General features: G+C 72.8%; 58 protein-coding genes (1 of these 58 cut by a window edge). 24 read left to right on the top strand and 34 right to left on the bottom strand.

All coding sequences use genetic code 11. The features are described 5' to 3' along the window. The first annotated feature begins 126 nt into the window (after nucleotides 1-126). The 3 genes from KBX37_RS01770 (at nucleotide 127) to KBX37_RS01760 (ending at nucleotide 1,836) form a co-directional block, all read left to right on the top strand. On the top strand, nucleotides 127-558 hold the full coding sequence (locus KBX37_RS01770) for an OsmC family protein (protein WP_210773888.1): 432 nt from the start codon (nucleotides 127-129) through the stop codon (nucleotides 556-558). A 99-nt stretch (nucleotides 559-657) separates the two neighbouring features. Then, a complete protein-coding gene (locus tag KBX37_RS01765) occupies nucleotides 658-1,017 on the top strand; it encodes a metallopeptidase family protein (RefSeq protein WP_210773887.1) in 360 nt (119 codons plus the stop codon). Nucleotides 1,018-1,110: 93 nt separating this feature from the next. Beyond that, nucleotides 1,111-1,836, top strand: coding sequence for an AIM24 family protein (locus KBX37_RS01760; protein ID WP_210773886.1), 726 nt, complete (start codon nucleotides 1,111-1,113; stop codon nucleotides 1,834-1,836). A 38-nt stretch (nucleotides 1,837-1,874) separates the two neighbouring features. Here the strand turns inward: KBX37_RS01760 and pheA are convergent, their stop codons facing one another. The 5 genes from pheA to KBX37_RS01735 form a co-directional block, all read right to left on the bottom strand. Beyond that, a complete protein-coding gene (pheA, locus tag KBX37_RS01755; protein WP_210773885.1) occupies nucleotides 1,875-2,831 on the bottom strand; it encodes a prephenate dehydratase in 957 nt (318 codons plus the stop codon). A 10-nt stretch (nucleotides 2,832-2,841) separates the two neighbouring features. Continuing rightward, entirely contained in the window at nucleotides 2,842-3,387 is a 546-nt protein-coding gene (locus tag KBX37_RS01750) for a hypothetical protein (protein WP_307848914.1), read from the bottom strand. A gap of 99 nt (nucleotides 3,388-3,486) precedes the next feature. After that, on the bottom strand, nucleotides 3,487-3,876 hold the full coding sequence (locus KBX37_RS01745; protein WP_210773883.1) for an ACT domain-containing protein: 390 nt from the start codon (nucleotides 3,874-3,876) through the stop codon (nucleotides 3,487-3,489). 76 nt (nucleotides 3,877-3,952) lie between these two features. Further along, entirely contained in the window at nucleotides 3,953-4,411 is a 459-nt protein-coding gene (locus KBX37_RS01740) for a PAS domain-containing protein (protein ID WP_210773881.1), read from the bottom strand. Nucleotides 4,412-4,594: 183 nt separating this feature from the next. Beyond that, complete coding sequence (locus tag KBX37_RS01735; RefSeq protein ID WP_088959739.1) at nucleotides 4,595-5,332, bottom strand: hypothetical protein; 738 nt, start codon at nucleotides 5,330-5,332, stop codon at nucleotides 4,595-4,597. A 162-nt stretch (nucleotides 5,333-5,494) separates the two neighbouring features. Here KBX37_RS01735 and KBX37_RS01730 point away from each other — a divergent pair, with 162 nt between their 5' ends. Next, entirely contained in the window at nucleotides 5,495-6,706 is a 1,212-nt protein-coding gene (locus KBX37_RS01730; RefSeq protein WP_210773876.1) for an arginine deiminase, read from the top strand. A gap of 52 nt (nucleotides 6,707-6,758) precedes the next feature. Here KBX37_RS01730 and KBX37_RS01725 read toward each other — a convergent pair whose 3' ends face one another. The 13 genes from KBX37_RS01725 to KBX37_RS01665 form a co-directional block, all read right to left on the bottom strand. After that, the gene (locus KBX37_RS01725) at nucleotides 6,759-7,643 is read right to left on the bottom strand and encodes a DUF5926 family protein (protein WP_210773875.1); all 885 of its coding nucleotides are present in this window, start codon (nucleotides 7,641-7,643) and stop codon (nucleotides 6,759-6,761) included. Nucleotides 7,644-7,704: 61 nt separating this feature from the next. Further along, nucleotides 7,705-8,121 (bottom strand): ATP-binding protein, encoded by a 417-nt coding sequence (locus KBX37_RS01720; protein ID WP_374103633.1) that lies wholly within the window; start codon nucleotides 8,119-8,121, stop codon nucleotides 7,705-7,707. A gap of 74 nt (nucleotides 8,122-8,195) precedes the next feature. Then, complete coding sequence (locus KBX37_RS01715) at nucleotides 8,196-9,653, bottom strand: PAS domain-containing sensor histidine kinase (protein WP_210773870.1); 1,458 nt, start codon at nucleotides 9,651-9,653, stop codon at nucleotides 8,196-8,198. A 52-nt stretch (nucleotides 9,654-9,705) separates the two neighbouring features. Next, on the bottom strand, nucleotides 9,706-10,497 hold the full coding sequence (locus tag KBX37_RS01710) for a glycerophosphodiester phosphodiesterase family protein (protein ID WP_210773867.1): 792 nt from the start codon (nucleotides 10,495-10,497) through the stop codon (nucleotides 9,706-9,708). 11 nt (nucleotides 10,498-10,508) lie between these two features. Beyond that, entirely contained in the window at nucleotides 10,509-10,844 is a 336-nt protein-coding gene (locus KBX37_RS01705; RefSeq protein ID WP_088959745.1) for a rhodanese-like domain-containing protein, read from the bottom strand. A 58-nt stretch (nucleotides 10,845-10,902) separates the two neighbouring features. Then, nucleotides 10,903-11,847, bottom strand: coding sequence for an LCP family protein (locus tag KBX37_RS01700; protein ID WP_210773865.1), 945 nt, complete (start codon nucleotides 11,845-11,847; stop codon nucleotides 10,903-10,905). Between the two features lie 207 nt (nucleotides 11,848-12,054). Then, complete coding sequence (locus KBX37_RS01695) at nucleotides 12,055-13,266, bottom strand: LCP family protein (protein ID WP_210773863.1); 1,212 nt, start codon at nucleotides 13,264-13,266, stop codon at nucleotides 12,055-12,057. Nucleotides 13,267-13,558: 292 nt separating this feature from the next. Then, nucleotides 13,559-14,791: an LCP family protein gene (locus KBX37_RS01690; RefSeq protein WP_210773862.1), complete on the bottom strand. Its 1,233-nt coding sequence runs from the start codon at nucleotides 14,789-14,791 to the stop codon at nucleotides 13,559-13,561. Between the two features lie 78 nt (nucleotides 14,792-14,869). Continuing rightward, the gene (locus KBX37_RS01685; RefSeq protein ID WP_154941169.1) at nucleotides 14,870-15,844 is read right to left on the bottom strand and encodes an NAD-dependent epimerase/dehydratase family protein; all 975 of its coding nucleotides are present in this window, start codon (nucleotides 15,842-15,844) and stop codon (nucleotides 14,870-14,872) included. A 101-nt stretch (nucleotides 15,845-15,945) separates the two neighbouring features. Beyond that, nucleotides 15,946-17,619 (bottom strand): cation acetate symporter, encoded by a 1,674-nt coding sequence (locus KBX37_RS01680; protein ID WP_210773861.1) that lies wholly within the window; start codon nucleotides 17,617-17,619, stop codon nucleotides 15,946-15,948. Further along, entirely contained in the window at nucleotides 17,597-17,968 is a 372-nt protein-coding gene (locus KBX37_RS01675) for a DUF485 domain-containing protein (protein WP_210773860.1), read from the bottom strand. The genes KBX37_RS01680 and KBX37_RS01675 overlap by 23 nt, the downstream gene beginning before the upstream one ends. 199 nt (nucleotides 17,969-18,167) lie before the next feature. Further along, entirely contained in the window at nucleotides 18,168-18,923 is a 756-nt protein-coding gene (locus tag KBX37_RS01670; protein WP_210774084.1) for a flavin reductase family protein, read from the bottom strand. Nucleotides 18,924-19,185: 262 nt separating this feature from the next. Then, nucleotides 19,186-19,413: a hypothetical protein gene (locus tag KBX37_RS01665; RefSeq protein WP_210774100.1), complete on the bottom strand. Its 228-nt coding sequence runs from the start codon at nucleotides 19,411-19,413 to the stop codon at nucleotides 19,186-19,188. A 195-nt stretch (nucleotides 19,414-19,608) separates the two neighbouring features. Between KBX37_RS01665 and KBX37_RS01660 the strand changes: the two genes are divergently transcribed. The 3 genes from KBX37_RS01660 (at nucleotide 19,609) to KBX37_RS01650 (ending at nucleotide 21,250) form a co-directional block, all read left to right on the top strand. Further along, nucleotides 19,609-20,394 carry a helix-turn-helix transcriptional regulator gene (locus KBX37_RS01660; RefSeq protein ID WP_210773859.1) on the top strand — a complete coding sequence of 262 codons (786 nt, stop codon included), beginning with the start codon at nucleotides 19,609-19,611 and terminating at the stop codon, nucleotides 20,392-20,394. Continuing rightward, nucleotides 20,391-20,612 (top strand): DUF397 domain-containing protein, encoded by a 222-nt coding sequence (locus KBX37_RS01655; protein WP_210773857.1) that lies wholly within the window; start codon nucleotides 20,391-20,393, stop codon nucleotides 20,610-20,612. The genes KBX37_RS01660 and KBX37_RS01655 overlap by 4 nt, the downstream gene beginning before the upstream one ends. A gap of 311 nt (nucleotides 20,613-20,923) precedes the next feature. Beyond that, entirely contained in the window at nucleotides 20,924-21,250 is a 327-nt protein-coding gene (locus tag KBX37_RS01650) for a hypothetical protein (protein ID WP_247656845.1), read from the top strand. A gap of 15 nt (nucleotides 21,251-21,265) precedes the next feature. On the opposite strand, the gene KBX37_RS01645 is transcribed toward KBX37_RS01650, so the two are convergent. The 5 genes from KBX37_RS01645 to KBX37_RS01625 form a co-directional block, all read right to left on the bottom strand. Further along, a complete protein-coding gene (locus KBX37_RS01645) occupies nucleotides 21,266-21,781 on the bottom strand; it encodes an SRPBCC family protein (protein WP_210773855.1) in 516 nt (171 codons plus the stop codon). After that, the gene (locus tag KBX37_RS01640) at nucleotides 21,781-23,469 is read right to left on the bottom strand and encodes an ABC transporter permease (protein WP_210773853.1); all 1,689 of its coding nucleotides are present in this window, start codon (nucleotides 23,467-23,469) and stop codon (nucleotides 21,781-21,783) included. Before KBX37_RS01640 ends, KBX37_RS01645 begins: the two co-directional genes overlap by 1 nt. Continuing rightward, complete coding sequence (locus KBX37_RS01635; protein WP_210773851.1) at nucleotides 23,454-24,218, bottom strand: ABC transporter ATP-binding protein; 765 nt, start codon at nucleotides 24,216-24,218, stop codon at nucleotides 23,454-23,456. Before KBX37_RS01635 ends, KBX37_RS01640 begins: the two co-directional genes overlap by 16 nt. A gap of 109 nt (nucleotides 24,219-24,327) precedes the next feature. After that, the gene (locus KBX37_RS01630; protein WP_210773849.1) at nucleotides 24,328-25,968 is read right to left on the bottom strand and encodes a cation acetate symporter; all 1,641 of its coding nucleotides are present in this window, start codon (nucleotides 25,966-25,968) and stop codon (nucleotides 24,328-24,330) included. 1 nt (nucleotide 25,969) lies between these two features. Further along, a complete protein-coding gene (locus tag KBX37_RS01625) occupies nucleotides 25,970-26,383 on the bottom strand; it encodes a hypothetical protein (protein WP_210773847.1) in 414 nt (137 codons plus the stop codon). Nucleotides 26,384-26,616: 233 nt separating this feature from the next. Here KBX37_RS01625 and KBX37_RS01620 point away from each other — a divergent pair, with 233 nt between their 5' ends. The 3 genes from KBX37_RS01620 (at nucleotide 26,617) to KBX37_RS01610 (ending at nucleotide 30,500) form a co-directional block, all read left to right on the top strand. Then, a complete protein-coding gene (locus KBX37_RS01620; protein ID WP_210773845.1) occupies nucleotides 26,617-27,993 on the top strand; it encodes a hypothetical protein in 1,377 nt (458 codons plus the stop codon). 90 nt (nucleotides 27,994-28,083) lie between these two features. After that, nucleotides 28,084-28,344, top strand: coding sequence for a hypothetical protein (locus KBX37_RS01615; RefSeq protein ID WP_210773844.1), 261 nt, complete (start codon nucleotides 28,084-28,086; stop codon nucleotides 28,342-28,344). A gap of 65 nt (nucleotides 28,345-28,409) precedes the next feature. Then, nucleotides 28,410-30,500, top strand: a complete 2,091-nt coding sequence (locus KBX37_RS01610) for a hypothetical protein (RefSeq protein WP_210773843.1) — start codon at nucleotides 28,410-28,412, stop codon at nucleotides 30,498-30,500. Between the two features lie 96 nt (nucleotides 30,501-30,596). Here KBX37_RS01610 and KBX37_RS01605 read toward each other — a convergent pair whose 3' ends face one another. The 5 genes from KBX37_RS01605 to KBX37_RS01585 all read right to left on the bottom strand — a co-directional run bounded on the left by KBX37_RS01605 (nucleotide 30,597) and on the right by KBX37_RS01585 (nucleotide 36,076). Continuing rightward, entirely contained in the window at nucleotides 30,597-31,253 is a 657-nt protein-coding gene (locus KBX37_RS01605; RefSeq protein ID WP_307848913.1) for a DUF5701 family protein, read from the bottom strand. Between the two features lie 63 nt (nucleotides 31,254-31,316). Then, the gene (locus tag KBX37_RS01600; protein WP_210773840.1) at nucleotides 31,317-32,087 is read right to left on the bottom strand and encodes a LytTR family DNA-binding domain-containing protein; all 771 of its coding nucleotides are present in this window, start codon (nucleotides 32,085-32,087) and stop codon (nucleotides 31,317-31,319) included. After that, on the bottom strand, nucleotides 32,084-33,307 hold the full coding sequence (locus KBX37_RS01595) for a sensor histidine kinase (RefSeq protein WP_210773838.1): 1,224 nt from the start codon (nucleotides 33,305-33,307) through the stop codon (nucleotides 32,084-32,086). The genes KBX37_RS01600 and KBX37_RS01595 overlap by 4 nt, the downstream gene beginning before the upstream one ends. A gap of 68 nt (nucleotides 33,308-33,375) precedes the next feature. Then, on the bottom strand, nucleotides 33,376-34,947 hold the full coding sequence (locus KBX37_RS01590) for a sugar transferase (RefSeq protein ID WP_210774081.1): 1,572 nt from the start codon (nucleotides 34,945-34,947) through the stop codon (nucleotides 33,376-33,378). 268 nt (nucleotides 34,948-35,215) lie between these two features. Then, entirely contained in the window at nucleotides 35,216-36,076 is an 861-nt protein-coding gene (locus tag KBX37_RS01585; protein WP_210773836.1) for an Fpg/Nei family DNA glycosylase, read from the bottom strand. A gap of 137 nt (nucleotides 36,077-36,213) precedes the next feature. Between KBX37_RS01585 and KBX37_RS01580 the strand changes: the two genes are divergently transcribed. Beyond that, on the top strand, nucleotides 36,214-37,470 hold the full coding sequence (locus tag KBX37_RS01580; RefSeq protein WP_210773834.1) for a glycosyltransferase family 4 protein: 1,257 nt from the start codon (nucleotides 36,214-36,216) through the stop codon (nucleotides 37,468-37,470). 152 nt (nucleotides 37,471-37,622) lie between these two features. On the opposite strand, the gene KBX37_RS01575 is transcribed toward KBX37_RS01580, so the two are convergent. From KBX37_RS01575 to KBX37_RS01560, 4 genes are all read right to left on the bottom strand, one after another. Then, the gene (locus KBX37_RS01575; protein ID WP_210773832.1) at nucleotides 37,623-38,345 is read right to left on the bottom strand and encodes a CDP-alcohol phosphatidyltransferase family protein; all 723 of its coding nucleotides are present in this window, start codon (nucleotides 38,343-38,345) and stop codon (nucleotides 37,623-37,625) included. Further along, on the bottom strand, nucleotides 38,320-39,387 hold the full coding sequence (locus KBX37_RS01570; protein ID WP_210773831.1) for an iron-containing alcohol dehydrogenase family protein: 1,068 nt from the start codon (nucleotides 39,385-39,387) through the stop codon (nucleotides 38,320-38,322). The genes KBX37_RS01575 and KBX37_RS01570 overlap by 26 nt, the downstream gene beginning before the upstream one ends. Beyond that, the gene (locus KBX37_RS01565) at nucleotides 39,375-40,106 is read right to left on the bottom strand and encodes a sugar phosphate nucleotidyltransferase (RefSeq protein ID WP_210773830.1); all 732 of its coding nucleotides are present in this window, start codon (nucleotides 40,104-40,106) and stop codon (nucleotides 39,375-39,377) included. Before KBX37_RS01565 ends, KBX37_RS01570 begins: the two co-directional genes overlap by 13 nt. Before the next feature lie 124 nt (nucleotides 40,107-40,230). Beyond that, a complete protein-coding gene (locus KBX37_RS01560) occupies nucleotides 40,231-41,001 on the bottom strand; it encodes a hypothetical protein (RefSeq protein WP_210773827.1) in 771 nt (256 codons plus the stop codon). A 344-nt stretch (nucleotides 41,002-41,345) separates the two neighbouring features. Between KBX37_RS01560 and KBX37_RS01555 the strand changes: the two genes are divergently transcribed. The 3 genes from KBX37_RS01555 (at nucleotide 41,346) to corA (ending at nucleotide 44,543) form a co-directional block, all read left to right on the top strand. Further along, nucleotides 41,346-41,735 (top strand): cyclic nucleotide-binding/CBS domain-containing protein, encoded by a 390-nt coding sequence (locus tag KBX37_RS01555; RefSeq protein ID WP_210773826.1) that lies wholly within the window; start codon nucleotides 41,346-41,348, stop codon nucleotides 41,733-41,735. Nucleotides 41,736-41,900: 165 nt separating this feature from the next. After that, nucleotides 41,901-42,995, top strand: coding sequence for a PLP-dependent aminotransferase family protein (locus KBX37_RS01550; RefSeq protein ID WP_210773821.1), 1,095 nt, complete (start codon nucleotides 41,901-41,903; stop codon nucleotides 42,993-42,995). Between the two features lie 399 nt (nucleotides 42,996-43,394). Further along, nucleotides 43,395-44,543: a magnesium/cobalt transporter CorA gene (gene corA / locus KBX37_RS01545; protein ID WP_210773820.1), complete on the top strand. Its 1,149-nt coding sequence runs from the start codon at nucleotides 43,395-43,397 to the stop codon at nucleotides 44,541-44,543. A 114-nt stretch (nucleotides 44,544-44,657) separates the two neighbouring features. On the opposite strand, the gene KBX37_RS01540 is transcribed toward corA, so the two are convergent. Further along, on the bottom strand, nucleotides 44,658-45,455 hold the full coding sequence (locus KBX37_RS01540) for a hypothetical protein (protein WP_210773819.1): 798 nt from the start codon (nucleotides 45,453-45,455) through the stop codon (nucleotides 44,658-44,660). A gap of 84 nt (nucleotides 45,456-45,539) precedes the next feature. On the opposite strand from KBX37_RS01540, the gene KBX37_RS01535 reads away from it, so the two are divergent. Together KBX37_RS01535 and KBX37_RS01530 are read left to right on the top strand one after the other, a co-directional pair. Next, the gene (locus tag KBX37_RS01535) at nucleotides 45,540-46,070 is read left to right on the top strand and encodes a peptidylprolyl isomerase (RefSeq protein WP_210773818.1); all 531 of its coding nucleotides are present in this window, start codon (nucleotides 45,540-45,542) and stop codon (nucleotides 46,068-46,070) included. A gap of 27 nt (nucleotides 46,071-46,097) precedes the next feature. Continuing rightward, on the top strand, nucleotides 46,098-47,045 hold the full coding sequence (locus KBX37_RS01530; protein ID WP_210773817.1) for a rhomboid family intramembrane serine protease: 948 nt from the start codon (nucleotides 46,098-46,100) through the stop codon (nucleotides 47,043-47,045). A gap of 34 nt (nucleotides 47,046-47,079) precedes the next feature. Here the strand turns inward: KBX37_RS01530 and KBX37_RS01525 are convergent, their stop codons facing one another. Further along, nucleotides 47,080-47,517 (bottom strand): PH domain-containing protein, encoded by a 438-nt coding sequence (locus tag KBX37_RS01525; protein WP_210773816.1) that lies wholly within the window; start codon nucleotides 47,515-47,517, stop codon nucleotides 47,080-47,082. Between the two features lie 101 nt (nucleotides 47,518-47,618). Here KBX37_RS01525 and KBX37_RS01520 point away from each other — a divergent pair, with 101 nt between their 5' ends. The 8 genes from KBX37_RS01520 to KBX37_RS01485 all read left to right on the top strand — a co-directional run. Then, nucleotides 47,619-48,791 carry an acetyl-CoA C-acyltransferase gene (locus KBX37_RS01520; RefSeq protein ID WP_210773815.1) on the top strand — a complete coding sequence of 391 codons (1,173 nt, stop codon included), beginning with the start codon at nucleotides 47,619-47,621 and terminating at the stop codon, nucleotides 48,789-48,791. Nucleotides 48,792-48,873: 82 nt separating this feature from the next. Next, nucleotides 48,874-49,872, top strand: a complete 999-nt coding sequence (locus KBX37_RS01515; protein WP_210773814.1) for a phosphotransferase family protein — start codon at nucleotides 48,874-48,876, stop codon at nucleotides 49,870-49,872. Between the two features lie 166 nt (nucleotides 49,873-50,038). Beyond that, nucleotides 50,039-50,914 (top strand): DUF1906 domain-containing protein, encoded by an 876-nt coding sequence (locus KBX37_RS01510; protein WP_210773813.1) that lies wholly within the window; start codon nucleotides 50,039-50,041, stop codon nucleotides 50,912-50,914. A gap of 154 nt (nucleotides 50,915-51,068) precedes the next feature. After that, the gene (locus KBX37_RS01505) at nucleotides 51,069-51,992 is read left to right on the top strand and encodes a DUF1906 domain-containing protein (RefSeq protein ID WP_210773812.1); all 924 of its coding nucleotides are present in this window, start codon (nucleotides 51,069-51,071) and stop codon (nucleotides 51,990-51,992) included. A 137-nt stretch (nucleotides 51,993-52,129) separates the two neighbouring features. Continuing rightward, nucleotides 52,130-52,642 (top strand): hypothetical protein, encoded by a 513-nt coding sequence (locus tag KBX37_RS01500; RefSeq protein WP_210773811.1) that lies wholly within the window; start codon nucleotides 52,130-52,132, stop codon nucleotides 52,640-52,642. Nucleotides 52,643-52,710: 68 nt separating this feature from the next. Beyond that, a complete protein-coding gene (locus KBX37_RS01495) occupies nucleotides 52,711-53,403 on the top strand; it encodes a response regulator transcription factor (RefSeq protein WP_210773810.1) in 693 nt (230 codons plus the stop codon). Then, complete coding sequence (locus KBX37_RS01490; RefSeq protein WP_210773809.1) at nucleotides 53,396-54,874, top strand: HAMP domain-containing sensor histidine kinase; 1,479 nt, start codon at nucleotides 53,396-53,398, stop codon at nucleotides 54,872-54,874. The genes KBX37_RS01495 and KBX37_RS01490 overlap by 8 nt, the downstream gene beginning before the upstream one ends. 56 nt (nucleotides 54,875-54,930) lie before the next feature. Then, nucleotides 54,931-55,506 carry the 5' portion of a hypothetical protein gene (locus tag KBX37_RS01485; RefSeq protein ID WP_210773808.1) on the top strand. 27 nt of this gene lie beyond the right edge of the window, so the window shows 576 of its 603 coding nt (coding positions 1-576); it begins with the start codon at nucleotides 54,931-54,933; the stop codon falls past the right edge of the window.

Genomic DNA, 55,506 nt, shown 5'->3' with positions numbered 1-55,506 from the left:
CTTCCGCCGTCGCGGGCCTGAACCGCATCATGACACGCCCGGCGGCGCCGGTCGGGGCACGACGTGGCGGCGGTGGGTACGCCGGGGCGGTCGCCCGACGGGGCGGTTTCGGTTAGCGTCGGGTGCATGCCTATCCGTACCGCATCCGCACATTGGCAGGGCAACCTCACCGAGGGTTCCGGGACCGTCCGCACCGGCAAGGGCGGACTCGAGGGGAACTACTCCTTCAAGTCGCGTTTCGAGGAGGGCGAGGGGACGAACCCCGAGGAGCTCATCGGCGCCGCGCACGCCGGCTGCTTCTCGATGGCGCTCGCCAAGCAGCTCGCCGACGCGGGCGCCACCGACCCGTCGGTGGACACCACTGCCAAGGTCCACTTCGACAAGACCGACGCGGGCATGTCCGTGACCCGGATCGACCTGGAGACCGTCGGCCGGGTGCCGGGCATGGACGAGGCGCAGTTCACCAAGCTGGCCGAGGCGGCCAAGGAGAACTGCCCGATCTCGCGGCTGCTCTCCCCGGGCGCGCAGATCAGCCTCTCCGCCCGCCTGGCCTCCTGACCCCGACCGGTCGTACGCGACGGAAAGGGTGCCGGACCGGCACCCTTTCCGTCGCTCTGCGCGGATCTTGACCGGGCGGTTCGCCCGGCGTCGGGGACAATGGACGGCGTGGCGGTCGAGATGAGCCGGGAACGCTTCGAGGAGCTGGTCGGGGAAGCCCTCGACGAGGTGCCCGAGGAACTGCTCGGGCTGATGAGCAACGTGGTGATCCTGGTCGAGGACGACCCGCCGCCCGGCGAGGACCTGCTCGGCCTCTACGAGGGGCACGCGCTCACCAGCCGGGGATGGGACTACTCCGGTGTGCTGCCGGACCGGATCCTCATCTACCGCCGCCCGATCCTGCGCATCTGCGACAGCGAGGACGACGTGGTCGACGAGGTGGCGGTGACCGTGGTCCACGAGATCGCCCACCACTTCGGCATCGACGACGACCGCTTGCACGCCCTGGGCTGGGGCTGACGGTCCTGCTCGGCGGCCCCGCCCGGCCGATGCGACCGGTTGCGCTGGTCACCTACCCTCCGGTGAGACACACCCCGAACCAGGAGGAAACCGATGCGCAGCGCGCTGTTCTCCGCGGAGAACCTCGAGAAGGAGTCCGCCCAGCCCGGCATGCGGCTGCAGAACTCCAAGATGCTGAAGATCGAGCTGAACGGCGAGGCCATGGCCCGGGTCGGCTCGATGGTCGCCTACCAGGGGCAGGTGCAGTTCCAGGCGCTCGGCTCCGGTGGCATCGGCAAGTTCATCAAGCAGCGGCTGACCGGTGAGGGTGTGCCGCTGATGAAGCTCAGCGGCCAGGGCGACGTCTTCCTCGCCGAGCTGGCCAAGGACGTGCACATCATCGACCTGGAGCCGGGCGACGCCCTCTCCATCAACGGCTCCAGCGTGCTGGCCTTCGACTCGACCCTGTCGTACGACATCAAGATGGTCGGCGGCGCGGGCATGGCCTCGTCGTCCGGCCTGTTCAACTGCGTCTTCAGCGGCCACGGCCGGATCGCTATCACCACCAAGGGCACCCCGGTGGTGCTCAACGTCGACGCTCCCACCTACGTCGACCCGCAGGCCGCCGTTTGCTGGTCGGCCAACCTCCAGACCGGCTACCACCGCGCCGAGCAGCTCGGCCTGGGCACGCTGCTCGGCCGCAGCACCGGCGAGGCGTTCACGATGAGCTTCGCCGGTCAGGGCTTCGTGGTGGTGCAGCCCTCCGAGGAGCCGCCGGTCATGGGCAGCGGCACCCAGCAGCAGCAGCAGGGTGGCCTGCTCGGCGGCCTGCTCAGCTGACCGGGCCGGCGGGGTGCCCGGTCGGGTGCCCCGCCGGGTCAGCTCAGCTCGCCGGCCCGCAGCCGGGCCAGCCAGGCCGCCGCGTCGGCGTAGTCGGCGTCGGAGAGCCCGGCGGGCGCCGGGACCGGCCGCTCGGCCGCCCCGTCGACCCAGCGGTGCCGGGGGTACGACCCGAGGAAGCGCACGTCGGCGCAGACTCGGCGCAGCCCCTGCAACGCCTCGCCCATCCGTACGTCGGCCACGTGCCCGGTGCAGTCGAGGAAGAAGACGTACCGGCCCAGCGCCTCACCCGTCGGGCGGGACTCGATCCGGGTCAGGTTGACCCCGCGTACGGCCAGCTCCATCAGCACCGACAGCAGGGCGCCCACCCGGTCGTGGGCGATGTACACGGCGAGCGAGGTGACGTCGTCCCCGGTGGGGGGCGGCGGCGGGCCGGGGCGGGACACCAGCGCGAACCGGGTCACCGCGTCGGGGTGATCGGCGATCTTGTCGGCGAGCACGGCCAGCCGGTGCCGGCTGGCCCCGATCGGGGCGCAGATCGCCGCGTCGTAGTCACCGGCGGCCGCGCCGGCCGCCGCCGCGCCGTTGGAGAGCACGTCGACCACCACAGCGTCGGGCAGGTGGTCCCGCAGCCAGTTCCGGCACTGGGTGGAGGCCTGCGGATGGGCGGCCACGCTGCGGATCGCGCCGAGCATGGTGCCGGGGCGGGCGCCGAGCACGAACTCGACCGGCAGGATCACCTCCCGGGTGATCACCACCGGGTCCCCCTCGGCCAGTTCGTCCAGGGTCACCCCGACCGCCCCGCCGATGGAGTTCTCCAGCGGCACCAGGGCCGCGTCGGCGTCCCCCGCCCGGACGCTCTCCAGCGCCTCGCCGACGCTGCGTGCCGGCGTACGGCTGCCGTGCTCGGCGGCGGGCACGGTGCGCAGCGCCTGCTCGGCGAAGGTGCCCTCGGGTCCGAGGTAGACGTAGCGGGTCGGTGGTGTACCGGGCATGTCGCCCAGCCTACGCACCGGGTACCGCCCCCGTGCCGGCGTCGCAGGCCAACGTCCGGATGCCGGGCGGCGCGACGGTCCGCACCTCGATCGAGCAGACGTCGGTCCCGGCGGTGACCAGGCGCAGCGCGGTGGACTCGGTACGGGTGACCACCTGGAGTTCCTCGTGCCCGGTCACGGCCAGTACGGTGTACTGCCAGTCGGCCGCGCAGAGCGGCCCCTGGCTGGCCCGCACCGACACGCCCCGGGGGAGCACCCGGCCGCGCAGCAGCCCCACCACCCGGTCGGCGGAGGGCCGGCCGGCGCAGGCGACGGCGACCAGGCCGGGCGTGGGGCTGGGCGTCGGCGGAAACGTCGGCGCGATGCCCAGCGGCGGGGTCACCGGCGGGGCGGCGGTCGGCGCCGCGGGGGTGACGAGCGCCGGCCGGGAGCTGGTGGCCGGCGCGGGGGCGGGTTCCGACGGGGCGCCGCAGGCGGCGAGCGGCACGACGGCGAGCAGTACACCGGCGACGACCAGCCGGCGGGGTGGGGTGCGGTGCGGTGCGTCAGGCGGCACGGACCGGTCCTCGGGGGGATCGAGCCTCGGGTGGCATCGGGTCGTGACGGCCGGGGGTGGCCGAGCCCATCGTAGGAGGATCCGGCGGCGCGGTGAAGGTCAGCGCAGCACCCGGTGCCCGGCCCGTTCCAACGCACCGGTCGCCTCGCCGAGGCGTACCGCCGGGACCAGCACGTGGTCGGTGTCGTAGGTGGAGAACGCGACCACGCTGACCCGGGCCTCGGCGAGCGGGTCGACCAGGGCGGCGAGGGTGCCGGTGAGCGCGAGGCCGACCGGCCCGACCACGCGCAGGCACCGCCAGTCGGTCTCCACGTCGGCCTGCGCGGGCGCCCGGCTGGCGGGGCAGATGACCGAGATCCCGTCGGCCGTCCAGCTCACCGTGACCACGTCCGCGACGCCCGGGTCGGCCCACAGGGCGGGGGGCAGGGAGGTGCCGGCGGCCAGCCGGCACACGGCGTACTCCCCCGGGAGCAGGGCGACATCGAGCATGAGGGCACCCTACGGCGTCGGTGCCGGCCCGCCCCAGCATCGCGGCGTGCGGCGCCCGCCACACCTCGGACGAAGGTCAGATCTCGGAGAAGAAGGTGAGTGAGCCGGCGACCGAGCCGTCGGTGAGCACCGGGGTGGAGATGGCGTCGACGGTGGCGTCGGGCACGTCCTCGCCGGCGGGCTGGACCCGGAGCAGGCCCCGGGCCAGCCGGCCGGAGTGCAGGGCGAGCAGCGGCGGGATCTTGTCGGTCTCCTGCTCGGTCAGCTCGCCCCGAGCGGCGGTGAAGTCGAGCAGCCGCAGGCCGCCCTCCAGCAGCGGCAGGCCCACCACGTCCTCCGGCGCGCCCAGGCACAGCAGGTCGCAGCCGGCGGACGAGATCGCCACCACCCGGGTGTCCGCGTCGATCAGCAGGCAGGGCTCCTCGGCGTGGGAGACCATGGCCGACCACTGCCCGACGTTGTCGGACCCCGGCTCTGTCGGTGTCCGCGACGCCGGCGCGAACACTTCGGAGAGCGAGAGTTCGACGTGGGCCACCGAGCCTCCTATGTACACCGACGGTCTGTCCACGCTAGCCGGTCGCCGCGGCGGTCGCTGTACCGCGCTGCTGTCACCGGCCGCCGGTGACGATCGGATGCCCGGAACGACCGGGCGGCCGGCGACGGCGCGGACCTTGGGTGACCTCGGTGAACACCGGGTCGCGTGGCGTCGTCGGTGACGTTACCGGCGGGCGGCCGGCTTGTCAGCGGCCGTTCGGCCCTCGTCGTACCACCGGTAGTCGGCGGCGGGACGGTACGTGCCGTTGAGCCACGTCTGCGGCTGCTGCGCGACCCGGGACAGCTTCTCGGCGGTGGCCGGGCTGATCCGGTTGCCCCCGGCGACGAGGAGCCGGTCCAGCTCCCGGTGGGTCGCCATGAGGCAGTCCTTGGGCAGGCCGTAGACGCTGATGACGCCGGAGCCGACGAAGGTCAGCACCGGCGTCACCGGGATCGGCAGCCCGACCGCGTCGGAGAGGGCCTTGCTCGCCCGCTTGGCGTCGCGCCGGGCCTCGGCCACGTACGGCGGCCGCTTGCCGTTGATCTGGACGACGTCCCCGGCGACCAGCACCCGGGCGCGCCCGTGGTCGGCGATGCTCACCGCGAAGAGCCCGCTCGGGCCGATGGCGAGGAAACCGGCCCGGTCGTCCTGGCCGCGGTCGAGCAGCACGTCGGCGACGTCCGTGCGCGGCCACTCGATGACGTGCCAGGCGGGGCCCAGGTGGTCGAGCTGACCGAGCGCGCGCGCCCCGGCGGCCTCCAGCCGGCGCGCGCCGCGCTCCGCCCGACGGCGGCGGGCCCACTCCAACGGGGTCGGGCGGGCCGGCTCCAGCGCCGACGGCGCCTCGGCCCGGGGGTGCGGCACCGCCACGGGCGGCAGTGCCCGGGTGGGTACGGCTCGACGAGCGGGAAAGACAGTCATCGCGACCTCCGGCAAAAGGTCCCTCGAAGTTATGTCCTCACTACCCTACGTTGCCATCCCCCGGGTACGGCAAGTTGGAGCGCCGGAATGAGTGCGGATGAATGCCATATTCATCCACACTTCTCTCCCGAACACCCTTCGCGCCTGCCCTACGCTGCGAGGGTGACCCACTACGTGGACAGCGAGGTCGGTCGGCTCGGCACGGTGCTGCTGCACCGCCCCGGGCCCGAGCTGGCCCGGCTCACTCCCCGCAACAACGACTCGTTGCTCTTCGACGCTATCCCATGGGTGGGACGGGCGCAGGAGGAGCACGACGCCTTCGCGGCGGCGTTGCGCGGGCGCGGCGTGGAGGTGCTCTACCTCGCCACCCTGCTCGCCGAGACCCTGGCCGTCCCCGACGCGCGGGCCGAGTTGACCGAGGTGGTGCTCCGCTCGCCCCGGCTCGGCGACACGCTGCGCCGCCGCGTCGCCGATTACCTCGCCTACCTCGATCCGGCGGCGCTGGCCGACGTGTTCATCGCCGGGCTCGCCCACGAGGAGGTGCGGATCAGCCCGGAACGCCCCGGCGGGCTGGTGTGGACGCTGATGGACCGGCACGACTTCGTCATCGATCCGCTGCCCAACCTGCTCTTCACCCGCGACTCGTCACTGTGGATCGGTGACCGGGTCGGGGTCACCAGCCTCGCCATGCCGGCCCGCCGGCGGGAGTCCACCCTGACCGACGCGATCTACCGCCACCACCCACGCTTCGTCGGCACCCAGGCCGTCTACCACCCGGAGCTGGAGCACCTGGAGGGTGGTGACGTGCTGCTGCTCGCCCCCGGCGTGCTCGCGGTCGGGGTGGGTGAGCGGACCACCCCGGCCGGCGCGGAGCGGCTGACCCGGCAGGTCTTCGCCGCCGGACTGGCGCACACCATCCTGGTGGTGCCGATCGCCCAGGAACGCGCCACCATGCACCTCGACACGGTCTGCACGATGGTCGACGCCGACGCGGTGCTGATGTACCCGAACATCGCCAGCAGCCTGTCGGCGTACACGGTGATCGCCGGGCCGGACGGCGAGCCGCGGGTGGACGGCCCCGCGCCGTTCCTGCGCGCCGCCGCCGACGCGATGGACCTCGACCAGCTCCGGGTGATCGACACCGGGCTGGACCCGGTCACCGCCGAACGCGAGCAGTGGGACGACGGCAACAACACCCTCGCCCTGGCACCCCGGCTCTGCGTCGGCTACGAGCGCAACACCGAGACCAACGCCCAGCTCGAACGGGCCGGCATCGAGGTCATCCCGATCGCCGGTTCCGAGCTGGGATCGGGTCGGGGCGGCCCGCGCTGCATGTCCTGCCCGCTGGTCCGCGAGCCACTACGGCGGCCCTGACCCGGCTTCCGGGCCGGTCACGCGGGCCCGGAAGCGGCCGGTCGAGCGTGGGTCAGCGCAGGGTGAGCTGGCGGCCGAGCAGCCCCTGGCGGGCCCGCCGCCCGGCGGCGTCCAGCGGCTCCTTCTCCTCCAGCATCTCGGCGTACCGCTCGGCGAAGGCGCTCGCCGGCGCCTCCCAGTCGGCGGCCGGGACGTCCTCGGGCAGGTCCCAGACCGGCACCAGCCGGCCCTGCGCGCGGAACATGCCGGCGAAGCGGGTGCCCTCGCCCAGGGTCAGGGTGCCGGCGGCGGAGAGCCGGGACAACGCGTCCAGCGCGGTGTCCTCGTCCTCCGGCAGCACCCAGCGCACGTGCGCCTTCTCCGGCACCTGGCACCAGTAGGCGGCCCGGGCGGCGGCGAGTCGTACGGTCGGGTAGATCGCGGCGTTCGCCCGCTCCAGCGACGCCTGCACCGACGGGTCGTCGGCCGCGCCCGGGTCCAGCCAGAAGTCGAAGCCGTCGTGCATGGTGATCTCCAGCGGGCCGTCCACCAGCACGTCCTGCAGGCGCGGCCCCGGACCCGGCAGCGGCGGCACGGTCACCTGGCCGCCCGGCTCGGTGCGCAGCGCGCAGAGCAGCGCCTCGGCCAGGTCGCGGGAGACGTCACCGGACTGCTGGTGGCGCTGCAACCCGATGAAGACCCGCCCGTCCGGCTTGGTCATCGCCGGGGCGGCCATCGGCAGCACGGTGGCAAGCGTGACCGGGCGGTCGCCGTACTCCTCGACCAGCTCCGGGGTGAGCCGCAGCGGCGCGGAGGCGGCCGGCACCAGCTCGCGCAGGGCGATCCACTCCGGCTCGTCCGCCAGTCCCTCGAAGGGACGGGGGACGAAGATGTCGCGGACCTTCTCCCGGCGGGGGGTCGCTTCGACGGCGCGCTGGTTCTTTCGACGCTTGCTCACGGCGAGACAGCCTAGAGGCCCGGCCGGGACGGTGTGGGGAGGACCCGCCCCCGGGGCCGGCTCAACCGGCGACGACCAGGTCCGGTCGGGCCGAGCCGGTTGGGTCGAACTCGGCCCAGACGCTCTGGCCCAGGCCGTCCCGGTCGACTCCCCAGCGGCTGGCCAGGCCGGCGACGATGTGCAGGCCACGGCCGTCGACGGCGTCCGGGCTGGCCGCCCGCATCCGCGGGCCGGCGGGCGCGCCACCGTCGGTCACCCGGATCGACACGGTCGGGCCGCCCGGCGTGGGCCGCAGCCGCCAGGCCACCCGGACCACCCCGCCGGGCAGCGGGTCGGCGTGCCGGACGGCGTTGCCCACCAGCTCGGCCAGGACCGCCACCAGGTCGGCCAGCAGGACCGGGGGCACGACCTCGGCGAGTTCGTCGGCGAGCCGGTGCCGGGCCAGCCGCGCTCCGGTGGCGTGGTGGGGAACCACCACGCACCACGAACGTTCGACCGCGTGCGTCGACACCCTCGCTCCTTCTCGCCCCGTCCCCCGGTGCCCCGCGCAGGTCATCCCCGGGGCAGCCGCACCTCTGCGACGGTACCGCCACCGTTCCTCGGCCGGAGGGATACCCATCCATTCTGCTGTTCAACGATCCGGCGGACGAGATAGAGGCCGAGCCCGGCGCCGGGATAGCCCCGCCGGTCCCCGGACTCGCCCTGCCAGAACCGGTCGAAGGCGCGTTCCACGTGCTCGGGCCGGATGCCGATGCCCCGGTCGCTGACCCGGAACAGCACGGTCTGCCCGTCGGTGCCGACGGTGACCTCGATCGGCGACTCCGGCGGCGAGTACTTGGCGGCGTTGGTGCCGAGCTCGGTCAGGACGGTGGCCATGCTGTGCCGGTCGCCGAGCGCCTTGGGCAGGTCGGCCGGCAGGTCGAGGACGAGCCGGTGGCGCAGGTCGGCGGGGAGGTCCGGCACGGTGGCGCGCAACGCCTCGCCGAGGTCGAACGGTACGGCCGGCTCACCGCCGGGCCGGCCGTCGATGGCCGAGGAGAGCAGGCGGTCGATCAGCCGGGCCAGTTCGTTGGCGCGCTGCCCGATGATGCGGGCCGCCTGCCGGCGGTCGGTGTCGGTCAGCGACTCCCAGTGGTCGGTGAGGGTGTCCGCGTACCCCTTGATCACGGTGACCGGGGTGCGCAGCTCGTGGCTGGTCACCGCGACGAAGAGGTCGCGCTCGGAGTCGCGGCGCTGCTGGTCGGTGATGTCGCGGAAGGTGACAACTCGCTGGGTGCCGGGCCCGGCCAGTTCCCCGGAGGTGATCCGCAGCCAGCGCCCGTCCGGCATCTGGTGGTCGAGCACCTGGCCGGACGGGGGGAGCGGGAAGGGCAGCGGCCGGTTCAGCGCCTCGGCGGAGGAGCGGCCGGTCACCTGGGCGGCGGCCGGGTTCCAGAGCCGCACGTGCCCCTCCCGGTCGACCACGGCCAGACCGTCGGCGAGCGCCGCGACCACCGGGCCGTCGCCGTGCACCGGCAGGCCGCTCTGGTCGCCGTACATGTGGGCGATGCAGGCGGCCACGTAGCCCAGCACGGCCTGCCCATCCGGGTCCGCGGCGTCCTCGCCGTCGGCGTAGAGGGCGTGCAGGCTGCCGACGGTCAGCCCGCCGATCTCGGCGCGGGCCCCGATCATCCGGCGCAGCCCGCGGGCGGCCAGCTCCCCGGCGAGCTGCCCGGGAAGGTGGTCCACCCGGACCTGCCGGACCCGGGGGCCGGCGAGCAGGCAGACGGTCACCGGGTCGGACGCCGGCAGCGGGCGGCCGATCATCCACTTGGCGTTGCCGCTGGCCGCGATGACCCGGCCGCCGGTCGGGGCGAACTCGACGAAGGCCACGCTGGCCGCGCCCACCGCCGAGCGGGCCACCCGGAGCAGCTGGGTGAGGACGGGCAGGCCCGCGTCTCCGGAATTGATCATCTCGATCACCGCGCTGTGGCCGGTGACCAGGGCGGCGAGATCAGTACGCTCCGGCATGTCCCGAGTGTGCCCCCTCGGGCGGAGTTCGGGCAGCCCCGTCCGGTGGGCCTCACCGGCCCAGCCGGGCCAGCGTCCGCGCCGGTCGGTCGGTGATCACCCCGTCCACCCCGGCGGCCAGCACCAGCTCCAGGTCGTCCGGCTCGTTGACGGTCCAGACGTACACCTGGTGGCCGGCGGCCCGCAGGGCGGGCACCAGCTGCGGGCGGGCCCGGACCAGGCCGATGCCGGGCCCGGCGATCCCGGCGCCGAACGGCAGCCGGCCGAGTCGCAGCCAGCGCGGCAGCACCTCCAGCAGCAGCACCGTGGGCAGCGTCGGGGCCAGCTCCCGGACCCGGCGTACGGCCAGCGGGGAGAAGGACATCACGGTGACCCGTACCGGGGCGTCCGGGCCGGGTTCGGCGAGCCCGTACCGGCGCAGCAGCGCGACCAGCCGGCGCTCGACGTCGCCGCCATAGCGGGACGGGTGCTTCGTCTCCACCAGCAGCCGGACCGGCCGGCCGGCGGCCAGTACGGCCTCCAGCAGGCGTTCCAGCGTGAGCAGCCGGGTGTGCGAATCGTCCAGCACCTCGTCACCGTCGGCCGGTACGCAGCCCGGATGCCAGGAGCCGAAGTCGAGCAGCTCCAGCTCGGCGAGGGTACGGGCGCTGACCAGCCCGCGTCCGTTGCTGGTCCGGTCCAGCCGGCGGTCGTGCACGCAGACCAGGTGCCCGTCGCGGGTGAGCCGGACGTCGCACTCCAGCCCGTCGGCGCCCTCGTCCAGGGCCCGCAGGTACGCCGCGAGGGTGTGCTCGGGCAGGTCGGCCGACGCGCCGCGGTGCGCGAAGACCAGCGGATCGCCCATGGTGCCGGCGCTCAGATGACCCGGCCGGGCTGCCCGTCCCCGCCGACCACCGGCCGGCCGACGGCCTCCCACTGGCGCATCCCGCCGTCGGCGTTGCGCACCTGCTCCCAGCCGTTGTTGAGCAGGTAGCCGACGACCTGGGCGGAGCGCCCGCCGGAACGGCAGATCACCGCGACGTCCCGGTCGGTGGGCACCTCGGCCAGCCGGGCCGGCAGTTCCATCATCGGCAGATGGTGGGCGCCGGGGGCGTGGCCCGCCACCCACTCGTCGTCCTCGCGGACGTCCAGCAGGTAGGTCTCGTCGTCGATCTCGGTCACGGGAACGCTGGGTACCTGGGATCCGAACACGGGTAGCAGCCTAGATCCTCGCCGGCGGCATCGGCACGGGCCGGGCCGGTACGCCGGCTCACAACCGGGTGACCCAGCGCGCGTTGGCCGCCGCCCAGCCCGGCACCCGCTCGCCGCGTACGGCGTCGAAGAGGCCGTTGCCGCCGTTGTCGAGCACCACGTAGGAGATCCCGTCGATGGTCTCCGGGTACGACGGCACCTGCACCCCGCTCAGCTGCTCCGCCGGCAGCGACCGGAGGGCCATCAGCAGGTCCTCGACGGGTACGCCGTTGGTGTCCAGGGTCAGCGTGCCGCCGACCGCGCGCAGCACCCGGTCCAGCTTGACCGGGTCGCCGCGCAGGTCCGTCTCGCCGGCCCGCTCCAGCACCGCGCGCAGCATCTGCTGCTGGTGCCGCTGCCGGTCGTAGTCGCCGCCGGGCAGGCCGTAGCGCTGGCGCACGTAGTCCAGCGCCCGGGCGCCGTCCATCTGCTGGCATCCGGCGGCGAACACGGTCCCGGTGTGGATTGACCGGACCTCGGTGTCCACGCACATCCGGATCCCGCCGAGCAGGTTGATGACCTGCTTGAAGCCGGCGAAGTCGACCAGCGCGGCCCCGTCGAAGCGGATCCCGGTGAGCCGGGCCAGGGTGGAGGAGAGCAGTTGGGCCCCGCCCCGGCCGGCCCCGCCGTGCTCGTACGCAGCGTTGATCTTGTCCTGGCCGCCGTGGTAGCCGTTGGTGCCGCCGGGGGGAATGGCCACCAGCAGGTCGCGCGGGACGGAGATCAGGTAGCCCTGCCGCATCCCGGGCGGTAGATGCACGATGAGGATGGTGTCCGAGCGCTGGTCGGGCCCGTCGGTGGCGCCCCGCCGGTCGCTGCCGACGAGCAGGTAGTTCAGCCCTTCGGAGAGGTCGGTGCGGGGCTGCCGGGCGTCCTGGGCGAGCAGTTGCTCCCGGGTGATGGTGCGCTCGTACCGCGCGGTGAGTGCCTTGATGCCGACCACGGCGACGACGGCGACCAGCACGAGGGCGAGTCCGACCCGGAGCAGGACCCTCGGCCAGCGGGTGGGCCGGCGGCCGGGTGGTGGTCCGTCCAGCCCTCGGTCGGACTTCGCTGACCTGGCCGTGACGCCCTCCCCGTGGCCTTTACGTGAGACATGCTCACTTCAGGCTACGGGTCGGTCACTGCGCCCGGGGTTGGTTTCGCCGTGGCTGCCGGCCGGTCATCGGGGCTAGCTGCGGGTGGAGAGGACCGCCGGGTTGGCGTACACGAATTCGCCCAGCTTGTCGTTCTTGACCGCCCGGAACATCTCCAGCGTCTGCGGGCTGAGCGCCTCACGGTTGTTGCCGTTGTCGTTGAACTTGCCGCCGTTGGTGCGCAGCATCGTCAACTCGTTGGCGCTGACCCCGCGCAGGGTGTAGATGAAGTTGGCGACCGTTGCGTCGCCGACGTCGAGGATGAAGGCCTTGCCCGCCGCCCGGATCAGCTGGTTGACCTTGATCGGGTTGGTCAGCATGCCCTTCTCGGTGGCCTTGCGGGCCATCGCCTTGATGAGCTGCTGCTGGTTCTGCTGCCGGTCGTAGTCGCCGCCGGGCAGGCCGTAGCGCTGCCGGGAGTAGTCCAGCGCCTCGAGGCCGGACATCTCGCGGCAGCCCTTCTTGTAGACCACCGGGGTCATCGGCCGGCCGGTCTTCTTGGCGTCCGCCTTCCACATGTGCTTGCCGTCGACCATCACCGTGTGGATCGACTGCACCTCGTGCTTGACGCAGATCCGGACGCTGCCCAGGGTTTCGATGACGCCCTTGAACCCGCCGAAGTTGATGATCGCGGCGCCGTCGAAGCTGATCCCGGTCATGTTCTTGATGGTCTGGGCCATCAGCTGGGCGCCGCCCTCCCAGCCGCCGCCGTTGCGGGCGCCGGCCTGGAACGCCGCGTTGATCTTGTCGGTGCCACCGGCGTAGCCGCTCTTCTTGAAGGCGGGGATCTGCGCCTCGGTGTCCCGGGGGATCGAGATCATGTACGCCTGGTCGTGGCTGGCCGGGATGTGCAGCACGATGATGCTGTCCGCCCGGACGTCGTCCGCGGCCCAGCGCTCGCGGGCGTCCACGCCCAGCAGCAGCATGTCGATCGGGCCGTCCAGGTCGGCGCCGCCCTCGGCGTCGGTCTTGCCCGCCCCGCCCAGCAGGTTCTTCTGGGCGATGTTGCCGGTCGCCTGGCTGATCAACGCCTTGCTGCCGACGATGGCGATGCCGCTGGTCATCATCAGCACGGCGCCGAAGATCACCGTCAGGCGGGCCCAGAGCGGGTCCTTGCGCTTGGTGCGCTTCCCGGCGCCGCCGGTGCGCCGCCCGCTCCGGCCGCCCTGGGACGGAATCGTTGTCGACGCCCGTGCGTAGGGGTCGGAATCCAGCGACGTCGGGCGGGGGCTGGTCTGAACCGGCATGCATGCTCCAGCTCGCGTGGTCGGGGGGCGGGACCACTCTACGTACCGCTTCCCGTCAAGGCGAGATCGTCAGACGCTCAATTCCTGGATATCCCGACACATGCGACGGCAATTCAACCGAACGGATGAGTCAATACGCCTGGTCGGTGGTTGGCGGCCGATGATGGAACCAGACGTGAGCGCACCTCTGATGACGTCCGTCGAAATGTGCCGGCAACACCGGCCGCCGCCACCGGCCCTCGTCGGTCCGCTCGCGACGGCCGGGAGGTCCGGCCGCCCGGGGGGAACCGGGTCACTTGCCCTTGGTGTCCGGGTCCTGGTTGGCCGCCACCCAGGCCGCCATCGTGTCCGCCGACATCGCCTTGTACATTGCCAGCGCCTTCGCCCGGTCGGAGACCACCACCGACTCGCCGTTGATCGTGTCGCTGCCCGTGTTCGGGCTGGTGATGAAGGTCAGGTTCTCGCCGCGCAGGCTGCGGAACTGCACACCCATGTCGACCAGCGAGAAGCCGTTGTCGACGGTCACCGCGTCGGTGACCGACTGGAGGAAGGCGTTCAGCTTCTTCGGATTGGCCAGCGTGCCCGTGCTCGCCGCCTTGTCCATCAGCGCGCGCAGGAACTCCTGCTGGTGGCGCATCCGGGCGAAGTCGCCATCCGGGAACTGCTTGCGCTGCCGGATCCAGTCCAGCGCCGTGGCGCCGTCCATGTGCATGGTGCCCTTGGTGAACTTCCGGTACGGCTTGTGGATCGAGGTGATGCTCCGCTCCACCTTGAGGTCCACCCCGCCGAGCGCGTCGGTGACCTCCTTGAAGCCGCCGAAGTCGATCGCCATCACGTGGTCGATCCGGACGTCGCTGAAGCACTCCACCGTGCGGACCGCCAGCGGGAGGCCGCCGAACGCGAACGCCGCGTTGATCTTCGCGCGCCGCCCGGAGTCGCACTCCGCGCCGGCGCTCTCGGGGATCGGCACGTACAGGTCACGGGGGATGGAGACCAGGTAGGCCGACTTGTGGTCGGCCGGGATGTGCATGACGATGATCGTGTCGGCCCGCCACTGGCTCTGCTTGTCCACCGGCGCGTCCGGGTCGCGCGAGTCCGAGCCCACCAGCAGGATGTTCAGCGCGCCGTTCACCGCCTTGGCCGGCCGCCCGCCGGTGATCTCCGAGAACGGGTCCGTGCGGGCCAGGTCCTTGTCGAGGTTGTCGGTGTAGACCCACGCCCCCAGGCCGCCGAGCAGCGCCAGCACCAGCACCGCCACGCCGGCCACCAGGCCGATCCGTCCCCAGCGCGGGCGGGGGCCACGCCGGCCGGGGCCACCGGGACCGCCCGGCCCCGGCGGCGTGCCGGGTCCGCCCGGGCCGCCGGGCCCGCCGGAGCGGGGGCGCTCCTCGTCGTACGACGGGTACCACTGCGTCTCGGACGGCCGGGCGCGCCCGGCGGCCCGGTCGGGACCGGGGACCGCGGCGCGTCCGGCGCTCCGGTGCAGGTACGGAAGCGGGACGCCGGCTGACGATGTGGCGGACATGCGATTCAGCGTACGTATGCCGGTCGAGCGTTGCCCGAAGGCGAACGCCGCGTCGCGCCCCGCGTGCCGGGCGGAGCGCTACCCTAGCCGCGCCCGGAAGTGGTCGATCGTGCGTCGCAGTCCGTCTTCGGGCGCCACGGTGGGTTCGTATCCCAGCAGCTCCCGGGCGAGGGTGAGATCAGGTCGCCGCATCTCCGGATCGTCCGCACTGCGCGTGATGTACGTCACCTCGGAACTGCTTCCGCAGAGTGACACGATCGTCTCGGCGAGTTGCCGCATGCTCATCTCGTGCTCGGTGCCGCAGTTGATCGGCCCGGTCTCGGTCGAGTCGAGCAGCAGCAGGATGCCGCGCACCAGATCGTCGACGTAGCAGATCGAGCGGGTCTGGTTGCCGGTGCCGTGCACGGTGATCGGCTCGCCGCGCAGCGCCTGGGAGATGAAGGTGGGGATGGCCCGGCCGTCGTCGGGGCGCATCCGCGGGCCGTACGTGTTGAAGATCCGGACGATCGCCGCGTCCAGCCCCTTGCTCCGGTGGTACGCCATGGTGGCCGCCTCGGAGAAGCGCTTCGCCTCGTCGTAGACGGCGCGCACCCCGATCGGGTTGACGTTGCCCCAGTACGTCTCGCGCTGCGGGTGCTCCTTCGGATCCCCGTACGCCTCCGAGGTGGAGGCCATCAGGAACCGGGCGCCGTCGGCGAGCGCGCGCTCCAGCAGGTGCAGGGTGCCCGCCGAGCCGACCCGGAGGATCTCCACCGGCAGCTTCTCGAAGTCGGTCGGGCTGGCCGGGGAGGCCATGTGCAGGACGGCGTCGAACCGCTCGGCCAGCGCCGGGTGGGCCGGCAGCCCGTCGGAGATGTCCGCCTCGACCAGGGCGAAGGACGGGTTGTCCAGCAGGTGCGCGACGTTGTCCTTCGAACCGGTGACGAAGTTGTCCAGCGCGACGACCTGGCAGCCGCGCCCGACGAGGGCGTCGACCAGGTGGGACGGCACGAAACCGGCGCCGCCGGTGACCAGGACGCGATGACCGCTGCCGAAACGCGGGGCTACCTTCATGCCGGCCAGCCTACTAAGGGTGCGCCCCGGATACGGCGCGGCATGCGGGAAGGGGCCCCGGCGCGGCACGCGCTCCGGGGCCCCTTCCGGTGGTGTGGACGTCAGTGCGCTCCCGCCCCGGTGAGGGCGCGCACCTCCAGTTCCGCGTACTTCTCCTCGTCGTGCTCCTTGGAGATCACCGTGCCGATCCAGCCGCAGAGGAAACCGAAGGGAATGGAGATGATGCCCGGGTTGGACAGCGGGAACCACTGCCAGTTCTGTTCGGGGAACATCGAGGTCGGCGCTCCGGAGACCACCGGCGAGAAGAACACCAGGAACACGGCGGAGATCAGGCCACCGTAGATGGCCCAGACCGCGCCCGAGGTGTTGAACCGCTTCCAGAACAGGCTGTAGAGGATCGCCGGCAGGTTGCCGGAGGCCGCGACCGCGAAGGCGAGCGCCACCAGGAAGGCCACGTTGAGGCTCTGCGCGAAGATCGACAGGACGATCGAGATCGCGCCGATGACCAGCGCGGAGATCCGGGCGACGTTCACCTCCTGCCGTTCCGAGGCCTGCCCGTCCTTGACCACGTTGGCGTAGAAGTCGTGCGCCAGGCTCGACGACGACGCCAGGGTCAGTCCCGCGACCACTGCCAGGATGGTGGCGAAGGCGACCGCCGCGATGATCGCCAGCAGGGTCGCCCCGCCCAGGTCGCCGCCGAGGAACTTGATGCCCAGCGCCTCGGCCAGCTGCGGTGCCGCGGTGTTCCCCGCCTTGTCCTGCGCCGTGATGGCCGTGCCGCCCACCATCGCCGCGGCGCCGAAGCCGAGCGCCAGGGTGAGCAGGTAGAACGTACCGATGATGCCGATCGCCCAGAGCACGCTCTTGCGGGCCGTCTTCGCCGTCGGAACGGTGTAGAAGCGGATCAGGATGTGCGGCAGGCCGGCCGTGCCGAGCACCAGGGCGATGCCGAGCGAGAGCAGGTCCATCTTGTTGTAGAAGGTCTGGGTCGCATTGCCGGCCACCTCCACGCCGTACCGCTGGCCCGGCCTGAGGAAGTTCTCTCCCTTGCCCGATGCCGCCGCCGCGTCGCCGAGCAGCGTGGAGAGGTTGAACTTGTAATGCGCCAGCACCAGCAGGGTCATCACGATCGCGCCGCCCATCAGCAGGAACGCCTTGACGATCTGCACGTAGGTGGTGCCCTTCATGCCACCTACCGTGACATAAATGATCATCAGGGCGCCGACCATGATGATGGTGGCGATCTTGGCGGTGTCCGCGTCCATGCCGAGGAAGGTCGTCCCCGGCTTGATGCCGAGCAGCAGCGCGACCAGCGCGCCCGCGCCCACCATCTGGGCCAGCAGGTAGAAGATCGACACCGTGATGGTGGAGACCGCCGCGGCGGTCCGCACCGGGCGCTGGCGCATCCGGAAGGCCAGCACGTCGGCCATCGTGTACCGGCCCGAGTTGCGCAGCAGTTCGGCGACGAGCAGCAGCGCCACGAGCCAGGCGACCAGGAAGCCGATCGAGTAGAGGAAGCCGTCGTAGCCGTAGAGGGCGATGATGCCGGCGATGCCGAGGAAGGACGCGGCCGACATGTAGTCGCCGCCGATCGCCATGCCGTTTTGGAAGCCGGAGAAGGAGCGGCCGCCGGCGTAGAAGTCGGTGGCGGTCTTGGTCTGTCGGCTGGCCCAGACGGTGATGGCCAGCGTGATCGCGACGAAGACCAGGAAGAGCGTGATGGTGAGGTTCCGGGCGGTGCTGCCGCCCGCCTCAGCCGCGAGGACCGTGTTCATGGGTCACCTCCCCGATCTCGGCGCGGATCCGGTCGGCGACCGGGTCGATCTTCCGGTCGGCGTACCGGGAGTAGAGCCAGGCGATCAGGAAGGTGGAGAGGAACTGGAGCATGCCGAAGACGAGGGCGACGTTGATGTTGCTGCCGAAGAGCTTCGTGCCCATGAAGCCCCGCGCGTAGGCGGAGAGGATGACGTAGAGCGCGTACCACAGGAAGAACGCGACGGTCATCGGGAAGACGAAGCCGCGCAACGCGCGACGCAACCCGGCGAACTCGTCCGACCGTTGTACGGCGAGATACCGCTCCGCCGCCGACTCGGCGGGCGCGGACGCGGGTGTGTCCGTGGACATCTGTGGATCACCACCTTCACAGGCCTGGGGAGTTTCGCGCACCGTAGAGAGCGCGCTTCCATCCAGGGAAGGCCGAGATCGGGGCCGGTCGGCGGCTGCGCCGAACGGTCTGCGGGCTGCGCCGAGTGACCCAGGTCACTCCGACGAGCGGTAGGTCGGGTGGGCGCTCGCCGGGCCGCCACGAGCTGTCGCCGGGCCGTCAGGTCAGCTCGTGGTACCGGCCCCGGTAGTGCAGCAGCGGCATGGTCTCCTCGGTCAGGTCGACCGCCTCGATGATGGCCTCGACCAGCAGGCCCCAGCCGTACTCCCGGGCGTTGTCGAGCCGGCAGCCGGCCCACCCGCCGGCGTCGCCCGGGATCGGGCCGTAGGGAGTGTCGAGCCACGATCCGGTGGCGAAGAGCCCGCCCGGGGAGGGAAAGAGCCCGGCGAACCGGTCGGCGAGCTGCCGATGCGGCGGCCCCAACGGCGCCACCGCGAACCGCCCGGCCTCCTCCACCGCCGCCCACAGGTCCGACTCCGCGTCGATCAACCCGAGCAGCCGGTCCGGCTCCCCCTCGGCGATCAGGGTGGACGAGACGGTCAGTCCCGCCGGGCCGGGGGCCGTCCAGAGGGTCACCGGCGCCGCCAGCCGACCCCGCAACCGGCGTACGGGCGAGCGCTGCCCGGCGGGCACCGCGAACGGGTCGGTGTGGTGGATCTCGGCACCCGGCTCATGATTCACGTGAAACATTGTGCCGCCCCGGGCCCGCGCCCAGCCGAGGAAGCGGTCGTGCAGGTCGGTCGGACGGGCCTGCGGGTGGAGTCGGGCGAGCTGATCGGCGGCCTCGGCCATCAGCCCGCCCAGGTACACCAGCAGTGCCGTCCGGTCGTGCCGGTACTCGACCAGCAGGCCGAGTCGGGCCGGCTGACACGGCCAGTGCGCACCGCAGGCCCGGCACCGCCAGAGCGGTCGCATCGGCAGATGCGGCACCCGCCTGCTCACCGCCGGTCCCTCACGACGGTCGGCGCGGCGATGGCCGACGCGGTGACGGTCCGCGCGGTGACGGTCCGCGCGGTGACGGTCCGCGTGGTGGCGCTACGCCGGGCGTGTTCCGGCGTGTCGGCGGCCGGAGACGAATGCCGCAACGAGCGATATGACTCAGAGGCATATTTATGACTCAGAGGCATCACGCTCACGGGCGTGTCCGCCTTCCCGGCGCGACTCGCCCGGGCGGCGGTCACCATCGCCCGCCGTTCGCCCGCCAGGTCTGCGCCGGGGTCAGCCAGCCTGCGCGGCCCGGTCGCGGCAGGGCCACCGTCGGCGCGGTCGCCCACGCCGGCGGCTGGTTCGGCCGGCCCACCGGCCCCTGCGGCGCGGTCGCGCCCGGCACGCCGGTCGCCGGTGCCACCTTCTTCCTCCGGTACGGCCACAGCCGGGCGTTTCTGCCGCGGATGAACCCGAACATCGCTGACTTCCTCCCGGTCTCGAGGGTCGCCCCGGTCGGGGATTGACCGGGGCGACCCGACGCAGGACCGGCCGCCGGGTCGACGCCTCCACCGGCCGGGCCGCGTGTTCTCCACCCTGGACGGCGGGCCGGTCGCAGGGGAGGATGCCAGGGCTTACTACGCAACGGGGTCACGTACTTACCGGAGAGGTAAGGATGAACGTCGAGATGTGGGTCAGGGCGTTGAAGGCCGCCCGAGCGGGTGCCGAGGTGTCCCAGGAGGGGCTGGCCGCCACGATCAAGTGGAGTCCGTCGACCGTGGCGGCGATCGAGACCGGCCGCCGTCGGCCGACCATGGAGTTCGCCGTCGCCGCCGACCAGGCCCTCGGCACCGGCGGCCTCCTCGCCGAACTACTCAAGGCGGCCGACCAGGAGCGGGGGCCGTCCTGGTTCGCGCCCTGGCGAGGCTACGAACAGCAGGCCACTCGACTGCGTGCTTTCGAAGCCTGCCTGGTGCCCGGCCTGCTCCAAACCGAGAAGTATGCGTACGCGGTCATCTCGGCCGGTGGGCTGCACGCGCCAGCGATGGTGAACGAGTTGGTGGCGGTGCGGATGGAGCGGCAGCAACTGCTGCACCGCGACGAGCCACCGCACTGCGTCTTTTCGCTCGATGAGTCGGCGCTACACCGTCCGGTTGGTGGGCCTGCCGTGCTCGACGAGCAACTCGGTCGACTCCTGGGTGTGGCCGACCTGCCGTTCCTCCGGCTGCACGTTATTCCGCTAAGCGTCGGGGAGCACGTCGGGCTCGGCGGTGGGTTCGTGCTTGCTGAGCTGCCGGACGGCGACAGGGCCCTCTACCTGGAGAATGCCGCTCGGGGACACGTCATGGACGACCCTGAAATGATCGGCTTGATCGATCGCAAGTGGGATAGCCTGCTCGGCGAAGCACTGTCCACAGGCGCCTCGCTGGATCTGATCCGGAAGCTGAAGGTGACGCCATGACGATGATCAAGCCGCACTGGCGCACCTCCAGCCGATCGACGGACTCCGGCGGTAACTGCGTCGAGGTGGCGGACAACCTGCCTGGCGTGGTGCTGGTGAGGGATAGCAAGGACCGCTCCGGGGCGACCCTCAGCTTCGCTCCCGGCGCATGGCGGTCATTCGTCGCGCAGACGCCGTCCGCTCCGCCGACCGACCGAGGTCCGGCCCTGCCCGCATGATCCGCCGGGCCCGACCTCTGCCGGGCCCGACCTCTTCCCGGCCCGGACGAGGCAGGGCGCTCTGCAGGCCCTTTCGAGCTGATGTCGTGAACGAATCAAACCCGTCGGGCCCGGAGCCTGAGTCGTTGACGACATCAGCTCGAAAGGATCTCCGACCACCGACCACCGACCACCGACCACCGACCACCGACCACCGACCACCGTCCGCCGTCGGGCTCGCGCGAACCGCGCCACCGACCCGGGACCGGTGATCACCGACACGGTGGCGCGGTCGCGCGGGGCCAGCGGGTCGCTGGCCGGCGCCGTGGTCGGTGCGTACTCGTTCGCAGGGCCGCGATTTTGTCGGAATCGGGGCCCTCGCCCGGACGTCCTATCGTGCCGGGCATGGCCTTCGTGACGCCGCCCAGCTCGCCCAGTCCCGGTCCGTCGGTGCCGACTCGATCCTGCGGGGCGAGGTCGACCTCCGCGCCTACCCGTTCCGGCACCTGGCCGTCTCCGCCCGGCCCGGGTTCATGGGCAACAGCGTCACCCAGCTCATGGAGGCCGTCGAGCACCTGTCGAACTACGGCTGGGAGCTGGTCAACGTCGCCTCGGTCACCGGCAGTCACATGCTCTACGCCTTCATGCGCCGGGTCTGACCTGAGGCGGGTGGCTCAGGTCGTACCCCCGTCGGCCGGATCGTCGGCGGTGAGCGAGCGGCGGGTGGCGGCCAGCACCTCCGGGTCCGCGCAGCCGGCGGCGTAGCCGGCGATCCGGCGGCGGATGTCCCGGGTGAGCAGCCAGCCGCCGACGCGGTCGGCGACCGGCCGCAGGAACGCCGGCCGGCAGCGGAAGCTGTACCGCCAGGTGGCGACGGTGTGGCCGGACTCCGCAGCGGGCGCGAACCGCCAGCCGCCGGCGAACATTTCGAAGAACCAAGGGCCGCGCACCATCTTCATGCCGACGGTCGTCGGTGGCGCGAACGAGACGTACTCGCTGACCATGACCAGGCCGTGCCGGGAGCGGGTGAAGGTCCGCACCCCCTTGCCGGGGCGGGGCGCCCCGTCGGTGAAGTGCTGCTCCCGGACGAACGGGTCCCAGCGGTAGCGCACCGGCGCGGTGGTCTGCGACACCGCAAAGGCCAGCTCGGGCGGGACCGGGACGGTCGCCACCGCCTCGACGACCGGCATCAGCGGCGCGGGGTGACGGTGGCCAGCAGCTCCGGCATCCGCCGGTCCAGCACGTCCCCGGCCAGGTACGAGCCGAGCAGCGCCGCCCCCAGCCCGTACGCCGCGCCGAGCGGCAGGGCCAGCCAGAGCCAGGCGTCCCCGAGCAGCGCCGCGGCCACCACCATCGGTACCGCGGCGGCCGCCGAGGCGACCATGGACAGCAGGGTGAGGAAGCTCTTCGCCACCCCCGCCCCGGTGTTCATCGCGAACGGGTTGCTCGTCTCCGGCAGCGAGTACGCCCCGAGCACCGACACGAACCCGTTGATCGCCAACCCGGCCCCGTACGCGGCGAGCAGCGCCCCGCCGGCCACCCCGATCCAGCCGGGCTCGCCAACCACCAGCGCGATCACCACCGACACCACGCCCAGCATCGGCACCACGTACGCCGAGAACGCCGTCATCCGGGCGCGCAGCTCCAGCCGACCGGGCACCCCGGCCACCACGTTCGCCGCGTACGCGCTGCCGTCGAAGCCGAACTGATTGGCCAGGGTGACCGAGGCGAGCACCCCGACGAAGAGCATCGACAGGCTGAGCAGGACCGGCGACGAGTTGCCGGCGGTGAGGTCCGGTCCGTCCTCGGCGGCGAACTGCGGGCCGCCGAGGTTCACCATCACCGGCACGAAGACCCCGACCACCGCGACGGTGATCAGGTTGGCCCGGCGCCGGGCGTCCCGCCACCAGTAGCGCGCCTCCCGGGCGACCAGCGCGCCGAACCGGTCCCGGCGCGTCCAGGCCAGCGCCCGGGGGAAGAGTTGCGCGACGGGCCCGCCCGCCGGCCCGCGCCGGCCCTTGGCCGGAGCGGCGCTGGCCGCGCCGACCATCGCCGACTCCAGCGACCGCGACCACCACAGCAGCAGCAGGCCGATGGTCACCGCCGTGATCAGCAGCTTCACCGGTACGGCCCAGGCCCGCCCCTCGGCCACGTCCACGCCGACCGTCCAGGGCGCGCCGAACGGGGTCCAGCCCACCACCTCGGCCACCCCGGCCAGCCGGTCCCAGTCGGCGTCCTGCACCGCCGCCAGCACCGCGATCTGCAACGGCCCGAGCAGGGCGGCGACCACCGCGAGCAGCACGGCGGCCAGGTCGCGTACCCGGCGGGACCGCAGGATGGTGGCGAACGCGCTGGTCACCGCGCGGCTGGCGGCGACGCAGAGCAGCAGCCCCGCGACCACCCCGACGGCCGCGACCAGCCCGGCCGCCCAGCCGCCCAGCGCGGCGGCGGTGACCACCAGCCCGGAGACGGCGAGCAGCACCGCGAGCACCGGGACGCTGACCAGCGCCGCCGCGAACAGCCCGGCGACCAGGGTGCGGCGGGGCAGCGGCAGCAGCGCGAACCGGGCCGGGTCCAGGGTCTCGTCCACGCCGAAGAAGACCAGTGGCAGCAGCAGCCAGCCGAGCACCAGCAGCCCACCGCCGAACGCGGCGGTCATCAGCGCGTACCGCGGCTCGTCGGCGAAGCCCGGCGCGGCCAGCGCCAGGAAACCGCCGGCGGCGAACCAGAGGCCGACCAGGATGCCGATCACGAACATCGCGAGCCGCCAGCCCTGGCCCCGGAAGTTGTTGCCCATCACCCGCAGCTTGAGCCGGACGAAGTGCCGGGCGGAGACCCGCCGGACCGGGTCGGCCGGGACGGTCACCGCGACAGCCACGACAGTTCCTCACCGGTCGCGGTGCGGCCACCGACCACCTCGACGAAGACCTCCTCCAGGGACCGGTCCCCGCGCACCTCGTCCAGGGTGCCGACCCGCTTGATGGTGCCCTCGGCGAGGATCGCCACGTGCGAGCAGAGGCGCTCGACGACCTCCATGACGTGGCTGGAGAAGACCACCGTGCCGCCGCCGGAGACGTACCGCTGGAGGATGTCGCGGATCAGCGCGGCGGAGACCGGGTCGACCGCCTCGAACGGCTCGTCCAGCACCAGGACCCGGGGGCCGTGCAGCAGCGCGCAGGCCAGGCCGATCTTCTTCTTCATGCCGGCCGAGTAGTCGACCACCAGGGTCCGGCCGGCGTCGGTGAGCGCCAGCACGTCCAGCAGCTCGGCGGCCCGCTGGTCGACCACCGCCGGGTCCATCCCGCGCAGCAGACCGTGGTACGCCAGCAGCTCCGCCCCGGTGAGCCGGTCGAAGAGCCGTACGCCGTCCGGCATGACGCCGAGCAGCCGCTTCGCGCCCACCGGGTCGGCCCACACGTCGTGCCCCAGCACCCAGGCCCGGCCGTGGTCGGGGCGTAGCAGCCCGACCGCCATCGACAGCGTGGTGGTCTTGCCGGCGCCGTTCGGGCCGAGCAGACCGTAGAAGGAGCCGGCCGGGACGGCCAGGTCGACGCCCGCCACCGCGACCTTGCCGTCGAACTGCTTCGCCAGGCCGCGCAGCGCGAGCGCGGGGTGCCCACCAGTCATGCGTCCGACCGTATCCGGGCCGGACCAGACGAAGCTCCGGCCGCAGGATGATCCCGCGTCCTCCCCGGGACGTACCCGCCCCCAGCCCACACCACCGCCACGGACAGGGTCACAGCCGTAGCGCCTCGGGGGCGTGCAGGCGCAGCATGGTGGCCCCGACGTCGGCCGGGGCCCGCCGGCGGGTCGCCATCGAGACGGCGACCATCACCGTGAAGGCGAGCGGCACCGTCCAGGCGGCCGGCTGCGCGATGAGCGTGGCCGGCCAGCCGGACAGCGGTGGCCCGAGCACGGTGACCAGGACCGCCGCCACGGCCGCCCCGCCGCCGACCAGCACCCCGGCCGCCGCGCCCAGATCGGTCAGCCCACGCCACCAGATGCCGAGCACCAGCAGCGGGCAGAAGCTGGACGCGGCGACCGCGAAGGCCAGCCCGACCACCTGGGAGACGTCCAGCCCGGAGACGTTGAGCGCGAGCACCGCCGGCACCCCGCCGGCGATCACCGTGGCCAGCCGGAAGCCGCGTACCGAGCCGCGCCCGAGCACGTCGGTGGAGATCACCCCGGCGACGCTGGTGAGCAGCCCCGACGAGGTGGAGAGGAAGGCCGCGAACGCGCCCGCCGCGACCAGCGCGGCGAGCAGCCGGCCGGTTGCCCCGTCGCCGAGCGCGGCCCCGGGCAGCAGCACCACCACCGCGTCGGTCTGCCCGGTGATCAGTAGTTGTGGCGTGTAGATCCGGCCGAGCACGCCGTAGATGGTGGGCAGCAGGTAGAAGACGCCGACCAGGGCGAGCACCACCAGCGTGGTGCGCCGGGCGGCCGCGCCGTCGGGGTTGGTGTAGAAGCGGACCAGCACGTGCGGCAACCCCATGGTGCCGAGGAAGGTGGCCAGGATCAGCGAGTACGTGGCGAAGAGGCCGCGGTCGTCGTCCCCGGCCGTGTCCGGCAGCAGCCAGTCGGCCGCGTCGGTGGCCACTCCGGACACCTCGGGCACCGGGTCGCCGGCGGCGAAGTCGAGGCGGTCGCCGGGGCGTACCTGAAGGATCGTGCCGTCGGCGAAGGTGAGCTCCGCGCGGTGCTCGACCACGACGGTGGTCGCGGTCCGGAACGCCGGCCCGTCGGGCGGGGTCACCGCAGGCCGGGCGTCGGCCTGCCACTGCAACGCCAGGAAGATCGCCGGTACGGCCAGCGCGGTCAGCTTCAACCAGTACTGGAAGGCCTGGACGAAGGTGATCGCCCGCATCCCGCCGAACGCCACGTTCGTGGTCACCACGACGGCGACCAGCAGCGCGCCCACCGGGTACGGCGAGCCGGCGACCGTGGCCAGGGTCAGCCCGGCGCCCTGCAACTGCGGCACCAGGTAGAGCCAGCCGATGAAGATCACGAACACGGTGGCCAGGGTGCGCAGCCGGCGCGAGCCGAGCCGTAGTTCGCAGAAGTCGGGCAGGGTGAACGCGCCGGAGCGGCGCAGCGGCGCGGCCACGAAGAGCAGCAGGGCGAGGTAGCCGGCGGCGAAGCCGACCGGGTACCAGAGCACGTCCACGCCGTACTTGAGGATCAGCCCGGCCACGCCGAGGAAGCTGGCGGCCGACAGGTATTCCCCGCCGATCGCGGCGGCGTTCCAGGTCGGACTCACCGCGCGGGAGGCGACCAGGAAGTCGGAGGTGGTGCGGGCCAGCCGCAGCCCGTAGAAGCCGATGCCGAGGGTGACCAGGGTGACCGCCACGATGGCCGGGACGACGTAGCCGTTGCCCATCTCAGCGCTCCGGCCGCTGGACCAGGTCGGTGAAGTCCTGCTCGTTGCGTTCGGCCAGCCGCACGTACGCCCAGCCCACCGCGATCAGGAACGGGAACGAGGCGAGCCCGAGCAGCAGCCAGGGCAGGTTGACGCCGAAGACGGTGACCCGGCCGACGGCCGGCGCGATCGCGAACAGCCAGGGCAGGCCGCCGAGCCCGATCAGCACGACCAGGCTTATCCGCAGCGCGAGCGCCAGCTGCGCCCGGACCAGGCCCCGGACCAGCGCCTCGCCGACCCGGGTCTGCTGGGCGAGTTCGACGCGGGTGCGTTCGGCCCGGCTGTCCCGGCGGGACACCTCTGCCAGCACGATGCGCGCCCGCCCGGCTGACTGTGGCGCCCGGGGGGCCGGTACCGGATCGTCGGCAGCGGTCACCTGGGCAGTCTCGCCTGCTCAGCGCGGATGTCAAGGGCGTCCACCGGGGTTGTGGACAACCTGTGGAGAACGCTTCACCCCTGTGGACAACCCACGAGTTGAACATTAAGACGGCATTAAGTTCCCGCGCGTTCACCCCTTGTGTTGTGGCGAGGTATGTTCTTGCCGGTATCGACCGCGCCCCCTACGCTGGGGCAGCAATTCCCTGTTTCCTCTTCATCCACGGGGTTTCTATGCGCAAATTCCGCACTCTGCTCGGCGCGACTCTCGCCGGGGCATGTGCACTGGCCGTGGTGCCGGGTACGGCATCCGCGGCTCCCGCCGCCGCGCCGCAGTTGGCGACGGCGGATCTCGCCGACACGACCGGGGCCTACTACGAGGTCTCCCCGGCCCGTCTGATGGACACCCGCGCGGGCCTCGGCGCGCCGAAGGCGAAGATCGGCCCGCTGGCCAAGGTCGACCTCCAGGTCGCCGGCCGCGGTGGCGTACCGACCGCCGGCGTCGGCGCCGTCGTGCTCAACGTGACCATCACCGGCCCGACGATGGACAGCTTCGTCACCGCCTACCCGGCGGGCGAGACCCGGCCCGACGCCTCGTCGGTCAACTTCGCCAAGGGCTGGCTGGGCTCCAACAACGTCACGGTGAAGCTCGGCGCGGGCGGCAAGGTCTCCGTCTACAACCGCAACGGCTACACAGACGTGGTGGTCGACGTGGTCGGCTACTACGCCAAGGACAACTCGATGACCAACCGCAACGGTGGTCAGTACGAGTGGTACGAGCCCGACCGCGCCTTCGACACCCGCACCGACCCCGAGGGCAAGCCGACGGCCGGCACCACCCTCGAGTACGCGCTGGACTTCGGGCCGGAGCGCAACCCGCACATGCGGACCCTGGTCACCAACCTCACCGCGGTGGCGCCGGCGAGCGCCGGCTTCCTCACCGCGTGGTCGGGTGCCACCGCCAAGCCGACCGCGTCCACGGTGAACTACGGCGCCGGCCGCAACGTGCCGAACACCGCGTTCATCCAGACCACCCCGTGCACCGGTGCCGAGCCGTACCAGTGGTGCACCGTGGGCTCGCGGAAGTTCAAGATCTTCACCTCGGCCTCCGCGCACGTCCTGGTCGACGTGGTCGGCGCGGTCGACGACGGCTTCTCGCCGTATGGCATGCGTTTCGCGCCGATGAGCCCGACCCGGATCGTCGACAGCCGCACCAACCTGGGCACCCCCGGTGCCATGGGTCCCGGTAGCGTCCGTCGCGTGACCGTTCCGGGCACGCTGCGCACCCCGGACACCGGCGTGGCGGTCATGAACGTGACCGCGGTGAAGCCGACCAACAACACGGTGATCACCGTATGGCCGGCCGACATCCCGGAGATCCCGAAGCCGAGCACCAGCAACCTGAACCCGTACGCCAACCAGGTCGTGTCCAACGCCGTGCTGGGCATCATCGAGCCCAACGGGGTGTTCAACGTGCACAACCTGAGCGGCAGCACGCACCTGGTGGCCGACATGGTGGGCAGGTTCTACTACCCGGCCGCTCCGGCGGCCACGCTCTCCGGTGACGCCGGCAAGAGCAAGCCTCAGATCGTGGGCGCCTCCCACCGCTGAGCACCCGCACCACCGAAGGGCGCCCCGGCCGACGGCCGGGGCGCCCTTCCCCGCTTCCGGCGGGTTCGGGCGGTCACCGCCCGCACCGCGATGGTCCAGCAGGACGAGGACGTCCTGGTGCTGAACGCGACCGCGGTGGCGCCCACCCGGAACACCGTGCTCACCATCTGGCCGGCCGACTGGCCGGGCACCACCAGACCGACGACCAGCAACCTCAACCCGGTCGCCGGGCAGACCGTCTCCGCGGCGGTGCTCGCCGAACTGGGGCCGAACAAGCGGTTCAACGTGCACAACAACGCGGGCACCACGGACGTCGTCATCGACGTGGTGGGCCGGTTCTACTGGCCGTGACGCGGGGCGTGCCCCGGCTCCGGCCGGGGCACCCCTTTCCGTTCCTTCTCTTCCACGGGGCCTTCATGCGCAGAATCCGCAGTCTCCTCGGCGCGCTCGTCGCCGGCGCCTGTGCCACCGCCGCACTTCCGGGGGTGGCGCTCGCCGCGCCGACCGCGCCGTACACCGTCCTCACCGTCGACGTGGGCGACGCCTACGGCAAGCCGGTCAAGCAGTCCGGCGTCCACGACGGCACCAACTCCACCGTCACCGGCCGCGCGTACGGCACCGGCGGCCTGAGCATGGGGGTGAGCGGCCTGCCGGGTGGCTCCACCATCGCCATGTGGATCACGCCGCCGGTCGGCACGCCGACCTTCACCGCCGGTCAGACCTACCCGACCGTCGGCTCCGGCGACGCTACCCACGCCGGCCTGAACATCTCCTCGGACAACACCGGCTGCAACGGCACGTACGCGTACGGCAGCCTCACCGTCCGAGAGGTCGCCTACGACGCCACGGGGGCGGCGACCGTCCTTGCCGCCGCCTACGAGTTCCACTGCTCGCCCAACGCCGGAGCGGTGACCGGTGAGGTGCGCTGGAACTCCGGCCTCACCTATGTCGGGGCGGTTTCCTCGCCCGCGCCGCTCGACTTCGGCCGGGTCGCCATCGGCGGCTACATGGAGAACGCCTCGGCGATCTTCGTCGTGAAGGGCACCCAGGACACGGTCTTCGGGGCGGCCCGGATTTCCGGGGCCCAGGCGTCGTCGTTCAAAATCATCGGCAACAACTGCTCCGGCCGGACGTACTGGTCGGGCGAATCGTGCGCCGTCGCCGTCCAGCCGAACGCGCTGCGTTGGGGCGACTACACCGCCAACCTGGAACTGGACGACAACAGTGCCTACGGCAAGCGCGTGGTGCCGCTGAAGTTCACCGCGTACGACACGGTGGTCGGCATGTACTACCCGCTGGCGCCGCAGCGCCTGATGGACACCCGCTCCGGCCTGGGCCGGCCCGCCCCCGGTCCGGTCGGTGCCCGGCAGGCCGTCGAGCTCCAGGTGACCGGGCGAGGCGGGGTGCCGGCCGGCGGCGTCGGCTCGGTGGTGCTGAACGTGACGGTGACCGGGCCGACGGCGAGCAGCTTCCTCACCCTCTACCCGTACGGGGAGTCCACCCCGACCGCCTCGTCGATCAACTTTCCGGCCGGCTGGCTCGGGTCCAACAACGTGACCGTGAAGCTCGGCGCCGGCGGCAAGGTGATGATCTACAACCGCAACGGCTCCACCCATGTGGTGGTCGACGTAGTGGGCTTCCACGCCGCCAGCGACACGGTGAAGAGCAGCCTCGGCTGGGGCGGTCACTACCATCCGGTCGAGCCGGCCCGGCTCATCGACACCCGGCCCAACCCGTTGGAGGCGGGTCAGCAGATCCAGAGCCAGGTCGACTTCGGCCCGGCCAGCCCGCACGTGAAGGCGCTGGTCCTCAACATCACCGCGGTCAACCCGGCGAAGGCGGGCTTCCTCACCGCCTGGGCGGGTGGCCCGCCGGTGCCGACCTCCTCGACCGTCAACTACGGCGCCGGCAAGGTGGTGCCCAACCTGGCCTTCGTGCAGACCCGCCCGTGCACCGACTGCGGTCCGGCGTACGCGGTTCCGGACTTCACCATCTACACCTCGCAGCGGACCGACCTGGTGGTCGACCTGGTCGGAGTGATCGACGACGGCTCGCTGCCGGACGGGCTGCGGTTCAGCCCGTTGAGCCCCACTCGCACCGCGGACACCCGGACGAACTTCGGGATGGGAGGGCTCGCTGTCGGTGACATCGGAACGATCACCGCGCCGCCGTCCGTGGTCACGGCGGACACCGAGGTGCTGGCGATGAACGTGACCGCGATCGCGCCGACGAAGAACACCGTGCTCACCGTCTGGCCAGCCGACGCGGGCATGGCGAAGCCGGGCGTGAGCAACCTCAACCCGGCCGCTGGGCAGATCGTCTCCAACGCCGTGCTGGGCGGGATCGGCCCGAAGGACGCGTTCCATGTCCACAACCTCACCGGGACCGTCGATCTGGTCGCCGACGTGGTCGGTCGGTTCTATCTGTACTCGGGCACGGCCAGCACGACTGCGCTCGCCGCACCGCAGCCGCTCACGGCGCGGGGCACCACGAGCGCCCGCGGCTGACACCCGTCCAGAAGGGCGCCCCGGTCTCGGCCGGGGCGCCCTTCGACGTGTCCGGGACCGGGCCGGTGCGGACCATCACCCGCACCGGCCGGTCCGTCACTCCAGGCCCACCCGCACCGGGCGGGCGGTGGCCGACCCGAGCCAGGTGTGCGGGTTGCCGTACCAGCACCAGCCCAGCTTCGGCGCGCCCTGGCTGATCCAGAGCGCCGGCACCCGCTTGTCCCCGCAGCGCGACCCGACCAGCGAGAAGCACCGGTTGCTGGCCAGCGCGGCGGGAAAGTGGGTGATGAAGGCGATCCCCTCGTCGATGGTGAGTGGCAGCCGCTCCTGGGCGGCCATCCCCTCCATCGCCGAGGCGGGCGGCAGGTTGCGGAACTCCTCGCCCCGGTCGACGTCGAAGAGCAGGTACGCCGGTCCGGCGGGTGCCTCCAGCTCCTTGATCGGGTCGAACCGGGGCAGGTCGTCGAGGGGGAAGTTCCGGTCGAGGATGCCGGGCTTGCGCTTGCCGGCCAGCGTGGTGAGCGCCAGCCGGTCGGGCACCGGGACCAGGTCGCGGGTGGTGACCAGCAGGAACGGCACCCGAGCCTCGGTCGGGGCGGGCAGCCCGGCCGCGCCGGTGACCGCGGCGTCCCGCAGCGGGGTGACCAGGTCGCGGAACGCGGTTTCGGTGAGCCCGGCGAGCTCCGGGTAGCCCAGGCGGATCAGCCCGTCGAGCTGGCGGTCGAACTCGGTGGCGGGGTCGAACAATGTCACGGTTGGCCTCCCGTTGTCGTAGGGCCTACCGTACAGTGTACGGAGTTCGGGGATTATTCCCGCTCAGCGATTCCAATCCTGTTTGGCCGCCCGCACCAGCTTGTCCTTCAACTCCCGGGTGTGCCGACGGCTCACCGGCAGTTCCGTCCCGTCGATCACCACCACGTAGCCGGAGTTGACCAGGCGCAGCTCGGCGATCAGCTTCAGCTGCACCAGGTGCGACCGGTGGATCCGGACGAACCCGGCGTCCGCCCAGCGCTCGGCGAGCGTCGCCAGCGACACCCGGACCAGGTGCGAGCCGTCGGCGGTGTGCAGCCGGGCGTAGTCGCCCTGCGCCTCCACCCAGCGCACCGCCGACCGGGGCAGCATCCGCGTCGTCCCGGCCAGCTCGATCGGAATGGTCGGGTCCTCCTCTGCCCGGGCCAGGGCCGCCGGGTGCGACGGCACCACCCGGGAGCCGATCACCCGGCGCAGCGACTCGGCCAGCCGGTCGGCGCGTACCGGCTTGCGGACGTAGTCGGTGGCCCCGAGGTCGAAGGCGTCCACCGCGCCGTCGTCGTACGCGGTGACGAAGACGATCGCCGGCGGCCGGGCGAACCGGCGCAGCACCCGGGCCAGCTCCATCCCGTCCAGGCCGGGCATCCGGATGTCCAGGAAGACCACGTCCACGTCGGCGTCGCGGAGCACCCGCAGCGCCTCGGTCGCGTCGCCCGCCGTGTGCAGCCGGGCCACCCGGGGATCGGCCCGCAGGTGGTACGCCAGCTCGTCCAGCGCCGGCGGCTCGTCGTCGACCGCCAGCACCCGCAGGAACCCCGCCGTCGCGTTCCCGGTCACGATCCCGCCCGTACGCCGGGATGGAACTTCGGCACCCGCAGGCTCACCTTCGTACCCGAGCCGGGACCGGTCTCGACGACCAGGCCGAACCGGTCCCCGAAGACCGACCGGAGCCGCTCGTCGACGTTGGAGAGGCCGACGTGCTGGCCGGTGTCGTCGGTCGGGTCGCTGCCGGCGCGGGCCAGCTCCGCGATCCCCGCGGTCAGCGTGGCCGGATCCATGCCCACTCCGTCGTCCTCCACCGTGATGTGACACTCGGCGCCCGCGTCCCGGGCCTCGATGCTCACCATGCCGGTGCCGGGCTTGCGGGACAACCCGTGCCGCACGGCGTTCTCCACCAGCGGCTGGAGGCAGAGGAACGGCAGCGTCACCGGCAGCACCTCCGGGGCGATCTGCAACCGCACCTGCAACCGGTCGCCGAACCGGGCCCGCTCGATGGTCAGGTAGCGGTCGATCGAGCGCAGCTCCTCGGCCAGCGTGGTGAACTCGCCGTGCGCCCGGAACGAGTAGCGGGTGAACTCGGCGAACTCCAGGATCAGCTCCCGGGCCCGCTCCGGGTCGGTGCGGACGAACGAGCCGATCGCGGTCAGCGCGTTGTAGATGAAGTGCGGGCTGATCTGGGCGCGCAGCGCCCGGATCTCCGCCCGGGCCAGCCGCTCCCGGGACGAGTCCAGCTCGGCCAGGGCGAGCTGGTTGCCGGCCCAGTGCGCGGTCTCCAGGGTGGCCTGCACCAGCCCGGGCGCGGGTGGGGCGTCGGCGACCGCCACCAGCGCCCCGACCACCCGGCCCTGCGCGCTCAGCGGCGCCAGCACCGCCCCGCGTACCGGGCAGTCGACCCGGTCGCAGTGCAGCTCCGACTCGCCGAGCACCGTCGACCGGCCCGCCTCCACCGTCCGCCGGGCCGCCGCGAGCAGTTGGTCGCCGTGGTGGCCGCCGCGCCCGTCGAGGGCGAGCAGCGCGTCGGAGTCGGTGAGCGCCAGCCCGGCCGCCCCCACCAGGGTCCGCAAATGACGTACGGCCTTCGCCGCGCCGGCCGGGGTCAGGCCGGTACGCAGCGGTTCGGCGGCCAGGCCGGCGGTGTGCAGCACCTCGTAGGTGGCCCGCTGGGTGGCGGTGGCGATGCCTCGCCGGCCGCGCAGCCGCAGCACCGCCCAGAGCGCGGCGGCCAGCGCCGTGACCAGCGAGACGACGCCGACGACGGCGGAGAGGTTGCCATCCACGCAGCGATCCTTGCCGCTGCGGGCCGCCACGCCAAGCCCTGGCCGGGCGTCTCCGGCGGCCGAGCCGCCTAGTACGCGCCCTTGCGGGCCAGTACCACGCCCACCGTCCGCCACAGGATGCTCAGGTCGTACGCCAGCGACCAGTTGTCGACGTAGTAGAGATCCAGCCGGACCGCCTCGTCCCAGGAGAGGTCGGAGCGGCCGGAGACCTGCCACAGCCCGGTCATGCCCGGCCGGACCAGCAGCCGGCGCCGCACGTCACCCAGGAAGTCGCCGTCGTCGGCGGGCAGCGGACGCGGTCCGACCAGCGACATCTCCCCCCACAGCACGTTGATCAACTGGGGCAGCTCGTCCAGCGACGAGGCGCGCAGGAAGCGGCCCACCGCGAAGACCCGGGGGTCCTGCTTCATCTTGAACAGCATGCCGTCGGTCTCGTTCTGGTCGACCAGGCCGGCCAGCCGATCCTCGGCGTCGACGTACATGGTCCGGAACTTCCAGACCCGGAAGGTGCGGCCCTCGTGGCCCACCCGGGGCTGCCGGAAGAAGACCGGCCCGGGGTCGGAGATCCGGATCGCGAGGGCGATGGCCGCGAAGAGGGGGGCGAGCAGCAGCAGGCCCAGCCCGGCGGCGACCCGGTCCATCAGGCTCTTCATCAGCAGCGCCGGGCCCGACAGGGTCGGCTCCTCGACGTGCAGCAGCGGCAGGCCCTCGATCGGGCGGATGTGCACCCGGGGGCCGGCGATGTCGGTCAGCTGCGGGGCGACCACCAGGTCGACGCCGGAGCCCTCCAACTGCCAGGCCAGCCGGCGCAGCTCACCCGGCTCGGCGCTGGCCGAGCCGCAGACCGCGATGGTGTCGCCGCCGACCTCGCGGACCAGGGCGAGGACGTCCCGGCCGGCGTACACCGGCACCGGGGTCTCGATGCCCCGGGCGGCGGCGTACCCGTCGGTGATGTGGATGGCGACCGGTACCAGGCCGGCGCTCGGGCTGCGGGTGACCGCGGTGTAGACCTCCAGCGCCTCCGGCAGGGTGCCGACCAGCACCATCCGGTGCCCGGCGTGACCGGCCCGGCGACGGACGGCGTGCAACAGGGCGCGGGCCGCCATCCGCTCGACGAGGATCAGGATCAGTGCCCCGAGTAGGGCGAAACCGACCGTCCAGCGGGACAGCTGCGTCACGGTGGCGAAGGCGATGAAGGAGACCGTCGCGGCGACCGCGACACCGCCCCGGATCACCCGCTTGAACTCGTCCGGGCCCAGACCCAGGTAGCGCCGGTCGTAGGCGCGGTTGCCCCAGAGGATGACCACCCAGCCGAGCGGCAGCAGGCCGAAGGCGACCGTGTAGAACCAGGTCGGGTCCTCTTTCACCCCGTAGAAGCCGGAGGCCGCCTGGTCGAAGATCTGGATGGCGAGGAAGCTCGCCAGCGCCGCGGCCCCGAAGTCGAGCAGGAGCAGGGCGATTGTGTACGGGCGGTGCCAGCGCGACACCCGGCGACGGGCCCTCGCCCACCCCGACCGGGGGACGCCGTTGTGCGACGGCGGTGTCGGCGGCTGGATCTCGAAGCTGTCGACGTGCCGCACGAGTTTGCTCCGGCCTGTGTTGGTTACCGGGCGCTGGAGGCTTGTCGTCACCTCACCCATGTCCTCCCGCATGACACGCGCCGCTCACTCGCGGTGAGGGGCGCGGGTCGCCCACCGTTCCAGTCTCCCACGCTGCCAGTGGGCCGGACGCTGACCCGAAGGACATTGCGCCTGGTGTTGCCAGCAGGGATCCGGCCGGCTCCACGTCAGTTTTCGAAGCCGGGGACCGAGCCACTATACCGATGGATGGCGGCCCCGGTAGAGGCGCGGACGGGCAGCTTCCACGCGCCCGGGACGATTCCTCTCCGTAATCGCCGAGTGTCATTACTCACCGTACGAGCCGAGACAACCGACGGTCAGCGAGGGGCTTTCCGCCGGTCTGACAGGTCGGGCAGTACTGGAGGCTCGAATCGGCGAAGGACACCTCCCGCACCGTGTCGCCACAGACCGGACAGGGCAGGCCGGTCCGGGCGTGCACCTTCAGACCGGAGCGCTTCTCGCCCTTCAGCTCCGCCGCCCGCTGACCTAGCGAGCGGCGGACCGCGTCGCCGAGCACCGCCCGGGTCGCCGCGTGCAGCGCGGCCAGCTGGTCGTCGGTGAGCCGGTCGGTGATCGCGAACGGCGAGAGCTTCGCCGCGTGCAGGATCTCGTCGGAGTACGCGTTGCCGACCCCGGAGAGCACCGCCTGGTCGGTCAGCACCCCCTTGACCTGGCCCCGCCGGCTGCGCAGCCGCTCGGCGAAGGTGGGCAGGTCGGCGCCGAGGGCGTCCGGTCCCAGCTTCGCCACCCCGGGCACCTGCGCCGGATCGGTCACCAGGTACACGGCCAGCTTCTTCTGGGTGCCCGCCTCGGTCAGGTCGAAGCCGGAGCCGTCGTCGAGGCGGACCCGCAGGGCGACCGGGCCCTTGCCGGGGCGCAGCGGGGTGGTGGACGGGAACGCCTCCCGGTAGTGCAGCCAGCCCGCCCGGGCCAGGTGCACCACCAGGTGCAGATTGCCGTCGACCACCACGTCGAGGAACTTGCCGTGCCGGCGGGCGTCCAGCACCGCCCGGCCCGACAGCGCCGAGGGCGCCGGGTCGTACGTCTTCAGGGCGCTGATCGCGGCGACCTCGACCCGGTCGACCCGCCGCCCCACCGCGCGCTCACGCAGGTAACCCGCGAGCGCCTCCACCTCCGGTAGTTCGGGCACGTTCCAACGGTAGCCTTCTTTCCCGTGAGCGCGAGGAACGAGCTTGCGAGTCCCCGCCGCGAGTGCGAGGAGCGAGCGTTGCTGGCCCCGCAGTCGCGAGCAGAGAGCGGCACAGTCGCGAAGGAAAGGCGAGCTCCGTGAAAATCGTGGTGGCGCACAACCGGTACCGGGAAGCCCAGCCCTCTGGCGAAAACACGATCGTCGACTCGGAGATCGCCCAGCTCACCGACGCCGGCGTCGAGGTGCTGCCGTTCATCCGCAGCTCGGACGAGATCCCGTCGATGTCGAAGGCGGCCAAGGCGCTGCTGCCGATCTCCCCGATCTGGGCCCCGCGCGCCCAGGAGGACCTGTCCCGGCTGCTCACCACGCACCGTCCCGACGTGCTGCACCTGCACAACCCGTACCCGCTGATCTCGCCCTGGGTGGTGCGGACCGCGCACCGGCACGGCGTGCCGGTGGTGCAGACGGTGCACAACTACCGGCAGGTCTGCTCCTCCGGGATCTACTTCCGGGACGGGATGATCTGCCAGGACTGCAAGGGCCGGGCGCTCGGCGTGCCGGCGGTCGTGCACCGCTGCTACCGCAACTCCCGGGCGCAGAGCGCCCTGATGGCGACCACCCTGGCCGTGCACCGCGGCACCTGGCGCTCGGTCGACCGGTTCATCGCGCTGACCTCGGCGATCGCCGATCACCTGCGGGACTACGGCATCCCGGACGAGCGGATCGTGGTCAAGCCCAACTCCGTGCCCGACCCGGGCCGGCCGGCCCCGCTCGGCGACGGGTTCCTCTACATGGCCCGGCTCACCCCGGAGAAGGGCCTCGACCTGCTGCTGGAGGCGTGGCGCCGGCACCCGGTGGGCACGCTGGGCACGCTGCGCGTCGCCGGCGACGGCGAGCTGCGACCGTTGGTCGAGGCGGCCGCCGCGGAGCGCGCCGACGTGGTCTACCTGGGCCAGCTCGACCGGGCCGGGGTACGCGCCGCGGTCGAGGCGAGCGCGGTGGTGATCGCCGCCTCCATGTGGCACGACGTCCTGCCGACCGTGATCATCGAGGCGCTGGCCAGCGGCCGGCCGGTGCTCGGCACGGCGCTCGGCGGCATCCCGTACCTGGTCGGGGCGGACGGCCCCCGCGAGCCCGCCGGCACCGGGTCGGCGGAGATCGCCTCCGCGGTCCCCGGCGGGGGCGTCGCGCCGCTGCCCGCCGGCGTGGTGACCGGTACCGCCGGCTGGGTGGTCCCGCCGGAGCCGGCCGCGATGGCCGCCGCCCTCCCGGTCGCCCGGGCCGGTGCCGCCGCGCTGTCCCAGCCGGCCCGGCTCCGCTACGAGCAGACCTTCCACCCCGACGTCGTCACCAAGCGCCTCCTAGACATCTACACGTCGGTTACCCGCCCCTGACCCCGCCTGCCTCTCGCCGGCTTTCCGCGTGCACTTTCGGAGAAGGCGTGGGTATTCCGGCTCGGATAGCCACGCTTTCTCTGAAAGTGCGGCCAGGGAAGGCGCCGAGGAGGCGGCGAGGGGGCGGGGGTGGGGGTGTGGGGGCGCGAGGGTCAGCGGAGGGAGGCGCGGGCGGAGAAGGCGATGCTGGCGAGGAGGAAGCCGCCGTTGACGATCGTGAAGGCCACGATCACCCAGAAGGTGAGGGCCGGGGCGAGCATCAGGACGAGCGCGGCCACGAAGATCACCGCGCCGTAGTCGCGGACCAGCTTCAGCAGGCGTACCGGCAGCGAGGTCGAGGTGACCATGCTGGCGGCGTTCGGGCCGGCCTGCATCACCGAGGTCACCAGGTTGACCATCCAGGTGCCGGCGAAGACCGCGACCAGCCAGGTCGGCGTCTCCGGCCGCTGCGCCACGGCGGTCGCCGCCAGGGCGGCCACCAGCGCGATCTGGGCGGCCACGTCGCAGAGCACGTCCACCCGGGCGCCCGCCGCGCTGCCCTGCCCGGTCACCCGGGCCAGCTGACCGTCGGCGCAGTCCAGCGAGTACGCGACCTGCCAGCCGACCAGCGCGACCAGCCCGACCACCCAGGCCGGTACGTCGCCGGCGGCGACCCGGTCGGCGAGCGCCACCACGGCCACCGAGGTGGCCAGCCCGAGCACCAGGTTGGCGATGGTCAGCGCCGTCGGCCGCAGCCCCAGGCGCTGGGCGACCAGCGCGAAGACCGCGCCGAGCCACTGGCTGAGCGACTCGCTGAACAGGCCGCCGCCCCGGTTGACCCGGTGGAAGTCGGCAACGGTGGGACGGGGCTCAGCCACAGTGGTCGCGGATTGCACCGGCGTAGTCTGCCAGCCGCTCCCGCGTCTCGGTAGGTGACATCGCCAGGTGTTCGAGGATGGTGTACCGGTCCGGCCGGGTGCGAGGCGCGTACTGCACCGCCTCCACGAACTGCTCGTCGGTCAGTCCCAGGTCGGCGGGGCTGGTGGCGAGACCGTGCCGGTGCAGGCAGCGAGCGAGCTGCCCGAACCGCTCCGGATCGTCGCGGAGAAAGGTGCAGAACAGGGCGCCGAGGCCGACCTGCTCGCCGTGCGAACCGGTGCCGGGGTAGAGCCGGTCGATGGCGTGCGAGATCTCGTGGTCGCCGCCGCTAACCGGGCGGGTCGAGCCGCAGACGGAACTGGCGATCCCACCGAGGATCAGCGCCTCGGCCAGGGTGGTCAGGAACCCGTCGTCGGTGATCTTGCCTGGGTGGTTGATGAGCGCCTCGGCGCCGGTCCGGGCCAGGGTGACCGCGAGGCCGTCGATTGGCTCGCCACGGACCTCGTGGCCCAGTTCCCAGTCGGCGCAGGAGTTGAGGTTGCTGACCGCATCGCCGATGCCGGCCTGGGTCTGCCGGTCCGGGCCGCTCTCCACGAAGTCCAGGTCGACGATCACCGCGATTGGGATGTGCACCCCGTAGGAGCCCTTGCCGCCCTCGTGGTCGAGGGAGGCGGTGGGCGACGCGATGCCGTCGTTGGCCAGGCTGGTCGCCACGGTCACCATCGGGATGCCGAACCGGGTGGCGGCGTACTTGGTGGTGTCGATGGTCTTGCCACCGCCGATGCCCACGACGGCGTCGTATTGGCGGCGGCGCAGCCGGTCGCCGAGCTCGTTCGCCGCGTCGATGGTGCCACCGGCCACCGTAAACACGTCGGCGGAGCCGAGCAGAGGACGGCACAGCTCGACAATCTTCTCGCCCTGGCCGGGACCGACCACCACCGCGACATCGCCCCCGGCGGAGATCCGGCGGTCGGCCAGGAGCGGACCGAGGTCCGCGACGGCACCCCGCCGGACCTCGATCGTCAGCGGGGTGTTGACCGTCCGGGCTAGTAGCGGCACGCGATCTCCCGCGCCCGGGCCAGGTCGGCGTGGTTGTCGACCTCGACCCAGGAGACGTCCCCGATCGGCGCCGCGCGCACCTCGCCGCCCCGGTCGGCGAACTCCTGGTAGCCGTCCTCGTAGTAGAGGTTGGGGTCACGCCGCCAGGTCGCCTCCAGCGCGTCGGCGAGGGCGTCGGCCACCTGCGGCTCGATCAGCGTCGCGCCGATGTACTCCCCGTACGCCTCGCCCGGGTCCATGATCTTGGTGATCCGGGTGAGCTGGCCGGCGGCGTCGAAGGTGGTCTTCATCTCCTCCTCGGCCAGCGCCTTGATGTTGTCGATCGCCAGCAGGATGCCCGGCCCGCGCTCGGCGAGCAGGGTCTTCTCCACGCTCACCGGGTGCACGGTGTCGCCGTTGACCAGCAGCACGCCCCGGGCGAAGTGCTCCCGCGCCAGCCAGAGCGAGTACGCGTTGTTCCACTCCTCGGCCTTGTCGTTGTGCACGAGGGTGAGGCGGACGCCGTAGCGCTCCTCCAGCGCCGCCTGGCGCTGAACGACCGCGTCGGCGGCGTACCCGACCACGATCACGATCTCGGTGAGCCCGACCTCGGCGAGGTTGCGCAGCGCGATGTCCAGGATGGTGATCTCACCGTCCACCGGCACCAGCGCCTTGGGCAGGGTGTCGGTGTACGGGCGCAGTCGGCGCCCCGCACCGGCCGCGAGCACCATCCCGATCATGCGGGGTCCTCCCTCGTACGACTCCAGGTCACCGTGGAGGATAGCCCCGCGTGACGGTGGGGCTGCCGTCAACCGGGGCCAGAGAGGCTGTCAGCAACGTCGCCGCGGGGTTCCCGACACCCTCTCAGCCGGGCAGGGCGGCCAGGTCGGCCAGCACCGCGAGCCGCTCCTCGGCGGTGAGCGCCGCGTACGGGCCGGCCGCGCGGCGGTCGGTCTCCAGCTCGATCGCCCGTCGTTCCGGCCCCTCCGGCAGCTCGCTGATGCTCGACGCGGTGTGCCCGGCGGCGGTCCACGCGGCGGCGTGCGCGTCGGCCCGGTGGTAACGCAGCGTGCCGAGCCGGTTCAGCAGGAGCACCCCGGGCGGCGTGCCGTCCGGCTCGTACGGCGGGGCCATGGTGGCGAACGCGGGCGTCGACTCGGCGTCGGGCTCCCCGGCGAGCAGGAGCGCGTACGCCAGCAGCCGCCCGAACGCCTCGACCAGGCGCAGCACCCGGTCGTCGTGCCCGGCCCACAGCTCCTCGGTGACCTCGCCGTGCACCTGGTAGATCTCGGTGAGGAAGTCGGTACCGCGCTCGGTGGCGGCGAAGCCGCCGTCCGGCCGGCGGACGATCATCCCGTGCGCCACCTGTTTGTCCAGGGCGCGCTGGCAGGTGGCCGGATCCCGGTAGCGGGTGACGGCGGCGAAGCCCGCCCCGTCGACCGTGCCGCCCGGCGCGGCGAGCCGGGTGCGGAACTCGACCAGGAAGCCGGTGGCGGCCGGCCCGCCGTACCGCTGGCTCAGCTCGGCACCGCCGCCGTCGCGGCCGGCGAGCATGCCGGCGACGAAGGTCCGGTCGACCGCCGGGGCGACCAGCCCGGCGAACCGGTGCGGCGCCAGCTCGACGCCGGAGTTCACGAACGGGTCGACCGCGGCGCGGCGGCGCAGGCGTGCGGGCGGTCGTCCAGCGCGGTGACAGCGTTCTCGCCCGGTCCCGCCTGGCCGTCGGTGATGTCCCAGGCTTTGGGGTCGGTGATGTCCCAGGCTTTGGGAGAGAGGCTCCGCTCGGGAGGCCGGCGCCGGAGGAGGAGGCGGCCGTCGTGGTCGGCGGTCAGGGCGCCTGCGCAGCGAAGAGGGGCGGGGGCACGCGTCGACAGTAGCGAGCGGGCGTCGGTCGCGCCGATGCCCGGTCTTGTCCCGGTCTGCCACGTGGGCCCACCATGTGGGTACCGGGTGCCGCCGTCCCAAAGGGGTGATGCGTGATGCAGGTTCGGGAAGCTATGTCCAACCAGGTGCTCATGGTGGGTCCGGAGCACACGCTCCGGCAGGCCGCCCAGATGATGTCGGCCCGCCGGGTCGGCTCGGCAGTGGTGATCGACCCCGACTCCGAAGGGGTCGGGATCATGACCGAACGGGACGTGCTCAATGCGATCGGGGCCGGGCTGGACTGCGACGTGGAACGCACCAGGGCGCACGTGAGCTGGGACGTCGTCTACGCCGGTCCGGATTGGACGGTGGAGGAAGCGGCCGCGGCGATGGCCCGGGGCGGCTTCCGTCACCTGGTCGTGCTCGACGGCCGGGAGGTGGCCGGGGTGATCTCCGTGCGCGACCTCATGCGGGTCTGGTCGCAGCAGCGGCTCAGCGTGGGCTGAGTCCCGGCCGGGGGTCGTCCGCACCTGTCGCGGCGGCCCCTGACCGGCCCGAACGACCCGCTGACGAGAGTCCCGCTCACGTCCGCCGGTCGATCATCTGCCCGCATGTTGAACTTGGCGTGTATGCCGGTCGGACCGGCCGGGACAGGCCCTAGGCTCGTGCGCATGACCGCCGAGCAGCTGATCTCGTTCGCCCGTGGAGCTCCCTCGCTGGACATCGTCGATGTCGAGGGTCTCAAGGCAGCCGCCGTCCGTGCCTTCGACGCCGACCCCGCCGGAATCACGGCGTACGGCACCTCCGTCGGGTACCCACCCCTGCGGAAGTGGATCGCCGAGAAGCACGGCGTCGAGGCGGATCAGGTGCTGATCACCAACGGCTCGCTCCAGGCGGACGCGTTCCTCTTCGACCACCTGGTCCGCCGCGGTGACGCGGTGGTGGTGGAGCGTCCCACGTACGACCGGACGCTGCTCAACCTCCAGCGGATGGGCGGCGAGATCCACGGCGTCTCGATCCAGCCGGACGGCCTCGACACCGCCGAGCTGCGCAAGCTGCTGGAGTCCGGGGTGCGGCCCCGGCTGGCGCACGTCATCCCGAACTACCAGAACCCGGCCGGCGTGACGCTCTCCCTGGAGAAGCGCCGCGAGCTGCTCGACCTGGCCGTCGAGTACGAGTTCACGATCTTCGAGGACGACCCGTACGCCGACATCCGGTTCCGGGGTGAGGCGCTGCCGTCGATGCTCTCGCTGGACACCCGCAACGTGGTGGTGCACGCCTCCAGCTTCACCAAGACGGTCTGCCCGGGCGTCCGGGTCGGCTACCTGGTCGGGCCGGCGGACCTGATCGCCGACATCGCCAAGAAGGCGACCAGCCTCTACATCTCGCCCGGCATGGTCTCCGAGGCGATCGTGCACCAGTTCTGCGTCTCGGGGGACATCGAGCGGTCGATCGAGACCGTCTCGACCGCCCTCGGCGAGCGGGCCCGGGTGCTCGCCGAGTCGCTGCGCCGGCACCTCCCCGAGGCCAGCTTCGTCGAGCCGGACGGCGGCTACTTTCTCTGGGTGGAGTTCCCGGCGGACGTGGACGTGGCCCGGCTCGCCCCGGCCGCCGCCGAGCGGGGCGTCGCCGTGGTCAAGGGCAGCGACTTCATGGTCGACGGCGGGCAGCACGCGCTCCGGCTGGCCTTCTCCGCCGTCACGGCGGACCGGATCGACGAGGGTGTCCGCCGGCTGGCGGAGGCCGTGGCCGCCGTCCGGGGCTGAACATCTGTCGGGTTTCCGACAATCTGGCGATGCCGACCGGTCCGGGGCACCCCTCGGGCCGGCCGGCGGCTCACAATGCTGCGAGCGTCGCTCACCTGCCCGCGCGCGGCCGGGTCACCGGTCGCGCCGCGCGTACGCGCGACGCCGCCCAGCATCACCCCCGCCCCCAACGGCGCCGGGTGGGCCGCGTCGCCCCCTCACCCCCCTGAATGCGGCCCGGCCCACCCGGCGCCACCCCTTCGTGATCTTGCACGGGTGGCGGCGGAACCCGTCCGATCGGGCGTATCGGCAGCACACCCGCTTGATCACCGAAGCTGCCGGCGGGCCGGCCGGCGCGGGGCGGCGCGGCCGGCGGGGGCGTAGCCTGCAAGCCGCAGCAGCGTGGGGGAGGGGGACGCCATGACGGACCGGGTCCAGCGGGAGCGGTCAACGAACCAGCACGCCGGGCGGGTGCTCAGCCCCCGCGCCTGGACGGCGCCGGTCCGGGCGATGTCCCGCATCCTCAACGCCGACGGTTCCCCCCGCATCCCGGCCCCGGCCGGGCCCGGGCGCAGCGGCGTGGTCGACTGCGGCCTCTACGTCGACGGGGAACGCCAGCCCGGCCAGTGGCACTACGCCAACGCGCTGGAGGCGGCCCGCGGGGAGCGCAACGCCTTCGTCTGGCTCGGCCTGCACGAGCCGGAGCTGGCCGAGATGACCGCCATCGCGGAGACGTACGGCCTGCACGAGCTGGCGGTCGAGGACGCGGTCAAGGCCCAGCAGCGCCCCAAGCTGGAGCGCTTCGGCGAGGTCACCTTCCTGGTGCTGCGCACCGCCCGCTACTGCGAGCACGCGGAGCTGACCGAGAACTCCGAGGTGGTCGAGACCGGCCAGGTGATGCTCTTCATCGGGCCGAATTTCCTGATCAGCGTCCGGCACGGCGACGCCTGCCGGCTCGCCCCGGTCCGCGCCGACCTGGAGGCCAAGCGGGACCTGCTGCTGCACGGCCCGTGGGCGGTGGCGTACGCGGTCACCGACCGGGTGGTGGACCTCTACCTGGAGGTGGCCGACCAGCTGGAGGACGACCTGGACGTGCTGGAGGCCGACGTCTTCGACCGGCAGAGCAGCGGCCGGATCCAGCGGATCTACCAGATGAAGCGGGAGCTGGTGGAGTTCAAGCGGGCGGTGATGCCGTTGCAGCGGCCGCTGATGACCCTCACCGCGCAGGTCAACCGGGAGGTGCCGCAGGAGGTTCGGCGCTACTTCCGGGACGTGCAGGACCACCTCAGCCGCACCGTCGAGCAGGTCAACTCCTACGACGACCTGCTCAACTCCATCCTCCAGGCGCGACTGGCGCAGGTCACCGTCGACCAGAACAACGACATGCGCAAGATCGCCGCCTGGGCCGCCATCGCCGCGGTCTGGACCGCGTTCGCCGGGGTCTACGGGATGAACTTCGAGAACATGCCCGAGCTGAAGTGGACGTACGGCTATCCGGGCGTGCTGGCCCTGATGCTCGCCATCTCGCTGGCGCTGTACCGCTGGTTCCGCCGTAACGGCTGGCTCTGACCCGCACGCCGGCGATCCGCGCCGACGCCCGGTCCGGGCCGGCGGGCGCGCGACCGACCCCGGACACGCCGGCGGCGCGGGAGTCGCCTCCCGCGCCGCCGGCGATCCGCCTGGTCAGCGACGGCTGCCGGACTTCGCGCCGTTCTTGCCGAGCGCCTTGCTGAGGTCGTCCGCCGGCCGGCCGGAGACGTCCGTGGCGCCCTCGGCGACCGAGGGGACCTTGTCGTTGGCGTGGATCACCGGCTGGGTGCCGGGGGTGGTGGTCGAGGCGCTGTCGCCACCGGCCACCGGCGAGCTGCCCGCACCGGTGGGGCCACCGGCCGTGCCGGCGCCGCTGGACATCGTGGACGAGTCGGTCACCTTGCCTCCGTTCGCCGACGGGGTCTCGACGACCAGGGTGTCCACCTCGTCGCGGACGGTCTCCACGCCCTGCGTCGGGTCGTACTCCGCCCACTCCTGCTGCTCGCGGCGGCGGCGCATGGCCATCGCGCCGGCCACGCCGGCGACCGCGCCGGCGGCCAGCAGTCCGGTCATCATCGACCCGCTCTTCTTCTGCTTCTTCTTCGCGGCCTTCAGGTTCCTGGCCTTGGCCTTCCTGCTCATCGCCGGCTGCGTGGCGGCGGCCTTCCGGCCGGTGAGGGCCCTGCCCGCCGTCTGCGCCTGGGCGTTGCGGACCGCCAGGGCCAGCGGCGCGAGCGCCGCGACCGTCGACGCGAAACCGCTGGACGCCCGGTCCCGCGCGATGACGGCCCGCGGCCCGACCGTGGCGCCGGCACCCTTCGCCGCGTACGTGGCGGCCTGCCTCAGGTGACCGATGCCCTGGTTCAGCTCAGCCTTCGCGAGCTGTCCCTGGGTCTTGCGCCGCCCGATTCCAAACACGGTCCCACCTCCTGGGAGTTGTTCCTTCGTCATCCTCCACCTTCGGATGCCTCCGCACTGCCAGATCGGGCACATGGGAGGATCCGCATGGAACTGACCAACGAGTGAGGAGTACCCGTGGCCGAGGCTGTCTACGCCACCTTGCACACCAACGCTGGCTCGATCCGGCTGGAGCTCTTCCCCAACCACGCTCCGAAGACCGTCCGCAACTTCGTCGACCTGGCGGAGGGCAACAAGGAATACACCGACCCGCGCACGGGTCAGCCGGGCAGCGGGCCGTACTACGACGGCACCATCTCGCACCGGGTGATCAGCGGCTTCATGGTCCAGATGGGCGACCCGACCGGCACCGGCCGTGGTGGCCCGGGTTACAAGTTCGGCGACGAGTTCCACCCGGAGCTGCGCTTCGACCGGCCGTACCTGCTGGCGATGGCGAACGCCGGGCCGGGCACCAACGGCTCGCAGTTCTTCATCACGGTGTCGCAGACCCCGCACCTCAACAACCGGCACACGATCTTCGGCCAGGTCGCCGACGAGCAGTCGGCGAAGGTCGTGGACGCGATCGCGAACACCCCGACCGGCCCGAGCGACCGGCCGTTGCAGGACGTCGTGATCGAGCGGGTCGAGATCGAGCGCACCTCGGCCTGATCGCCCTGCCGAGGTACCTTTGCACGCATGACTGATCGCCCCGGGCCGGCCGGCGACGCCACCGGCGGGCCGGTGCCGACCACTCCGGTCTGCTACCGCCACTCCGACCGGGAGACGTACGTCCGCTGCACCCGCTGCGACCGGCCGATCTGTCCGGAGTGCATGCGGGAGGCCTCCGTCGGCCACCAGTGCCCGGAGTGCGTGAACGAGGGACGCCGCAGCGTGCGGCCGGCGCGCACCGCCTTCGGTGGCGGTGCCGCCGGCCGCCGCGGCCTCGTCACCCGCACCCTGATCGCGTTGAACGTGCTGGCCATGGTGCTGTCGATCCTCAGCGACCGGGGCGGCGACGCGATGGTCGGCGGCTCCGGCCTGGGCGGGCTGCTCGGCGGGGGCACGCCGTTGACCGAGTGGGGCGCGGTGCTGAGCTACGCCTCCTACGTCCCGTTCGGGGAGCCGCACGGCGTGGCGGCCGGCGAGTGGTACCGCCTGGTCACCGCGATGTTCCTGCACTACGGCCTGGTGCACCTGCTGCTGAACATGTGGGCGCTCTGGGTGCTCGGCCGGGACCTGGAGGCCCTGCTCGGGCCGCTGCGCTTCCTCGGGCTCTACCTGGTCGCCGGCCTCGGCGGCAACGTCGCGGCCTACCTGTTCAGCGAACCGAACGCGGCGTCGGCCGGCGCGTCCACCGCGATCTTCGGGCTCTTCGCCGCGGTCTTCGTGATCATGCGGCGGCTGGGCCGGGACACCTCGGCGATCGTGCCGGTCCTGGTGATCAACCTGATCTTCACCTTCACCGTGCCGAACATCTCCATCCCGGGCCACGTCGGCGGCCTGGTCACCGGCGCGGCGATGGGTTGGGTGCTGGCGTACGCGCCGCGCATGCGCCGGTCGGTCTTCCAGTCCGCCGGCACGGCGGTCATCCTGGTGGCGCTGCTCGGCCTGGTGATCGTCCGCACCGCGATGCTGACCGGCTGAGCCGCTGCCCGATGCTCATCGGCTGAGCCGCTGCTCAGTGGCGGGCGGCAGCCCGGACCGACCGGAGCGTCCCGGCCACCTCGTCGGGTGGGGCGCCCAGGTCGTACCGGCCGAAGAGGTGCAGCGACTCCCCGGCGTCGATCTCCAGGGTCTCGGTGGACAGCCCGAGCCGGGACCGCCGGTCCACCGTGATCGCCTCGACGGCCGGCCAGGGCAGGTGCCGCCGGCCGGCGTACCCGTGGATGACGGTGACCCCGGCCGGGTCGGCGGCGAGGCGGACCGGGGCGAGCAGGTCGCGCAGCGCCCAGCCGACCAGGCCGGCGGCGACCGCGACGGTCAGCGCGGCCTGGACCCGGTCACCGTCGGAGAGCAGCAGGCCGAGCGCGACCAGCAGCACCGCGCCGACCAGCTTCACCACCGGCAGGGCCGGCGGCACCCGCCACTGGTGGGATGGGGACGATGGAGGCTGCACGGGTCCAGCATGCCAGCCGGACGCGGCCACTGTCGGGGGCGGACGACACCGGCTCCCGGAGGACGTAGTATCGACGGCAGCCAGGTTACCGGGGAGTAGATATGAGTGACGCAGTCATTGTCGGCGCGGTACGCACCCCGGTGGGGCGGCGCAAGGGCAGCCTGTCCGCCGTGCATCCGGTCGACCTCTCGGCGCACGTGCTGCGCGCGCTCGCCGAGCGCACCGGCATCGAGCCCGGCCAGGTCGACGACGTGGTCTGGGGCTGCGTGTCCCAGGTCGGCGAGCAGTCCTGGAACATCGCCCGCAACGGCGTGCTCGCCGCCGGCTGGCCCGAGTCGGTCCCCGGCACCACCGTGGACCGGCAGTGCGGGTCCAGCCAGCAGGCGCTGCACTTCGCCGCCGCGGCGGTCGCCTCCGGCCAGGCCGACCTGGTGGTCGCCGGTGGCGTCGAGTCGATGACCCGGGTGCCGATGGGCTCCAGCGTCGCCGGCGGAATGCCCTTCAGCGACCAGCTCCGCGACCGCTACCGGGGCGTCGAGGGCTTCGCCGCCGACGAGCCGCTGCCGTTCAACCAGGGCGTGGGCGCCGAGCTGATCGCCGCGCGCTGGCGCTTCTCCCGTACCCAGCTCGACGAGTTCGCGCTGGCAAGCCACGAGAAGGCGGCCGCCGCGCAGGACGCCGGCGCGTTCGACCCCGAGCTGGCCCCGGTGGCGCTCGCCGACGGCGGCAAGTTCGCCGCCGACGAGGGCATCCGCCGGGACACCTCGCTGGAGAAGCTCGGCGAGCTGAAGACCCCGTTCCGCGGCGACGGCGTGGTCACCGCCGGGTCCGCGTCGCAGATCTCCGACGGCGCGGCCGCGCTCGCCGTCACCACCAGCGAGTGGGCCAGCCGGCACGGCCTGCGACCGCTGGCCCGCATCCACACCGCCGTGGTCGCCGCCGACGACCCGGTCACCATGCTCACCGCGCCGATCCCGGCCACCGCGAAGGCGCTGCGCCGCGCGGGGCTGGGCATCGAGGAGATCGGGGTGTACGAGGTGAACGAGGCGTTCGCCCCGGTGCCGCTGGCCTGGCTGGCCGAGACCGAGGCGGACCCGGACCGGCTCAACCCGCGCGGTGGCGCGATCGCCCTCGGTCACCCGCTCGGCGCCAGCGGCGCCCGGATCATGACCACCATGCTCCAGCACATGCGCGACAACGGCATCCGGTACGGCCTGCAGACCATGTGCGAGGGCGGCGGCATGGCCAACGCCACCATCGTCGAGCTGCTCTGACGGCCCCGGCCACGACGGGCCGTCGCCGGGGCGGGCGGAATACGCGTGACTCCGCCACCGGCGACGGCCTAGATTTCGCGGCGTGACCGAGACCTCGACGCCGCGGACCGACTGGGCCGACCCGCACTGGCAGGCGACCGCCCTGGAGTGGGTGGCCGACCGGCTCGACCGCAGCGGTCGCCGGGTGACCGGCTCGGTCGAACCCCGGGTACGGCCCTGGTCGCTGGTCTGGCGGGTGCCCACCGACAGCGGGGACGTCTGGTTCAAGGCCAACAACCCGGGCACCCGGCACGAGGCGGGGCTCCTGGCCGAGCTGGCCCGGCTCACCCCGGACCGGGTGCTCCACCCGATCGCCGTGGACACCGGGCGCGGCTGGTCCCTGCTGCCCGACGGAGGCCCGAGCCTGCGGGACACGCTCGCCGCCGAGCCGGACCGGTCCCGCTGGGAGCGGCTGCTGCCCGGGTACGCGGCGCTCCAGCTCACCGTCGCGCCGCACGCGCAGCGGCTGCTCGCCCTCGGGGTGCCCGACCACCGGCCGGCGGGGCTGCCGGAACGGTTCGAGGTGCTGCTGGACGACGAAAAGGCGCTGCTGCTCGGCGCGGAGAACGGGATGGACCCGGAACTGCACCAGCGGCTGCGGGCGTACCGGGGGGAGTTCGAGGCGCTCTGCGGGCGGCTGGCGGACTTCGGGGTGCCGGCGAGCATCCAGCACGACGACCTGCACGACGGCAACGTCTTCGTCGCCGCCGACGGGTACCGCTTCTTCGACTGGGGGGACGCCTCCGTCGCCCACCCCTTCGGCACGCTGCTGGTGACGCTGCGCTCCGTGGCGTACGCCGGCGAACTGTCCGCCGACGACCCGGCGCTGCTGCGGCTGCGGGACGCGTACCTGGAGGCGTGGACCGACCGGTACGACCGGGCGGCGCTGCGCGAGGCCACCGAGCTGGCGATGCGGGTGACCACGGTCAGCCGGGCGCTGTCCTGGCAGCGCGCCCTGGTCACCTCCGACCCGGCCCGCGCCGAGTACGCCGAGGCGGTGCCCGGCTGGCTCGGTGAGCTCTTCGCCCCGCTGCCGGTCTGACCGTCCGCTGCCCGGCGTGCGGGACACATGCCGCGGCAGGCTCCGGAATGGACGCTGACGGGGTGGACAGCACGCCGTGGGCCAGGCAGGATTCCCCCCGGTCGGTGTTGAGCGCGTGTCCACGCCCGCTCCGCCGTCCGACGACCTTCACCAGAACGGGGAATCCGTGACGATCACCTCCACTCCGTCGGCTCTGCGTCGGGCCGCCCGTCGAGTGCTCACCGCCGCCGTGGCCGGGATGCTTCTCGCGACCGCGGCGGTCGCCGTACCGAGCGAGCCGGCGCAGGCCGCCGGCTACACCGGACCGCACCCGGGCACCTTCACCGGGCTGGGCTTCGACGCCTGCACCGCGCCGTCGGACGCCCAGATGTCCGCCTGGCTGCAGTCGCCGTACCGGGCGGTCGGCGTCTACATCGGCGGGGTCAACCGGGGCTGCACCCAGCCCAACCTGACCCGGGAGTGGGTGGCGAGCCAGCAGGCGAAGGGCTGGCGGCTCTTCCCGCTCTACGTCGGCCTCCAGGCGCCCTGCACGACCTACCTGCGGCGGATCGACCCGGCGCAGGCGGCGGCCCAGGGTCGGGCGGCGGCCGACGACGCGGCGACGAACGCCCGCAACCTCGGCATCGTCCTGCAGAGCACCATCATCCTGGACATCGAGTACTACAACGCGGGCGACGCCGCCTGCTCGGCCGCGGTGCTCTCGTTCAGCAGCGCGTGGAGCGCCCGCCTGCACGACCACGGCTACCTCTCCGGTCTCTACACCAGCAGCGGCGGGGGCGGTCTCCAGGACCACGTGGCCGCCTACGGGAAGCCGGGCCACGTGTCTCCCGACCTGCTGGACTTCGCCAACTGGGACGGCGTGAAGACGGTGTCCCACCCCACCATCCCGGCGACGTACTGGGTGAAGCGGCGGATGAAGCAGTACCAGGGCGACCACGACGAGACGTGGGGCGGCGTCACGATCAACATCGACAGCAACTACCTCGACCTGGAGCTGCCACCGACGCGGTACCGGTCCGGTGTGGTGACGCCGACCCGCTGACCCGAGCCCGTCCGGCGTCCACTCCGTCCATCCGACGACGGAGTGGACGCCGGCGGGGTGGACAGCCCCCGACCGGGCAGGACCCCCGGTCGGTGTTGAGCGCGTGTCCACGCCCGCTCCGCCGTCCGACGACCCTCACCAGAACGGGGAACCCGTGACGACCACCTCCGCTCCGTCGAGTCTGCGGCGGGCCGCCCACCGGCTGCTGACCGCCGCCGTGGCCGGGATGCTCCTCGCCACCGCCGGGGTCGCCGCCGCCGACCGCCCGGCTCGGGCCGCCGGCTACACCGGGCCGCACCCGGGCAATTTCACGGGGCTGGGCTTCGACACCTGCGCCGCGCCCTCCGGCGCCCAGATGACGGCCTGGCTCCAGTCGCCGTACCGGGCGATCGGGATCTACATCGGCGGGGTGAACCGGGGCTGCGCGCAGGCGAACCTCACCAAGGAGTGGGTGGCCGACCAGCAGGCCAAGGGCTGGCGGTTCTTCCCGCTCTACGTCGGCCTCCAGGCGCCGTGCTCGACGTACCAGCGGCGGATCGACCCGGCGCAGGCGGCGGCGCAGGGGCGGGCGGCGGCCGACGACGCGGTGACCAAGGCCCGGGCCCTCGGCCTCCCGGTGCAGAGCACGATCATCCTGGACATGGAGCGCTACCCCTCGGGCGACGCCACCTGCTCGACCGCGGTTCTGACGTTCACCAGCGCGTGGACCGCCCGGCTGCACGATCACGGCTACCTGTCCGGCCTCTACACCAACACCCGGTCCGCCGGTCTCCAGGACCACGTCGGCGCCTACGCCCAGCCCGGTCACATCCGACCCGACGTGCTGGACTTCGCCAACTGGGACGGCGTGCAGACGACGTCGGACCCGGCCATCCCGGCGAACCACTGGGTGCCGAAGCGGCGGATGAAGCAGTACCAGGGCGACCACCACGAGACCTGGGGCGGTGTCCGGCTCAACATCGACAGCAACTACCTCGACCTCGAGGTGCCGATGACCCGGTACCGGTCGGCGACGGTGACGCCGACCCGGCCCAGTTCCCGCGCCGCCGGGTTCGGTCCGTTCCGCATGACCCGCTGACCCGCTGACCCGCTGACCCGAGCCGTTCTCGCGTCTGTCCCTCCCTTGACGGACAGGCGGTGCGACAGGGGGTCGTGGAACTTCCAAAAGTCGGCAGTGACCCACATCACCCCAGGTCACGGCTCGTTGGGCAGGTCATGGACGTCTTCTCCCGAACGTTCCTCCCGGCCGCCGCCGAGACCGGCCTGGCGGTCCAGACCGTGAGCCGGCACATGCCGATCTTCCGGCAGTGCGTGGGCTCCGGCGACGCCACCATCCTGCTCGCCCGGTGCGGTCGCCCCGACCGGCCGGTGGCCGGCGAATACCTCCTCCTGCTCACCCACCGCCGGATGGTGGTCACCCAGCAGACCCGGGTGCTGCACCGGCTCCGCCTGCACCTCAACACCGAGCTGCGCGAGCTGAGCAACGTCACCTGGAGCCCGGACCCGCGCTCGCAGTCGGTCGACCTGGCCGCCACCGCGATCGACGGCGTCCGCGAGCGGTTCGTCATCCACACCCAGCACCCGAAGCAGGTGTGGCAGCTCGACACGCTGCTCAACCACGCGTTCCGTACCCGGCTGCGCACGCCGAAGGAGCGGGTCGTCGCCACCATCGGCGAGGCGCCCGCCACCGCCGGTGGTCCGGCGCTGCGGCCCGTACCGGCCCGCTGACCGCATCCTTACCTGACCCGAACACAGCCGTACGTCGCCGGTGACCGCCGGTCGGTCATCATGGGCCGGTGACCGTCGACGCCCCGCAGCGCGGACTCGTCCTCGTGGTGGAGGACGAGCCGGCCATCGCCGACCTGGTCCGGCTCTACCTGGTCCGGGACGGCTTCGGCGTGCACCTGGAACGGGACGGCACGGCCGGCCTGGCCGCCGCCCGCCGGTTGCGCCCGGTGGCCTGCGTACTCGACATCACGCTGCCCGGCCTGGCCGGCACGGAGATCTGCCGCCGGCTGCGCGAGGCCGGCGACTGGACGCCGGTCATCTTCCTCACCGCCCGCGACGACGAGGTCGACCGGATCGTGGGGCTGGAACTCGGCGCGGACGACTACGTCACCAAGCCGTTCAGTCCCCGGGAACTCGTCGCCCGGGTCCGCGCGGTGCTGCGCCGCACGGCCGGCGCGCCCGAGGGGCTGGAGCGTGCCCGGACGGTCGGCGCGGTCACCCTCGACCCGGCCCGCCGCACGGTCACCGCCGGCGGCGCCCCGGTCCAGCTCACCTCCACCGAGTTCGACCTGCTCGCCCACCTGATGGCCCGACCGGGCCGGGTCTTCACCCGGGAGGAACTGCTGGCCGGGGTCTGGGGGTACGCGGCGCACGCCGGCACCCGCACCGTCGACGTGCACGTGGCGCAGGTTCGGGCCAAGCTCGGCGCGGCCAGTGTGATCCGCACCCACCGCGGCGTCGGGTACGCGGCCGATGGCTGACCCCGGCCGACCGCGCCCCGACCGGCCGCACGAGCCCACCGTAGCGCTGCCGGTGCTCGGGCCCCGGCCCGCCCCTGCGCCCCGGCGTCGCCGGATCACCGACACCCTCACCACCCGCGCGGTCCTGGTCACCTGCGCGGTGGCGCTGGTCTCCGTGCTGGTCACCGCCCTGGTCGCGGTCCCCCTCGCGGTACGCGGCGCGGAGCGCCGCGACCAGGCGGCGCTCGCCGCGCAGGCCCGCCTCGCCGCCGACGTGCTGCGGGTACGCCCGGTGCGGCAGCGGGACGCCGCCGGGGACCGGCTGATCCGCCAGCTCCGCCAGCAGGAGATCGAGGTGTACGTCGTGCGGGCCGGCACGGTCGACCGCCCCGGGCTGCCCCGGCAGGTGGTGAACCGGATCTCCGCCGGCAAGGACGTCTCCGGTCGCCGGCTGGTCGACGGCCGGCGCGCCCTGGTGGAGGGGCGGGCCCTGCCCGACGGGGACGGCGTGGTGCTGACCCGCGCCACGACCAGCGGCCCCTGGCGGGGAGTGCTGCGCAGTCTCTGGCTGCCGCTGCTCGCCGGGCTCGCCGCCGGGGTCGCCGCCGGACTGCTCCTCGCCCGCCGGCTGGCCCGGCCGATCCGGCACGCCGCCGACGCCGCCGCCCGGCTGCGCGCCGGCGACCGGGCGGTACGCGTACCGGTGGAGCCGCCGGACGAGGTCGCCGACCTGGCGTACGCCCTGAACGGGCTGGCCGCCGCGCTGGCCACCAGCGAGGGACGGCAACGGGAGTTCCTGCTCTCCGTCTCGCACGAGCTGCGCACCCCGTTGACCGCGATCCGGGGCTGGGCCGAGGCGCTGGCCGACGGGGTGATCGGCGCGGACGAGGCGCCCGGCACCGGGCGGACCATGCTCGCCGAGGCGGAGCACCTGGACCGGCTGGTCAGCGACCTGCTGGCGCTGGCCCGGCTGGAGGCGGCGGACTTCCCGCTGGAACCGGTCCCGGTCGATCTCACCCGGCTGGCCGCCGACGCCGAGCGCACCTGGTCGGACCGGTGCGCGGCGGTCGGCGTGCCGTTCCGCCTGGAGGCGCCGGACACGCCGGTGCCCGCGTACACCGATCCGGGACGGATCCGGCAGGTGGTGGACGGACTGCTGGAGAACGCGCTGCGGGTCGTACCTCCGGGGGCGCCGGTGGTGCTCGCGGTCCGGCCGGCGGGCGCGGACCCGGCGGCCGGCGGGGTGATGGAGGTCCGCGACGGCGGGCCCGGCTTCACGGACGACGACCTGGCGGTGGCCTTCGAGCGCGGGGCGCTGCACCAGCGCTACCGGGGGGTGCGCAAGGTGGGCAGCGGACTCGGGCTGGCGCTCGCCGCCGGCCTGGTCCGCCGGCTGGGCGGCGAGATCGTCGCCGGGCACGCCGTCGAGGGCGGGGCGGCGTTCACCGTCCGGCTGCCCGCCCATCCTTACCTGACCCGAACATCGGCCTGACGCGGCGCCCATCGGGCCGCGCGACGCTGAGAGCACCACGGACGAGAGGGAGTGTCATGGCACGTCAGGGATTCGCCGTCGCCACCACGTCGCTGCTCGCGGCGGTCGCGCTGGGCCTCACCGGCTGCGGCCCGGCCCAGGTCGCCGACGGTACGGCGCAGCAGGCCGCGGTCGACGTCGCCGCGGCGATGGGCGTGGAGGGACAGGCGCTCGCCGCCATGGGCTTCGACCCGACCGAGCTGGAGCTGGTGGCCGCTCCCGCGCCGTCGGCCTCCGGATCGGCCGAGGCGGAGGCCGGCCCGAAGGGCAAGCGCGGTGAGCGGGCCGAGGAGTGGCGCAAGCGCCGCCAGGCCCGGGTGCTGCTGCGGAAGAACACCCTGCACGGCGAGGCCGTCGTGCAGACCAGGGACGGCGGCACGAAGACGGTCGTGGTGCAGCGCGGCGAGGTCACCGCGGTCGACGGTGACTCGGTGACCGTCAAGTCCACCGACGGCTTCACCCTGACCTGGACGTTCGGCGACAAGCTCCGGGTGATCGAGCGGCGTACGACGATCCAGTCGAGCGACGTCAAGGTCGGCACGAGGATCGGGGTCGCCGGCGCCAAGGACGGCGACGCCACCGTCGCCCGCCTG

Origin of the sequence: Micromonospora sp. U56 (assembly GCF_018070095.1) — a bacterium.
GTDB classification, from domain to species: domain Bacteria; phylum Actinomycetota; class Actinomycetes; order Mycobacteriales; family Micromonosporaceae; genus Micromonospora; species Micromonospora purpureochromogenes.
The sequence above is the reverse complement of the archived record's forward strand: the minus strand, read 5'-3'. Positions and strand labels throughout refer to the sequence as shown.

Coding starts and splice junctions, on each gene's coding strand:
- KBX37_RS01565 (WP_210773830.1), bottom strand. CDS start 40,106: ATGATCGGGATGGTGCTCGCGGCCGGTGCGGGGCGCCGACTGCGCCCG.
- KBX37_RS01630 (WP_210773849.1), bottom strand. CDS start 25,968: ATGGGCAACGGCTACGTCGTCCCGGCCATCGTGGCGGTCACCCTGGTC.
- KBX37_RS01680 (WP_210773861.1), bottom strand. CDS start 17,619: ATGAACACGGTCCTCGCGGCTGAGGCGGGCGGCAGCACCGCCCGGAAC.
- KBX37_RS01490 (WP_210773809.1), top strand. CDS start 53,396: ATGGCTGACCCCGGCCGACCGCGCCCCGACCGGCCGCACGAGCCCACC.
- KBX37_RS01500 (WP_210773811.1), top strand. CDS start 52,130: ATGGACGTCTTCTCCCGAACGTTCCTCCCGGCCGCCGCCGAGACCGGC.
- KBX37_RS01770 (WP_210773888.1), top strand. CDS start 127: ATGCCTATCCGTACCGCATCCGCACATTGGCAGGGCAACCTCACCGAG.
- KBX37_RS01590 (WP_210774081.1), bottom strand. CDS start 34,947: ATGGGTGAGGTGACGACAAGCCTCCAGCGCCCGGTAACCAACACAGGC.
- KBX37_RS01685 (WP_154941169.1), bottom strand. CDS start 15,844: ATGAAGGTAGCCCCGCGTTTCGGCAGCGGTCATCGCGTCCTGGTCACC.
- corA (WP_210773820.1), top strand. CDS start 43,395: ATGACGGACCGGGTCCAGCGGGAGCGGTCAACGAACCAGCACGCCGGG.
- KBX37_RS01765 (WP_210773887.1), top strand. CDS start 658: ATGGACGGCGTGGCGGTCGAGATGAGCCGGGAACGCTTCGAGGAGCTG.
- KBX37_RS01610 (WP_210773843.1), top strand. CDS start 28,410: ATGCGCAGAATCCGCAGTCTCCTCGGCGCGCTCGTCGCCGGCGCCTGT.
- KBX37_RS01690 (WP_210773862.1), bottom strand. CDS start 14,791: ATGTCCGCCACATCGTCAGCCGGCGTCCCGCTTCCGTACCTGCACCGG.
- KBX37_RS01715 (WP_210773870.1), bottom strand. CDS start 9,653: ATGCCGGAGCGTACTGATCTCGCCGCCCTGGTCACCGGCCACAGCGCG.
- KBX37_RS01695 (WP_210773863.1), bottom strand. CDS start 13,266: ATGCCGGTTCAGACCAGCCCCCGCCCGACGTCGCTGGATTCCGACCCC.
- KBX37_RS01655 (WP_210773857.1), top strand. CDS start 20,391: ATGACGATGATCAAGCCGCACTGGCGCACCTCCAGCCGATCGACGGAC.
- KBX37_RS01540 (WP_210773819.1), bottom strand. CDS start 45,455: ATGACGAAGGAACAACTCCCAGGAGGTGGGACCGTGTTTGGAATCGGG.
- KBX37_RS01555 (WP_210773826.1), top strand. CDS start 41,346: ATGCAGGTTCGGGAAGCTATGTCCAACCAGGTGCTCATGGTGGGTCCG.
- KBX37_RS01675 (WP_210773860.1), bottom strand. CDS start 17,968: ATGTCCACGGACACACCCGCGTCCGCGCCCGCCGAGTCGGCGGCGGAG.
- KBX37_RS01550 (WP_210773821.1), top strand. CDS start 41,901: ATGACCGCCGAGCAGCTGATCTCGTTCGCCCGTGGAGCTCCCTCGCTG.
- KBX37_RS01530 (WP_210773817.1), top strand. CDS start 46,098: ATGACTGATCGCCCCGGGCCGGCCGGCGACGCCACCGGCGGGCCGGTG.
- KBX37_RS01735 (WP_088959739.1), bottom strand. CDS start 5,332: ATGACTGTCTTTCCCGCTCGTCGAGCCGTACCCACCCGGGCACTGCCG.
- KBX37_RS01615 (WP_210773844.1), top strand. CDS start 28,084: ATGGTCCAGCAGGACGAGGACGTCCTGGTGCTGAACGCGACCGCGGTG.
- KBX37_RS01635 (WP_210773851.1), bottom strand. CDS start 24,218: ATGACTGGTGGGCACCCCGCGCTCGCGCTGCGCGGCCTGGCGAAGCAG.
- KBX37_RS01665 (WP_210774100.1), bottom strand. CDS start 19,413: ATGTTCGGGTTCATCCGCGGCAGAAACGCCCGGCTGTGGCCGTACCGG.
- KBX37_RS01760 (WP_210773886.1), top strand. CDS start 1,111: ATGCGCAGCGCGCTGTTCTCCGCGGAGAACCTCGAGAAGGAGTCCGCC.
- KBX37_RS01645 (WP_210773855.1), bottom strand. CDS start 21,781: ATGCCGGTCGTCGAGGCGGTGGCGACCGTCCCGGTCCCGCCCGAGCTG.
- pheA (WP_210773885.1), bottom strand. CDS start 2,831: ATGCCCGGTACACCACCGACCCGCTACGTCTACCTCGGACCCGAGGGC.
- KBX37_RS01710 (WP_210773867.1), bottom strand. CDS start 10,497: ATGGGCGATCCGCTGGTCTTCGCGCACCGCGGCGCGTCGGCCGACCTG.
- KBX37_RS01660 (WP_210773859.1), top strand. CDS start 19,609: ATGAACGTCGAGATGTGGGTCAGGGCGTTGAAGGCCGCCCGAGCGGGT.
- KBX37_RS01670 (WP_210774084.1), bottom strand. CDS start 18,923: ATGCGACCGCTCTGGCGGTGCCGGGCCTGCGGTGCGCACTGGCCGTGT.
- KBX37_RS01745 (WP_210773883.1), bottom strand. CDS start 3,876: ATGCTCGATGTCGCCCTGCTCCCGGGGGAGTACGCCGTGTGCCGGCTG.
- KBX37_RS01620 (WP_210773845.1), top strand. CDS start 26,617: ATGCGCAAATTCCGCACTCTGCTCGGCGCGACTCTCGCCGGGGCATGT.
- KBX37_RS01520 (WP_210773815.1), top strand. CDS start 47,619: ATGAGTGACGCAGTCATTGTCGGCGCGGTACGCACCCCGGTGGGGCGG.